Here is a 54,951-nt window from a genome sequence, read left to right as displayed (position 1 = left end):
AACCGCCCATATATATACAAACCAGTTGGCGCTGATCAATACAGAAGATAAAATCAAACTCAAAATAACGATAGGATGTCTCTTCATCTCAGAAAGGGCTGTTTTCAATACATTCCATTTTCCTGCTGCTGTAATGACGGCCAGCATAAAGATAAACGACCAGACAATCCTGTGAGCTAAAATTTCCTCCGACTGGACTTCATCGATCATCTTCCAGTACAAGGGAAGAATTCCCCATAAAAAATAAGAACCGGCGGTGAGCATCATACCGGTTTTATCGTACCTGCCATGTTCGTGATGCATTCATCCACTCTCCCTGCTTCTCCATGCACATTATACTCTTCCCGGCTAAAGCTTAACAAGCAAAAGGAATTCCCACGGCATATAATGGACTGCAGCCCGCATTTAAAGGATAATCCGGTTTTCTAGACGTATCTTATTGTGCATCAGCTTCATTAAAAATAGTTGTGAGAGGATGATTGAATGTTTCCATGGAATAAGCAGTATCCGTTCAATCAGCAAAAAATGCCTGATTTTTTCAAGAAAATGAATCCGAATCAAGTGGAAAACTATGTACAGCAGGTGATGGGCCAGGTGTTTGGTCAAGACCAGCAAGGCGGATTTCCTTATCAATTTTCCCAACAGGGACACGAAGAAAAAAATGAAGCTCCACGAGAAAGCTGGTATGAAGCTACTGACAAAGTTTATTTTAAACTTCACATTCCTGCGAGCCTTGCAAAAAATATTAAAATCCAGCATAACAGTCATCAGGTCACAATCGTAAACTTTCCTGAAAAGGGAGAAAGCAAAACGTTCAGCATCCCTCACCCGGTTCGCAGAAAAGGAACGAAAGCTTCTTACCAGAATGAGAATCTTGAGCTTTCTTTCCTGAAAAATGAGGATGTTCATGTAACTGAGATTTCCTTGCCTGAAATCAGCAATGAGAGCTGATGATGCCGGCTCTTTTTTTCGGGCTGCTTCATCATCCTTTTCCCGGAGAACCCCGAATGTTCCCGGCTCGACATGAAACGCCGCCCTTTGAATAAAGGCGGCGTTTCATATTTATCCGGCAGTTGTTAGTATGTTCCGGGGTAGCCGGGAACTCCGCCTCCGGGGTAGCCCCCCTGAAATCCTCCTGGAAATCCTCCTCCATAGGGAGGGTAATAAGGATAGGGGGCGTAGCCGTAAAAAGGCGGTCTAAACAAACTTGCTCCGATCGCACCACCAAAGAGCCCGCCAATCAGACCTCCGACAAACGGGAAGCCTAATGGGAAAAAACGCTGGTAAGGAGCGCCTGGAACACTGCGCATCATGTATGGGTACAAGGTATTTCCTCCTCTTCGTTAGCCTGCACTTATAGGTTATTCACCTGGCATGGACAACGAATGGGCCCTTGCCCGGCCGCTCCCATTAATTAATGGTCTGATCCTCAGAGCCGTCCTGTTTGAAGACGGAGATTGAAATGTTTTTCTCCTCAGCCAATTTTCTCGCTTTTGTTAAAGCTTCTTTTTTTGTATGAAACGAAAAGCTTGCTCGCTCGGCGGAATCCTTTTCGATGATCCACTTTTCATCTCTTTTATGGAGCTTATAGGCTTCCTTAGCACCTTCGTCCTGCGCCCATTTTTCAGCCTGGGCCGTCGCGATTGCAATCGCCCTGCCCTCTTCGTACTTTTCATCCAGCAAAGCATTGGCTATTTCTATCGCTTTTTTTCTTGTCTTTCCAGGGAGGTTTTTCATTGATTCCGGATAATTCCTGCTGTTCCATGGCATTAAAATTCCTCCTTTTAATGTTCGTAGATCATTTTTCTGGTCATCCCGCCATCAATTACAAGATTTGCGCCATTTACAAAACTATTCGAGGATTGAGTCAGGTAAAGGCAGGCACCGGCGACATCCGATGGTTCACCCACTCTTCCGGATAAATGCTGAGCGTGATCGATCTCCCTTAGTTCTTCCAGTTTCCCTGTGTGGATCCAACCAGGGGATATGGCGTTCACTGTAATCGAATAATCTGCAAAGGATGCAGCCAGGGCATGAGTTAAGGCTGCTATTCCCCCTTTGGATGCGGCATAAGCCTCTGAGTGGGGCTCAGACATTTGCGACCTGGTGGATGCGATATTCACGATTGAGCCTCCAGTCCGGTCTTTCATGTGCTTGGCCGCCTCTTTTGAGAACAAAAATGCACTGCGCAGATTAACTGAAAGGATATCATCCCATTCTTCAACGGAGAGCTCCAGCGGGTCCTTGAACGTGGAAACGCCGGCATTGTTGATTAATATATCAACCCCTCCGAATGTTCTTACCGCTTCTTCCATGCACGCAGTAATTTCAGCAGGATTTCTGACATCTGTTTTGATGAACAATACCCGGTCGTGCTGCTTTAAAAGCTGCTCCTCCAGCTGTTTGCCCTTTTCTGCATCCTTATCAGCAAGCACAACACTGTAGCCTTCCTTGCAGTAAGCCGCTGCAACCCCTTCCCCTATTCCGTTTGACGCTCCGGTAACAATGACTGTTTTAGAATCCATTTATCTTTTCCTCCTAGCAATATCGGTTGCCCCAAATTTGGATTTCTTTCATGACGTTCTTTAATGCCATACCCTTTTCGGTCAGCTGATAAATCACTTTTACAGGAGTTTCAGGATAGACAATGCGCTCAACCATTTCTGTATTTTCCAATTCTTTTAAACGTTCGGCAAGCATCTTTTGACTAATACTAGGGATGATTTCACTTAAATCTTTAAATCGCTTTGGACCATCCATCAAGACATGAACGATCATTCCGTTCCACCGTTTACCAAGGAGTTTAAATGCAAATTCTACGTGCGGACAATTCGGGAATTTCATACCATCTCCACCTTTTCAAGCCTCATTCTTGACAATTAATTGAACAGCGTTTTATCATAGACAAGGTTCGACAAGCTTACTATAAGTGAGCGCGTTACTTTTTGTCTATTATATCCATTATGCCATTATTTTACTAAGGGGGAGTTTTTCCATGACAACTATTGCAGAAGATTTGCTGACTTTAATGGAGGACCGCACTTCCATCCGCCATTATGATCCATCCGAAGCCATTTCCAAAGCTGAGCTCACATCCATCCTGGAATCAGCTGTTAAAGCTCCATCCGCCTGGAACCTCCAGCACTGGAACTTCATGGTATTCCACAGCGATGAAGCGAAGGAAAGATTGCATCCAATCGCTTACAGTCAAAACCAGATTATAGAATCCTCAGCGGTTATTGCCATTCTTGGCGATCTGGAAGCGAATAAAAATGTGGAACAGGTTTACAGCCCGCTGGTTGAGGCTGGACATATGTCTAAAGAAATTAAAGAAACCCTTGCCGGCCAGATTCATGGTGCTTATGAAAATCCAGTCTACGCAAGAGATGCCGCATACTCCAATGCTTCTCTCGCAGCCATGCAGCTTATGCTTGCCGCTAAAGCAAAAGGATTTGATACATGTGCAATCGGCGGATTTAACGGTGAAGCCTTTATTAAAGAATTTAAAGTAGCCGGACGGTATGTACCGGTTATGCTCATTTCCGTAGGGAAAGCAGCCAAACCTGCACATAAAAGTGAAAGAATTTCGCTCGATCAAGTAGCAGAATGGCTTTAATAAAAACAGGATGAAAAGCGGGAACCTCACCCGCTTTTTCCTTTTGCCCGTTACGTTTTAAAACAGTAATTATTGGATATACAATACTTTTGCAGGGTTTGAGGAAAGCTAGTACATAAATTGATACAAGGAGACTCAGGACATGTTCAGTATAGTACTCGGATTAATTTTACTTATGGTCCTTGCCTATTTTGGCTGGTCAATCATTTGGATCGCGCCGCTGATATCCCTTCTCGTCGCAGGGATTGAAGGAATGGACCTCCTTCCGTCCTATACGGAAACGTATATGCAGGGCTTTGTTGGCTTTACAAAAAAATGGTTTCCTGTCTTTCTTTTGGGAGCCATTTTCGGAAAGCTGATGGAAGAAACAGGAATGGCACAGGCGGTTGCTTATAAAATCACGGATTTTATCGGCAAAGAGCGGGCGGTTCTCGGTGTTCTCATCGGGGCGGCTGTGCTCACCTACGGCGGAGTCAGCCTGTTCGTCGTTGTGTTTGCGTTATACCCCCTTACCATTGCCCTTTTTAAGGCGGCTGATTTATCAAGAAAGCTGATACCGGCTACACTCGTATTAGGAGCTTTCACCTTCACGATGACTGCTCTGCCGGGTACGCCGCAGATTCAGAATATTATCCCTACGGATTACTTTAATACCACTCCATTAGCGGGACCTGTAACCGGGATAGCCGCAGGACTGATTATGGCAGTGGGAGGATACCTGTATCTGGCATGGCGCGGCAGAAAGCTAAAGGAAAAAGGGGAAGGATATACAGATCCAAAGGGTGGTAGCGAAGTGAAGCAAATTGATCCTTCTGCCCTTCCGAACCCTTATGTTTCCATCATTCCGCTTATTGTCGTCGTGGTAACACTCAATGTCATTAATCTCGACATCCTGCCTTCCCTTTTAATTGGAATCATTGTGATTATGGTCTTGAGCATTAAAAAGTTTAAACTGTTTATAAGTGCAATCAATGGCGGGGCCAGCGGATCGGTTATGGCCATCATTAACACAAGTGCAGCCGTCGGATTCGGAGCTGTCGTAACCGCCGTACCCAGTTTTTCAAACATCACGGATATGATTATGGGAATCGGCGGAAATCCGCTCATTTCAGAGGCACTTGCCGTCCAGCTGCTTGCAAGTATTACAGGTTCCGCTTCTGGTGGAATGGGCATTGCCTTACAGGCACTGGGAGATCAATATTATCAGCTTTCGCAGTCAAGCGGCATATCTCCGGATGCATTCCACAGAATAGCAGCAGTTGCTTCAGGTGCATCCATTCTGCCTCATAACGGGGCACTGCTGACACTTTTAACCGTGACCGGATTAAAGCATAAGGATTCTTATATGGATGTTGCAGTCGTTGGGCTGATTCTCCCGACAATCTCACTGATCGTCGCTCTCCTGCTGGCATCAGCAGGGATTTATTAATAAATAAAATTAGATATTACACTTTGTAAGCTCTAATTTTAAATAAAATTTTTCTTAGTGGAAGGAGATCATTATGGTACAGAATAAAGTTGTATTTATTACGGGTGCTGCACAGGGCATCGGGTATGAAATCGGGGAAAAATTTGCTCAGGAAGGGGCAAAGGTTGTTCTCACTGATTTGAATGAAGAAGGTGTGAAAAAGGCTGCGGATACACTGGCAGAAAGCGGCCATCAGACTCTCGGAATTAAATGTGATGTAACCAATGAGGAAGAGCTGATCCAGGCAATCGATGAAGCTGTTTCCCATTTTGGCAGCCTCGACATATTAATCAACAATGCAGGCATGCAGCACGTTTCCCCGATTGAGGAATTCAGCACACAAAGATATGAGCTATTAGTCAAAATCATGCTGACAGCCCCATTCATGGCGATCAAACATGTTTTCCCTAAAATGAAAGAGCAGGGATTCGGCCGCATTATCAACATGTCATCGATTAATGGAGTCATCGGATTTGCTGGAAAAGCTGGATACAACAGTGCGAAGCATGGTGTAATCGGCTTGACAAAAGTTGCAGCACTTGAAGGCGCAGAGCATGGGATTACAGTAAATGCACTTTGCCCGGGATATGTGGATACCCCACTCGTACGCAATCAAATGCAGGACCTGGCTACAACTCGAAACGTACCACTCGAAAAAGTGCTCGAGGATGTTCTTTATCCGCTCATCCCGCAAAAACGCCTGCTTACAGTTGAAGAAATTGCAGATTATGCCATCTTCCTCTCAAGCGATAAAGCTCGCGGTGTTACAGGGCAGGCTGTCGTATTGGACGGCGGATATACAGCTCAATAAAGTTTACAAAAAACCCTTTGCGGAAAGATCCGCAAAGGGTTTTCAGTTCTTGCTATACCAGTTTGCCGCAGCCCGCACTTCCGGTTCCGTCAGCTGATGCCCGTTGCGCTCCCAGTGAAGTTTTACACTTGCGCCAGCCTGCTCCAATGCAGCTGCAAGTTCCTTTGACTCGCCAGGTGTGCAAATTGGATCATTCTCCCCTGCTCCGATAAAGACAGCTACTCCGTTTAAATCCTGAAGCGAACGATTCCTGAGCGGAACCATCGGATGGTGCAGAATCGCAGATTTAAACGCATCCGAGAAGTGGTAAAGCATACTGGCCGCAATGTTTGCTCCATTTGAATAGCCTAAAGCAATCACTTCTGAACGGTCAAACCCATATTCCACTGATGCGTCTGAGAGAAACTGATAAAGTTCTTTCGTGCGTTCAACTAAATCCTCTTCATCGAAAACACCTTCTGACAGACGTTTAAAAAATCTCGGCATTCCATTTTCAGACACATTGCCGCGAACGGACAATAAGCCGGCTTCCGGTTCAATCATTGGTCCGAGAGGAAGCAAATCATGCTCACTTCCGTGTTCCGTGTAATAGCAGGATGGTTTTTTTAGAGGTTCCTTTTTTATAAATGTGCTTCATTAACTGTTCAGTCCTCCAATAGTCCGGCCGTGTAAAAGGATAACTTTCGCTTTCGGTCCGTCCCAATCCGTTTCAGCATGGAAATAGCTTCAGGAATAAACGGCCCCTTATTGAGCATCGTGCAGGCTGTCTGATGAGAAAGGTAGGCATCGATGATTTCAGGCCGCTTCGGCATTCCTGTTTTGGCAAGTGTGCTCAATACTTCTGTGGCATAAATGAGCGGTGTTTGTGAGTGATGGCATACATTCATGATTTCCTCCTGGAGTCTTCCAAGACTTTCAAACCCAGCTTCAACAGCCAAATCTCCCCGTGCAGCCATTATGCCGAAGCCTTTATGCTTTAATCCTTCTGAAATGATGGCCGGCAGATTTTTGATCGCATACTCTGTTTCGATCTTGGCTGTCACCGGCAGCACCTTTCCTGTTTTCTGAAGCATCAGATTCTTTAAGGCCCTCAGATCCCCGGCTGAATGGACAAATGAAAGACCCACAATATCCGCATGTTTAAATGTAAATGCACTTTCTTTGATATCTTGCTCAGACATTGCCGGGAGTGACAAAAACGTCAGCGAATCCGGCAAATTGATTCCGTCATTTACTTTAATTGAAAAACTTTCCTTATGACCTTTTACCAGTTCCGCTATGACCATTTCCTTCTCTATATAAATAATGGCTGCTTGAATCGTTCCATCATTAATTAGAAGCCGGTCTCCTTTTTTGGCATTTTGAAAAGCTTTTGGCATGTTTGTTATAAAAGAATCTGCCATATGCGATTGATTCAGAGCAATGCGAATCGTCTGGCCCTTGTGGATTTTCATTTGCTGAAGCCCGTTCGGCAGGCCTATAATTCTGATTTTCGGCCCGCTTAAATCCATATAGATTTTACACGTATGAATGTTTGTCATTTCAGCCGCTCTTTTTAAACGGCTGATGATCTCTTTCCACTCCTTCACCCCATCATGACCGCAATTGATCCGGGCGGCTGTCATCCCGCTTACAAGCAATTTGGCTATATAGGACTCTTGCATGCTTTTGTCCATTGTTGCCATGACGGCATGCCCATCATGCTGAAGAAGCGCTTTTGCTCTTTTGCTTTTAAGCTTAGTTTTGACTATTTCATCCGATTCCGCAATGGAATATTTCTGCTTTTTTCCTTCCGGGTTCTGAATTTCTTTACGCTCGGTTGTCCTGGTCATCAAGTATTCCCGCAAGGATGCAAGACTGAAGATCCGTTCTTTTTGAATATCAAAATCCACATAGACCACTCCATTTAAATGCCTCCTCCTATTGTATGAGGCTGGAGGGTTTACATGATTAAAGGGGCTCTAAAAGCCCCCTTTACCGTTATAGTCCGCTTTTAATGGCCGCAGCTACCATTGCGGTCCGCTTAGCCTGATGTTTGACAGCTTCCTGAATATCTTCCTGCATTACTCCATCCTGTCCGACCGTTACACTGTTTCCATATGGATTGCCGCCTGAAGTGAAAGCTGATTGGTCTGTATATCCCGGAGCAGCTACAATCGCACCCCAATGATACATCGTGGCATAAAGGCTAAGGATTGTCTGCTCCTGTCCGCCATGAGGATTGCTGGCTGAAGACATGGCGCTTACAACCTTATTCGCAAGCTTTCCCTGGAACCATAATCCTCCAGTCGTATCCAAAAACTGCTTCATTTGTGAAGGGACATTCCCAAAACGAGTAGGAGCACTGAAGATGATGGCATCCGCCCATTCTAAATCTCCAAGTGAAGCTTCAGGGACATGTGCCGCAGCCTCAATGTGCGCTTTCCAGGCAGGGTTCGATTCAATTGCTTCTTGTGGTGCGAGCTCCTTTACTTTTAGAACTTTGACATCTGCTCCGAATGATCGGGCTCCCTCTTCTGCCCATTTTGCCATTTGATAATTGGTGCCAGTAGAACTGTAATAAATGATCGCTACATTAAGATTAGCCATGTGAATCTCTCCTTTTAGCATGTTTAGGCCCACAAAATTCCTTCAGCATCAAACATCTCAAATTCAAATTAATTATAAATGGCTAATAGGAAGCGGTCAAATTATAACTATTTTTAATCCTAAAAAACCCAAAACCGCTTATACGGTCTTGGGTTATAAACTCAAATCAATTGCTCCAGGAATTTGTATGAGAGCTTATTTTAAAGACTCTGCCGCTTCTTTAAGCTGGGTATCATTTTTTCTAATAAGCTCCTGTAAAGATGTGAGCATAGACATAGCCGTGTCTTCATCAATCATACCGGTTTGCTTCAAATCATGATCTTCCTGGTAATTTTTCACCGATTTTTCCATCTCTGAATCGAATACTCCGGACTTTTCTTTGCCGTAGCCGAGAGCACTCAGAAATTCCTGAGCGGTTTTCACCTCTTTGGAAGCATCTCCGGATTTTAATGTTTTGGATGGATCCAAATAAGGCAGCTTTGAGTAGTCTGGCAGTGAGACCTTTTTTTCCGGCTTTATTCCATTTTCATGAACCCACGTTCCGCCAGGTGTCAGCCATTTAGCGATCGTGTATTTAATGGATGAGCCATCATTAAATTGGGCGGATGTCTGGATGGTTCCTTTTCCAAACGTTTTTTCCCCAAACAAAGGGATGCCGGCCGATTCATTTAATGCAGCCGCCATAATTTCTCCGGCACTTGCCGTCCCTTCATCAATGACGACAGCGGTTGGGATGTCGACCGGATCATCATTTCTGGATGCATGCACTTCTTTCGTTCCGTCTTTATTCTCCACCTGCATAACGTTTTTTCCTTTAGGTATAAACAGTTCACTCATCAAAATTGCCTCTTGCATAAGTCCGCCCGGATTTTGACGGAGGTCAATCACGATTCCCTTGACATTTTTCCTTTCAAGCTCATCTACAGCTTTACGGAAATCCGTGGCTGTGTCATTCGAAAAGGTTGTAACCTGTATTTTTCCAATCCCGTCTTCCACGTCTGTATAGACGGTTTCAATGGGTATCTCATCTCTAACGATAGAAAATTCAAGCTGCTGGGAACCTTCCCGCTCAACACCAATCTTGACAGAGGTGCCTTTTTCCCCTCTGATTAGCCCTACTGTGTCGTTGACACTCTTCCCCTTTATACTTTTGCCGTTCACTTTTAGTATTTTATCTTTTGGTTTTAACCCGGCTTTTTCAGCAGGAGAGCCTTTAATCGGGGAGACAATCATGACTTGTCCTTCCACTTCCTGCAGTTCTGCTCCAATTCCTTCAAAAGAGGAAGAGATCGTTTCATTAAAGCTTTTGGAATCTTCAGCATTCATATAGGAACTGTAAGGATCCCCCAATGCCTCAACCATTCCGTTTATTGCTCCGTCCACCATCTTTTCCTTACTTGTATTCTGATAATATTCCTGTTCCAATTTTTCGTATGTATCATACAATTTAGCAAAGTCCGGATTTTGTTCTGCTTCCTTTTCCATTACGACTTTTTCCGGTTTGATCAGTGTCATTGTCAGACCTGAACTTATGATAGCTGTTAATAAAACGATTAATAACAGCTTTACATTTTTATTCACTTTATCATCACCTCATTATGAATTTCATTATGTCCGAGTCCTGTTAAAACGTCAACTAATACTGCCTTTGCAGGATTTTGTCCAATAAATTTTTTTAAAATTTTCGACACTTTTCTCATGAAATTTATGTAAACTCTGTGTAAATTTTATTACAAAAAAAGAAAAAGGAGGATGCATGATGCTTCTTCGTGATTATGTAATGGATATAGACAGGGAAATGATCAGCTTTTCATTTTCATTGCTGGAGGAAGTGGATGAGAAAATCCAAAAAAAAATTCTTTTCTATGAAAATCAGGTAACAACTTATGTACAAAACAAAATCTCAATCTTCATTACATCACTTAACTTAAGCAGTTCGATGAAAATAGTCTGCAAATCTGAAGTCACATCCCTGATCCGGTCCAGGCTGAAAGCGATTATGGCCCGGTACTGCCTGTTCAGAAGCTGTTAAACCAATTCAGTCTTATTTGCATATTGTGTAAATGCAGAGCAACAGCTAATGTGCAAAGGAGACGATTTTTTGCCGGACTATTTAAATATGATTGCTGCGCTGGGAATAGCAGGAGCCCATCCAGGAGGATTGCAGCTAACAAAGCAGTTCCTGCCGGCTATGGACCTCCCCTTCCCTTGCCGCATACTAGATGCTGGATGCGGCACAGGCCAAACGCTTTCCTATCTTTCCGCATTGGGGTATAGCCCATCCGGGATCGACTCAGATCAGCGGATGGTCAGAAAAGCCAGGGAGAGGCTTGGGGAATCGGCTGCCGTTCAGCAGGGAAAGCTTGAACAAATGCCCTATCCCGGGTCCCACTTTGATGCGGTGTTCAGTGAATCCGTGCTCTCCTTTACGGACACTTCTGCCGCATTAAAGGAATGCCGCAGAGTACTTGTCCCGGGAGGAAAACTCGGAGCGGTTGAAGTGATTCTTGAGCAGCCACTTCATTCAGCAAGCCGGAATGAAATCATGGATTTTTACGGTTTTAAGGCGCTATTGTCTGAAAAAGAATGGCAGAACCTGTTCGGCTCGTGTGGATATTGTGAGGTGCGCAGCTTGAAAGCAGAAGAATTTTCCTTTACGTATGACGATGAACAGCCGGATCATGAACTGATGATGGATGAAAGCGTTCCTCCCGAGGTATTCGATGTTTATCAAGCGCATCAGCTTATCCTGCAAAAATACAGCGGTTACTTAAGCTACCGCGCGTTTATAGCCGCCCGCTGCTGACCGTCAAGCCATCATGAAGAAGCGCTTCAGAAGTTCTTCAGCATTTTATTCCTTATACCCCGGTTTCCAAGGGAAAGTTCAAACAGCAGAAAAAAGGTCTAAGCAATACTCTTTAGCCGTTTTATTAACGCTTTTCTGCTTCGCCGTTCTTTTGCTCAGGTGAGGCGCAGGGCCAAGACTCCTTTAGAGCGGCATTAAGGCAGTTCTTGAACTTCTTCCGTCAGCTGCGGAAATCCAGCCGGCAAAAACAGACTCATAAAATACCCTAAACCGGGATATACGTACAAACCTGCCTTTCCCTCCTTTCATATCGTACAAGGTAAGGATAAAATTGGAGGGATCAGGTTTGAGCCAAAACTATTATCAAATGTGCAGCCAGCACCGGGGCAAGCATGCCCGCATAACTGACCGTTTTGGGAATGTGCATTCCGGCAGAATCGTCAATGTAACAAGAAGCCGGGTATACATCCAGCCAAATGGCCCCCGGCCGAGAGGCGCTTTTGGGATGGGATTTTACGGACGGGGATATGGTTATTACCCATACTATCCTGCTTACGGAATCGGACTTGGGTTTATTACCGGTTTAGCAATCGGAGGATTGTTTTTCTTTTAATCCTAAAGAAGCAAAAAGGAACCGGTCCTCTGATCAGTTCCTTTTTGCTGTACAAATTGCGAGTTCTTTATAGATCGCTGATATTTCTGCGGTTGTCATTCTGACAAGTCCGCTTGAAGATGGTGCAGCGAACTCTTCTACGCCCTCGATCAGGGGTTCAGCCTGAAACCCCCACGGTGCTTTCTCTATCCCTTTGTATTGCAAGTAAACCCCTTTTCCGACAAAGCATACAATGCCCGGTTTATATTTCCTGATTTTATCGGTCAATTCAATTCGTCCTGCGGCATATTCCTGCTTAGTTATTTCAGATGCATCCTTAGTCGGTCTGTGCACGATATTTGTAAAACCGTAACCGTCAGCAAGCAGGGTCCTATCCTCTTCAGGCCTTACCAGCCTTTTCGTCAGTCCGGATTGAAAGAGGATCTTCCAGAAACGGTTCGTCGGATTGGCGTAATGATGACCCGTCTGACCTGAGATGACACTTGGATTAAACCCTGTGAATAGGATCGTCATCCCATAATCCAGCAAATCCATCGGTCTTTTCAAAATAATCACCCGCTATATCTTTTTTACCTGCTCAAAGTACTCTTCCAGTGTCAGGTTTTTCTCATGCAGCACTTTCGCCGTTTTTTCCCCGACATATCTTAAGTGCCATGGTTCATATTGATATTCAGTGACCTCAGCTTTATCTTCAGGGTAGCGGATAATGTAGCCGTATTTATAAGCATTTTCCTTCACCCACTTGCCTTCTTTTGTCTCGCCGAATTTTTTAGAAATTTCAAGATCTGCACTTCTGCTGGAAATATCCATAGCAAGACCGGTTTGATGCTCACTCTGACCGGGATGTGCAACCGCTTGCTCTGCCTTTGCTTCGCCTTTAGACGTAATTTCCTGATCCAATATGTTTTCCTGCCGGTCATATGAACGGAACCCCGAAACGGCAAACAGTTCAATGCTGTTCTTTTTCGCGCCATCAAAAAGCTTCTCCAGAGCGGCTGCTGCTTCTTTTCTTATGTATTTTTGCGGTACATCGGCTTCTCCGAATGAAAAAGGTACATTTGGAACAGTTAGATCTTTTGGTTTGTAGTCAGCAGGAAGTGTGTATTCCTTATTAACCAAAACTAATATATTTTCGGGATTTGTAATAACATCTTCCCCCTCAACCGTTTCCAGTGCGTTGAAGTATTCGTTTTCCAATACAAGCTGATTTTCCTGTACGCTGCCAATTTCTTTTTCTTCCGTTTGTTTCTGACCGTCATTGGACGAAAGATTTTCTTCCATCTCCACGGAGCAGGCAGCTGTGAAAAGCATGAACGGGACTACTGAACAGGCAAACATTTTTTTCATATCAAACCGACCACCTAAATCGTAAAGTATCTGTTTTCAGCAAATTCAATTGTACCATTATGGCCATAAAAGAAAAAAACTATATTTACCATTCCTTTAAAGAAAGGATGATAAAAAAACAGGAGGCAGCCAACCTTAAAGTCTCTGGAACTTGCTGATCGGCAGCGAATACTTCCGGATTTCCAGGGAACGGGTCCTAACAGTAAAAGATGCCCGGTTCAGGCATCTTTTACTAAATCATTTCTGTATTGCTGCATCCAGTGCAACTTCGATCATTTCATTGAACGTTGTCTGGCGTTCTTCAGAGGTTGTTTCTTCTCCGGTCAGGAGGTGGTCGCTGACTGTCAGTACTGACAAAGCCTTGCGTCCGAATTTCGCTGCTAATGTGTAGAGCGCGGAAGATTCCATTTCAATCGCCAGGATCCCGTAGCGCGCCCACTTTTCCCAGTCTGCGTTTTCGTTATAGAACATATCTGCTGTAAATACGCTGCCTGCTCTTAAATGCAAGCCTTTTTCGGTTCCGGCATCGTAAGCTCGTTTCAGCAAATCAAAATCTGCAGTCGGGGCATAATCGATTCCACCGAATGTCATGCGATTCATTTGAGAATCTGTTGAGGCACTCATGGCGAGAATCACATCTCTCACCTTAACGTCCTTTTGAATGGCTCCGCATGTTCCCACACGGATCAGCTGCTGAACATTGTAGCTTTGAATGAGTTCGTTTACATAAATTGAAATGGATGGAACCCCCATGCCTGTTCCCTGAACAGATATGCGTTCTCCTTTATATGTTCCTGTAAATCCGAGCATGCCCCGCACTTCATTGTAGCACTCAGGATTTTCAAGGAATGTATCGGCAATGTATTTTGCCCTAAGCGGATCTCCCGGAAGCAGAATCGTTTCTGCTATCTGGCCTTCTTTCGCTCCAATATGTACACTCATCAAACCGTCCTCCTATTATTCCTTCTGCTAAGCATCAGATGCTATACTTTTATTGTACTTTGATTGCGCGCACTATGGAAGCTGTTTTCTGGAAAGGTACTTCGGCTTGATTACGAGGACGTTTCCTTCTGCATAGTATTTTTTCATACTCTTCAAGTACTTTTCAAACAGCCAGGCAGCTCCTAAATAAAAAGGGAAGTACAGAAGGGAAATTTTAATCATTTCGATGAAATACATGGAGAATCCGTTAAAATCGTGAAACTTACTGAAGAATACAATTTCCGAAAAGCTAATGAGCAGACTAACGAAGTAAAGGTTAAGCAAATGAAAGAAAAAACGGCTTTTTCCTTTATAAAAAAGCTTTTCAAGTTCTCTTTTTACAAGCAGAGCCGAAATTGTAGAGATTGCACCCAGGATGCAAATAATCATTAGAAGCATAACCATATCCCCTTTATGTGGAGGTAGTCAAATGGGCAAAAAACATAGGAACCGCGTGAACGCTCCGAAGAAAAACAACCATATACCGCCTGAAGCGATCGTGGCTGAAGAAAACGCCCATGGAAAAGAACAGAGTGCCGGAAAACGAAAAAACGGACCGGGCTATCAACTATAATGTGTACAAGCAGCGGATGAACCATTCGCTGCTTGTTTTTTTATCTCACATGTATGCGATTAATTTTTTTCCAGCCGCCTGAGTGAAGCCTGTAATATGCCACTCCTCTTTTTTCTTCTTCAATGCTTACGATATCGCCGGTGCGAATAAATCTTGCTTCATAATCTTCTGGAACCGTATCCTGAACATTAAATGTTTTAAACGTTTTCTCGAGGGCATCTGTTTGGTCCTTAGCAGGGATTGTGCAGCTATATACTTTTTGATACCCTTTCGTATGGCCGAATTCGGGTGTCTGGAAGATGGTGATTTCCATTATGCGCAGTCTTCTCTTCAATATCATAAGCTGTTGCCTCATCTGAACCCCTCCGCATCATTTTCCTATACATTGGCTACGGTGTGCACGAAATCCTCCTTCGAATTGCAGCTAGTTTTGTCGAAATTTAACAGCAGTGCGCTTGTACCCTATTTTTATAAGGATAGACCAGATCAGTCCTGCACAAATTCCCGCGGTTATGTCTGTAACAAAGTGAACCCCCAGGTACACCCTGCTCAGCGCAATGCTTGCGATGATTAAACCCATTGCCCCCGCAATCGGGAAACGGCATCCTGGAAAATAGCGGATCAGCAAATAGCCCGTAAACGAAAAAAATGCGGCCGAATTCATGGCGTGGCCGCTTGGGAAGCTGTACGAATTTTCATCCGTTAACGGGTTAAAAGATGGGCGCTCTCTTTCAAATCCGTTTTTCAGAAGCCAATTAAAAAGTCTGGAACCAAAAAAACAGCAAAATAAAAATAAAGCTTCCATCGCCCTTCTTTTAAACGATAGAAGGATAGCAGCAACTAGCAAAAGCGGGAAAAGGGTTCTTCCGGACCCAAATTCGGTAAAGAAAATAAAATACTCTGTCACCATAGGTGAACGGTACTGTTCAAAATAGAGGACTATGTTCTGATCAGCTTGATTGTACCAGTCTGATTCATACATGATTGATACCCCTGTAAAAATTACAAGCAGCAACGCAATATTCCTGATGTCTTTCATCATCCAGCGACCTTTCAAGTGGTATGGTCCTAAAATACCCATAATCTATTTTCACTAAAACAGAAAAGCCTATTTCCACAGCTGTTTAACGGGAAGTAGGCTTTTGATTCTATTGGAATTATTCAGGAAAACCGCTGGATGGTCTGCGTTAACATCGTTTTAACATTTGGAAAATCCTGCGAGGTAACGGCTAGCCTGACAGACGTTTCATCCGTTTCAAGCATTTCGGAAAAGAGTCCGGAAAGCCCTCTGGCTTTTCTGTCAATTTCCATAACCATTTCTGCCCGGTTCTCGGCTACATCTGTAAAGACAATTTCCAGCTCATCTAATTTACCTCTGAAAGGTCCGGAATATGGATAAAATTCAAATTCCTGTACAAAAGGCAGTCTTCTGCGCAGTCTGGCGGGGGCCGCCTCATTTTGTGCTTTTCTCAGCTGGAAACCAAGTGCCCCCAGCTCATCAAGCAGTTTCTGCTGAATGGGATTCGGATGCACATGGATAGCATCCTGGTCTGTTGGATCTACCGCGTTCTTTATATCAAGGCCTGTATGAATCCATATTTTGGACTGGCCGTATGTAATGGGCGTGTCGTAAGGAAGCTTAAAACGAAACGGGATTTCCTTGTGCTCATTCGCCATAATCACAAAGGGTTCATTAATTTTCACCTTGGTGACCGCAGAAGATTGAGTGTATTTTCTGTCGTCTGCCTCCTTTATGTATTCCGTCATCACAGATAAATAAATTTCAGCAATTTCCTGGTCTGTTTTGCCTCCACTTACAGCAACAATTCCCTGGACCTCTTCACCTGCCCTAACGTTCACATCGTGAAGCCGTGTATCCACCTTTGCTGCGCCAATTCCAACGCTTGCAAATACTTTATTAAAAAAAGACATGCCGATTCCTCCTAATTTCCCCATTTTATAAGATCGTTTTGCAGTTCTTCCATTTTGTCATACGGTTCGTCCAGCTGAAGCAGTTTTCTGGTGATTTTTCTTGTGGCGGGTGAAATACACAATTCTTCCTCCCACGGTCTTTCTTTTTCCTCATGCTCCGGATAGCTTGAATACAGCAGAAAAAGCAATAAATGGCCAAGGGCATAAAAATCACTTTTAAATGAAAATTCTCTAAATCTTTTCCTGTTTCGGGATAGCCGGAAGATTGCTTTTTCATTTACACTTCCCGCCAGTCCAAAGTCGATGATTGAAACATCACCTTTGTACAATAAAATATTGGGTATGCGCAGGTCTCTGTGAACAATGCCATGACTATGAATGGGAGCAAGTTCTTCAATAATCCTGTTCAGCAGGACAATGGATTCAGATTCCGTATACATACAGCCATCTTCAAAAATCAAATCCTCGAATGTACTCCCCTTTTTGTATTCTATGACCAGGCAGCAAGCATCCTCTTCGTTTATAAATTCATAAAGCCCGGGTGCACCTTTATTTTCCAGAAGTGATAGAATCCTTGATTCTCTTTCAAAGGATTTCCTTGTTTTTCGCCCTATTTTTTTCGCGATCTTAACTAATACAACCTGCTGATCTTCAAGTCTTCTTGCAAGATAAGCACAGCTATATCCGCCTTCCCCTGCTTTTGACAGGATGACATATTTTCCGCAAAGCAGCTCTCCGGCAGTGAGCTCATTTTTCCTGCCAATCATCTTCAGCTGCTGTAAGATCTGCTTGAGCGATGTTTTTTCTTATAGTAGCTGTGCCCGTATTTAGATGGATGCTGTCCGAATCTCCCCCGCTTATACCCGCTGCCTGAACCATGGTTCTGTTTCTTTCTTTGGGATAAAAGAGATTTCAATACTTTTTTCAGCATGACGTTTCTCCTTTCTAAACAATTATACGCAGCTGAGTGAACCAGAGTTTCACAATTATCATACATTATTTTAGATGGTGGAGTACGGACGGGAGGTTAAATTGATTTGATTAGCATGGCTAGAATATTAAAACGGAACAGTATGGAAGAACTTTCCAGACCGGGAATACCAGCTCTTTATGAAGAGATCATGCAGGCATACCATACTGAAAAACTGCCGTTTATTGCAGCTGGGGAAGAAAAAGACCTCATCCATTCAATTCAATCCAGGGTTAATGAAAAAAACGGAAGCAATATTTTACGTACTGAAGGCTATCACCGTTTTCATTCCCGTTTTCCTGAGGTCCATTGGGCACTGCTTGCCCATCTTGTTTCCAGAAATGGCGGATACAGCATGACCGATCTGAAATCTTCTTATATTGGTCCCCTTCTAAACGAAAAGGAAAAAACCCTTTTTTTTCAGCTTCTGGAACGCATCAATGCGTCCATTTTTTTAGATGCCTACCCTCAGCTGCTTCTTTATGAGGAAAGCAGGAAAAGGGACAGGAGCTTATTTCATCTGCTGCCCGCATTCCGTGTATCGGCATTTATGGGTCCTGTCTGGAACTATTTTTTTCATTCAGGTGATTCAAAATTGCTGACCATGGCTCTTATTACAAACGAACAGTCTCTGATTGAGGAAAACATATTATCCAAACCAGCTTCAGCAGCTGTTCTTGATACCTTTAAATTTATGATGCAGGAAAAATGGGGCCTGACCAGCATTCTTTTCCCTTTCAAAAAAAGGAAATATCAAAAGCACTATTCTGTGACCGGATTAACAGTCTCCGGCTTTCAGTCTTTGCAGGAACGGATTAGAACCGGAAAAAAACTATATCATTTGCTGTACAGCAGCCGCCTCGTACATGAATCGATCCTTGCTTTTTGCAGCATGCATCACCATACCGCTTCAAGGAGTGATTATTGGCCCCATCTCTATTCCGCTTCAGACCATGCATTTAAACTTGTGAGCCCCGTGTTAGAGGACTCTTGGCCGGTAATCCCGCAGCCCAAGCCGTATTTAAGCGACTGGTTCCTAAAAAACGGCCTCCCAAAAGGCTTTGAGCTTCCTGAGCAGGCAAAGATGCAGGAGCTGACGGACAAAATCCTGTCGGACGCGTTAAAACTTGCTCCAATTTCCGCAGTTGGCAAAAAACTGTTCAGGGTTTAAAAGAGTTGTGGTCATCATCAAAGTTTTCATCAATGATGCACTTGGCAAGCAGATAATCAAACATAATATCAGCAAGGACATCCAATTCACCGGGCTCCGGTATGTACCCTCTTCTCATTAATTCTAAAAAGAAAAATTCAGAAATTTCCTCTGTATCAATGACTACTTCAATCTCTCTCACTGTCCCGCCCCCTTTATTACTTTTTATGAAAAAAGGAGCCGGCTTATGTATACAAGATTTATGGCATATACATTGAAGCGCCTGCATATCTTCTTCTCAAAGGACAAGCTTACAGGGGGATCAGGAATGAACGATATCTTAAAATGGTTCGACAGCCCAAAATTTGATGAGCTGCTGCTTACCGGCTCGAAGCGGCTATTCTGGCTTGCCGCGCTTGGCTGTCTGCCTTATATATTATGGAACATGGTTATGTGGCTGATATAGAGGCTATTCATTTGTGCCGAATCTTTTTAGACTTGCAAGCACCATCTGCATCATTTCATTGTATTCATCATCCCCAAATCGGATATAGAGCTCACGGTAGTCGTTATATATATCAAGAAGATCATTGATGAGCTGCCCAGGTTCACGCTCCTTTTCCGGTTTTTCAAGGGAATAGGAGACTCCGGTCAGTGCTGTACCGGAAGTCTCTTCCCTTGCACCTTCTTCTGCCCCTTCTTTATTGAGCATCAGCATAATCTGATGAAGAGATTTTTCTGTTTCGTTATTGCTCATGACCAGCAGCAATTCCTCTTCCGCTGCTTCAAGCCATTCCCCGTCAGCGACTCTCATCAGTTCATAAACCATGTCTTCCCATCCGTCTTCCATGTATCTCCAAATTTCCGTCCTCAACCCGACAATTTTAAACAAGTCGCTTCCATACCCTTTCACTTGCACAAGGTCACCGATTGCAAACTGGTATTCAACTTCAATCCGTTCAATTTCAAATATCTTGCCTTCATACTCTTTATAAAATGAGAGGGCGCTTTCATAAAACAGGACATCCCCGTGATTGACCTCGTAAAGAAAGGACTGGTTTAGCTTATATACATTCGTAACGGTACCCACCGTTCCGTACAGAACGATTACAACGACTTCTCCCATCTTAAACTTTGGATATTTAGAGGCCATTTCATGCTCACTCCCGCACTCTGAAAAGTTAAGATAGTATATGCGGAGGTTTCCTATTCGCATGGGCCTTCACACATGCAATGAGCGTTTACTTTCAGCATCCGGTTCCGAAATTAACCAGCATTTCCAACAGCCGGAACCATTAAGCAATCCGCCCGGTTTCAGCCAGCAAAAAAAGACCGCAAAGGCCGCGGTCTTTCGCTATCGATTGGTCACTGTTTCTGCTTGATAAAGCTCCCATGCTTCATCAAAAACGGCCATTGATGTTAAATAGTCTGCACTAAGCTCCAGGTAATCCGATATCTCATGATAGGCGTTTGATGATTTCGGAAAACTGTGGTCATTATACGCGTAATTGGCAAAGCGGCTGATCTCATCCTTCGGTTTTGGATGTCTGTATTTCATCAGATAATGATAGAATGACTTCATGGCAATTCCCCCGCTGATTAGGCTGATTGGATTTTATTATAGCCTGTTCAGAGAGAGAGTCAAACCTTCTGTTCCTGTTACGAAAAATCAAAATAGTTTTTTTTCAATATTCTTGGTTCAGCCATCAGCTGATCATAGCGGATGGTATCCCCGATATTAGAGGTTTTAATCAAATACAGCTGGTTTTCTATTTTCTTACTAATCTCTTCCTCCTGATAGACCATAAAACAGGATAAGCACTCGATTGAAGGAGCCGATGTGATTTCAATGGCCCTTGTTCCATCCGGAAGCTCCCAGTACACTGCTGTCTCTGCAGGCCTCGTTTTTTCTGAACTGCACCATTCACACGTCATCAGCTTCCCCGCTTTTTGCTCTGTCTTTTTGCTGCTGAGACTGATATTTCTTTTCTTTCAGCACATCCCGTTTTTCCCGCTTATCTTTCAAAGTCTGATGGGATGGATTGCTGCTGTATTGGTTTCGTCTTTCCAGCCTCTTTAATTCTGACGGTACGAGGGTCAGACGGACATCTTCATTGATACCCGCAATTCCTGTAAGCGATTTTTTCCCATCCATATCCCCATAGATTGATTCAAAATAGGCATCTGCCGTACCCGCTACATAATTTTCAGGCTCCGGATAGGATGTGATCACCCCTTCAAAATTGCGGAGCACCGTCTTGGAAGGGCTTTGGGAAATAAGATAATTGGGCTGAAGCGTAATTTTACCTCCTCCACCTGGTGCATCTACGACAAAAGCCGGCACGGCATACCCGCTCGTATGACCTCTAAGTCCTTCAATTATTTCAAGACCCTTTGATACAGGTGCTCTAAAATGACCGATTCCTTCAGAAAGATCGCATTGGTAAATGTAGTAAGGGCGGACGCGGATCATTACGAGATCATGCATCAGCTTTTTCATGATGGAGACGCTGTCATTGATTCCCGCGAGAATGACCGCCTGATTACCGACCGGAACCCCTGCATCTGCAAGCATTTCACAAGCTTTTTTGGATTCAGCAGTAATTTCAATAGAGGTATTAAAGTGGGTGTTCAGCCAGACCGGATGGTATTTTTTCAAAATGCTGCAGAGATTTTCGGTGATCCGCTGAGGAAAAACAACTGGTGCTCTTGTTCCAATCCGGATGATTTCAACATGGGAGATGGCCCGCAGGTTTTTTAAAATGTATTCAAGGATGCTGTCATTGATTAACAATCCGTCCCCCCCGGAAATGAGCACATCCCGCACTTCCGGTGTGGATGCAACATAAGCAATCGCATCATCCAGCTGCTTTTTCGGAACTCCCATGCCAATTTGCCCTGAAAACCTCCTCCTCGTACAGTACCGGCAATACATTGAGCATTGATTCGTTACTAAAAACAGCACCCGGTCCGGATATCTGTGGGTCAGCCCGGGAACAGGCGAATCTTCATCCTCATGAAGAGGATCCTCAAGATCGTACTTTGTTTTATATAATTCCCTTCCTATGGGCACCGACTGCATCCTGATTGGGCATTTTGGGTCATCCCGGTTCATGAGCCAGGCATAATAAGGGGTTATATTCAAAGGGATGGTCTTAGCTGAGATTCTGACACCCTCCTCTTCTTCCGGAGTAAGGCGGATGACTTTTTTCAGGTCGTCTGCTGTTCGGATCGTATGCGTCAGCTGCCAGAGCCAATCGTTCCATTTTTCATCGGGCACGTCTTTCCATAAGCTTATGTCCTTCCAGTGCCGGTCCGGCACATACAGCTGCTGGGCCATTCTTATTCCCCCTCTTGCTATTCAAGGCTTTACCCGCAAGATATGCACTCCAGCTAAATGGATAAATCCTTCCACCATAGATTCATATTTTCCAGATCCTCAGAAATATAACAATTGTTTATCAGCCTTCCGCCGTACCGATAGCCGCATTGGTAAAGGGATTGGTTCATACCGAACGAACGGGCGCGGGCAAGCGAGTAAGCAGAAAAAATCCCCCGGGCTGCAAGAAGATTTTCCAAGGCATGGATCAGTGCCAGGAGGTGTCCCTGTTTTCTGAATGGAGCCAGTGTTGCACAATCGGTAATTTCTGCATTCTTATGCTGCTCATCAATTTCAGCAGAGGCGGCACTAGCAATGATGCCGTCTAATTCAATCATCATAAAAACAGTACTTCCCTCAATCGATTTTTTTATATAGTCAGGTTCGTCGATAGGAACTGGGTAAATCGGAAATACTTCCTTATAAAATCGCGCCAGCTTTTCCGCGTCCTGACTTCCTGCACGTCTTAAACCTGTTTCAGCCAGTAGACGCGGATTCCCTTTGTTCTTCAAATAAACCCCCTCAAGCAGCCGGTCTTCCTTCAGCCAGCCTTCCGAATGTTTTCGCGGTTCCGTGAAGTACTTCGCAAAAAACCAGCAAGGCTCTCCTCTGAAAAAGACTCCTGCCATTCCCTCAGGCACCATCCCTTTAGAAAATGCTGCCTGACAGTCAGCACTTTTTACTTTCCAAATTAATTTTTCGGCACAGGTAAGCCTTTCGTCTTTTACTAGCTCTTCATACAATACATCGAAGTTCCCAGTATAATCATCAACCCTGCACCGTTTATTGAATCCATCAATAAACACATCCGCATTCCCTTTTGTTCCAGCAGAAACAGTTGCTTTCAAGTGGATTTCCCCCAGTTTAAAATGGTTCTATACATTTTACAGTTCAGCATTGTCTTTTATGACGGGAGAATTATTTTGCCTTCCATCCGGAAGATCCCTTTTAAAGCTGTCATTTTTTATACCGGACCTTCTGAGCTTATAAGAGGATACCACTTCAACTTTGCTATTAGAAAAGATGTCCTGCCATTCTTTCTTAATCTTGCTGAAAGTTTCGGGATTTGTCTGATAAAGCTGGTCTCCAAACCCAAAAATATCCGTTTTGTATTTCTTTTGTACGAAAGCCACTGCTTCTTTTACTTCTGCTTCAACCGCCTTATTTACCATTTTCTCAATTTTATTGTAGTGGTCCGAATTATCCAGCTCATATAAACATTGAAGACTTTGAATTCTTGCCTCTCCTTCCACGCTTACCTTTAGCAGCCCTTCCCCTTTTTTGTATTCTGTTTCTTTCTTCGTTTTAGAATTCAAGATCCGGATATCTGCATATTCCTGTTTTCCATCCTGGCCGCAAGGCACCGACAGGTCAATTCCCAGCCCCCTTCTTACCTATCCATTATTTTACTTGCGAACCTAAATTATGTATCCTACCGTGCCACCGAACAAGAAAACCACCCCTTTTGAGGATGGCTTAAAACGATTGCTTTTCATAAAACACTTCACTTATTGCATCCAAACCCTCTCTCAGTTCTTCATCTGAAATTATGAGCGGGCTTAAAAACCGGATGACGTTTCCATATATACCGGCGCTCATCAAAATCACACCGCGCTCCTGGATCCTGTTCAGCAAGTGTGCCGTCAGGGATCTGTCAGGAGCGTCCATGCTGCCGGGCCCGGTAATTTCGATGGCCGCCATTGCTCCAAGCCTTCGTCCTTCCCCGACAAAAGGAAGATCTGCCACCCATTTTTTATAATAGGTTTCAATCATCCGGCCGATTTCCTCTGAACGCTGGAGCAGGCTGTTGGATTCAATCATCTCGATCACCTCTATTGCGGCCCTGCATCCAAGAGGACTTCCCCCATATGTTCCTCCGATTTCTCCAACTTCAGGAGCATCCATAATTTCTGCTTTTCCGGTTACCGCACTTATAGGAAGGCCGGCTGCAATCGACTTTGACATCGTGATCAGATCAGGAATCACTCCAAAATGCTCAATCCCGAACCACTTACCTGTCCTGCCAAAGCCGGTCTGCACTTCATCTGCGATAAACAGGATTCCATAGGTCTCACACGTCTTTTTAATGGATTGCACGAACGATGGAGACGGGATGACAAAGCCGCCTTCTCCTTGAATGGGCTCAAGGATAAAAGCTGCGATTTCTTCCGGCGGCACCTCTGTCAGAAAGAAGGTTTCAAGCTGTTTGAGCGCCTGATTGTCGGTCTCTTCTCTGCTCCTGCCCCTGTTATGAAAATAATAGGGAAACGGGAGTTTATAAACGTCCGGCAAAAAAGGGCCGAATCCATTTTTATAAGGCTTTACCTTGCTTGTCAAACTCATCGCCATATAAGTCCTGCCATGGAATCCTCTTTCGAACGATACGACCGCCCGTCTACCTGTTGCTTTCCTGGCAATTTTCACTGCATTTTCAACCGCTTCTGCGCCGCTGTTTAAAAAAAAGGTTTTTTTCGGATGGTTTCCCGGGGTCAGCCTATTTAATTTTTCTGCGAGTTCAATGTACGATTCATATTGCATCACATGAAAGCTGGGATGGATAAAAAGGTCCAGCTGCTCTTTTAATGCCCGGACTACAGGATCAGGGCAATGGCCCGCGTTCAGCGTTCCAATGCCCCCCGCAAAATCCAGGTACGTATTCCCTTCGATATCGGTGACCCGGGCCCCCTTTGCATGGCTGATAAATTTATTCATAACATGGAATGGACCTCTTGGAATGTGTTTGTTCCTGCGCTCCAGCAGCTTTTGTGTTTTCAATCCAGCAAGCGGCTGGTTAATGGAAATGTATTTAGTCAAGCAGATTCCTCCTTTGCGGTCCGGCACCACATTAATGCAAAAAGAGCCATTACTTTGGCAGCCTGTATGACATTATGGACAGGGATGTATTCGTTCGGATGATGGGCCGTCTCTGTAATTCCTGGGCCGAACACAATGGACGGAACGTTCCCTGCAGCAGCAAGCATTCCAGCGTCTGTCCCCCATGGGGAGGCTTCTATTATGGGGTCTTCCCCCGTGACCGTTCTGTAAACGGAGACGAGGTTTTCTACAAGAGGATGTTCTACATCAAGCTCGTTAGGCAGCCATCTCGCTCCGAACCACTCGAGTTCGGCAGGATAATCAGCGAACCAGGAGTCCAGCTCTGCCAGCCTCTCTAGGTATTCTTCCATTTCTTTTTGAACCTCCTCCGGCTGTTCGTGGGGTGCAATACCGCATCGGCCTTCTAATAAAACCTGATCCGGCACCGAGGATGGCCAATTACCGCCTGAGATTTTCCCTATATTGATTGGTACCGGGATTGGTGCAGAGGAGTAAAGGGGGTCAGAAATTCTATCATTTCTGATTTTTTCCAGCTGCCTCAGGTGCTGAATGACAATCATCGACTTTTCTATCGCTGAAACCCCTTCATACCTCGTCCCTCCGTGTGCCGATTTGCCGCGCACTTTAAGTTTAAACCACATGGATCCCTGCTGCTTTGTAAAGATTTTCATTCTAGTCGGCTCTGGTATAATAGCTGCGTCAGCATGGTAGCCCCTCAAAACTGCATCGAGCGTTCCCGCTCCGCCGCTTTCTTCTTCAATGACACTTTGGAAGATAATGTCTCCCCTCAGTTCAGCTCCGCTCCGGACAATGGCTTCAATCGCCATCAGCATGGAAACATTTCCGCCTTTCATATCGGAAGTGCCTCTCCCGTAAACGTTCCCATTTTCAAGCTTTGGCAAATAGGGTTCTCTAACCCACTGACCTCTCTCCCCCTCAGGCACCACATCAATATGCCCGTTAAATATAAGGGACTTCCCTCCGCCGCTCCCTTTGAGCACCGCAGCAATATTCGGGCTGTCTTTGAAATTTGAGCGGGTCGAGTAAAAATGCCTGTGAGACCTCAGTCTCTTCCCCCCCGGCTCCCAAATATCGATGCTTAAACCGATTTGCCTGCATTTCTCGAGAACAATCGCCTGTGAAGAAGCTTCGTTTCCCTGAATGCTGCGCTGTTCCACTAATTTCTGGAGCAGCTTAACTGCCCGGTGTTCATTATGGTCCAGCCACTGGCATACCGCCGCCTGTTCTTGATCCATGCAATCATCCTCTCTTCAATTCTTTTGAGATACATAACGGTGCTTCCGTATCTTTTGTCACCTCTTCTAATGTATAAGGTTCCAATATTTCCTTTAGCAGGAGTCCGGATTCGGTGACGTCAATAACCGCCATATCCGTAATAATCCGGCTGACACACTTTTTAGCGGTCAGAGGCAGGGTACAATTTCTTACGAGTTTCGGCCGGCCGTCCTTATCTGTGTGACTCATAACGACAATGACTTTTCTGACTTTTTGAGCCAGTTCCATAGCCCCTCCCATACCCGGTATCGTTCGGCCCGGCACAATCCAATTTGCCAGATCTCCTCTTTCACTCACCTGCAGTGATCCAAGGATTGTCAAATCGACGGAACCGTTTCTGATCATCCCGAAAGCGGTGGCAGAGTCAAAATACGACGCTCCTTTTACAGCTGTCACAGGAAAGCCGGCCGCATTGCACAGTTCCCATTCTTCCTTTCCCCGGGGAGGCTCAGGTCCAATTCCAAGAATTCCATTTTCCGCCTGAATCATGACAGGAAAACCTGCTGGCAGGAAATTTGGGACGAGAGATGGTATCCCAATGCCGAGATTCAAAACCATTCCTTTTTTTACTTCCAGGGCTGCGCGCTTTGCAATTTTCAGCTTGGCTTCCGTTCCCATGACCATTTCCAGCCCACTCCCTTGCTTTTTACAACAGCTTGTATAAAAATACCCGGTGTTGCAATGACCTCTTCATTCATTCCCCCGGCTTCCAGCACATCTTCCGCTTCCGCAACGGTTACATCTGCAGCCATTGCCATAAGAGGATTCATATTGCGTGCACTTTTGCAGTACGTGAGATTTCCCCAATCATCCGCTCTGCTGCAGTAGAGGATGGCCGTTTCAGCTCGAATAGCTGTCTCAAGCAGATATTGTTTGCCGTTGCTTTCTATCAGCTGTTTCCCATTTCTGACATAATCAATATCCAAGCCGATATCCGTTAAAACCCCTCCCATTCCCATCCCCCCCGCTCTGATCCTCTCCGCGAGTGTTCCCTGCGGGGAAAATTCCACTTCCAGCTTCCCCTCTGTCATAAGCTTTCCAGCGATTGGATTTGAACCGATATGCGAGGCGGTCAGCTTCCTTGCTCTGCCGGCTGTGATTAGCCTCCCCGCCCCAATATCAGGGAACCCTGCGTCATTGCAGATGATATGAAGATCTTTGACCCCTTTCTCCAATACAGCGTCTATTAGCGAAGGCGGGGATCCGACTCCGCCAAACCCTCCAATCATTAATGTTGTCCCGTTCCGAACCGTCCTGATTGCTTCGTCAATGGTTCTGATTTTGCTGTAATTCTCCAACTCAGCACCCCTCGCTTTGCCATTCTATAAAGTGTGCACATGCTTTATTAAACCGCCGTATGAGATCGGCTAATTCCTGCTCTGTAATTGTAAGCGGCGGTGCGATGATAACGGCATCCCCGTCGCCCCCTTCAATGCCTGCACTTGCAGGATAAAGGATTAAACCGTTTTTAAAGGACAATTCGATGAACTTGGCTCCGGCTTTTTTTATTTTGGAAAAAGGGGTCCGCTTCTCCTGATCCCTGACCAGCTCGACACCGATCAGCAATCCCTTTCCCCTTATGTCGCCAATGAATGGCAGCTCTTTTTGAATGGCCTTCAGCTTTTGCAGAAGAATGGTTCCCTGTTTAGCAGAGTTTACTATGATTTGATGCTTTTCCATGTATTCTATGACTGCCAGAGCAGCAGCTGCAGACTGAGGATTTCCACTATACGTGTGCCCGCTCATAATTACTCTGCTGCCTTGTTCAAACGCTTCTATCACATGATCTGCCGCTACAGCTGCTGCAATCGGGCTATATCCCGCTCCCAGACCCTTCCCAAGAACAACAATATCAGGCAGGCAGTTCCAGTGCTCAGAAGCCAGCACCTTTCCAGTTCTACCCATACCTGTCATCACTTCATCTGCAATCCATAACACCTCATGGCGGTCACATATTTCACGGATCTTTTCATAGTATCCATCTGGAGGGGTTATACAAGCCCCCGCAGCCCCCACTACCGGCTCGGCTATAAATGCCGCAATATTGTTTTCTCCCATTCTATTAATGGATTGTTCCAGATCCTCGGCACATTTTAGATTGCAGGCAGGGTAAGTCATTCCATAAGGGCACCTCATGCAATAGGGGGCAGAAATATCCGGGTTAGATACAAGGTGATAGCCGAATCTTTCCCGCCGCTCTGGGTAACCGGACCATGCGAGCGCCCCCATCGTAATTCCGTGGTAGCTCCTTCTCCGTGACAAAACCATAGTCTTTGATGGTCTCCCTTTTTCCTGCCAATACTGAATAGCCATTTTTACAGCAGTTTCAGCAGCCTCTGAACCGCTGTTGACAAAAAAACTCCAATTCAGATCACCTGGGAGCAGTCTGGCTAGCTTTAAAGCTAGGCCTTCCGCCGCCTTGCTTGTAAATTGGGACCTGTACACAAATGAGACCTTCTTTGCCTGTTCACTCATTGCCTCTGCTATTTCCCGGATCCCATGTCCAATGCTGCATGTAATGGCTCCCGAAGAAGCATCCAAATATTCTTTGCCATCTGAGCCATATAAATAGACGCCCCTGCCGAACGAAATTTCAGGAAGCGCTTCACCTAAAAGAGGTTTAATCAGAAAGCTCTTCTCCATCCCTCATCCCCCCTGCCAGCCAATCCATCACTCTTTATAACGTATGTGGGAGAGGACCGTTTTATATCAGGCGAATAGAAGGATAAACGGAATAAGTACAGGGATATGAAGAACAATTAGACGGTCCTCTTCTCTGTTTACTACATCCTTATTTAAACGATTCGCCTGGCCTGTTCAATCCAAATCATTCAGTTTTCACGCTGAATATGCGTGCCAAGTTAAAATTCCCGCTCCGATGCTGCGTCCTTTATTTTAGCCTGTGCATACAAAAATCCAGCTTAATCGCCCAAAGCGGGGAGGATTAGGCAGCATTAAGTCTGATAAGGTTTGATAGTTAACCAAAAAAAAGAAGCGGAATCCGCTTCTTAAGCAAAAACCTCTTCTTTATCCGGCAATTTAACCTTACTGGCTATGTCTCGGGCAATCCAGACACCGCAGGCGCCAGCCTGAGCAAGTCCTCTCGTTATTCCTGCACCGTCTCCTCCTACATACAAACCGCCGATTTCCGTTTCAAAACGGTCATTCAGTTTTGGACGGGCAGAGTAAAATTTAGCTTCAACTCCATAAAAAAGCGTATGCTCGGACGCCAGTCCCGGCGTAACTTTATCAAGTGCCTCAGTCATTTCAATTAAGCTTTTCATTGTATTATAAGGCAGCGCTAATCCAAGGTCCCCCGGGACAGCTTCTTTTAAGGTCGGTTCAAGAAACCCTTCTTTTATCCGGTTAGCTGTAGATCGCCTGCCTTTTAAAATATCTCCGTACTTTTGAACGATCAGCCCCCCGCTGGATAAGCTATTCGCAAGCTTGGATACTTCATGGGCATATTCATTCGGCTGGTCAAACGGGTCAGAAAATTTGTGCGATACAAGCAGGGCGAAATTCGTATTGGCGCTGCCAAGCACTGGATCTTTATACGCATGGCCGTTTGCAAGCATCGTCCCTGAATGGTTTTCCACCACTACGTGGCCGGATGGGTTGCTGCAGAAAGTTCTGACTCTTGTCCCAACGGAAGTATTAAAGATGAATTTCCCTTCATAGAGGTGTTCATTGATTTCCTGCATGACAACATTTGACGTTTCTACACGGACTCCAATATCCACTTGATTGCTGATCATTTGTAAACGCCGTTTTTTCAGAATTCCTCCAAGCCAGGTAGAGCCGTCCCTTCCCGGAGTAACGATCACTTTATCCGCAAATATCTCTTCACCGCTTTTTAGCAGGATTCCCTTCGCTGCATGATTCCCTTCTTCTTTAACGGTGATCAAATCCTGGACCTCTGTCTTGAATTGCATATCAATCTTCCCGCTTAAATACTCATAAATGCTTTTCAAAATTTCAAGGTTTTGCTCTGTACCCAAATGGCGGACCTGTGCCCGTAACAGCTTCAATCCTGCCGCATAGGCTCTCTTTTCAATGTTTTTGACCTGATCTGTCAGCGGATCGGTAATTGTATCAGTGGCTCCGTGATGTAAATTAATATGATCAACGTAATTGATGAGGTCGAGAACCGTGCTTTCCGGAAGATAGTCGGTCATCCAGCCTCCAAATTCACTCGTAATATTAAATTTACCGTCCGAGTAAGCACCGGCACCCCCAAAGCCATTGGTTATGGAGCACGCAGGCAGACAGCCGGAAAAATCTTTTTTCCCGGCAGGAGGCGGACACTTCTCAATTTTTCTCTGAAGAATCGGACAATTTCTCCGGTAAATGTCGTGACCTTTATCGATCAGCAGTATTTTAGCATCAGGAAGCAGATGGTTCAGTTCATAGGAAGCAAATATGCCAGCCGGTCCGGCTCCCACAATAATCACATCATATATACGGTTCAAGGAAAATCCCTCCGATTAATGGTTTTCTAACATCCTTGGTAAATATATCAAAGTAAACCGCTTCCGTCAACCATTTAAACGAACTATATATTATTTTGATTGCGTTAATGTTCGTGTTTTAATGCAGCTTATTATTCTTGCTGTCCTCGTTCACAAAGTACAGTGAGGGCTTAACCCACTCTTCATTTCCATCCGGCAAAAAAAAAGAGCCATAAAGGCTCTTTTCCAGATTAGTAACCGATGTAGGCTGCACCAACGATAATAAGCAGGATGAATAACACAACAATCAATACAAAGCTGCTTCCGTAACCATGTCCTTGCCCGTGGCCATATCCAGGGTAGCAATACATAAGGTAATCCCTCCATTTGTTTTGAGTCAATGATAGCCTATGCCGCCCCCAGGTTGTTTCGTTTGTGCGAATGCCTATTTTATTTTCAGTTTTTTCCGGCTCGCAATATGGCGATCAGCCGAAACATAGCAGGGACGGCTTTATCTGCCGGTCTTCCCATTTCCGCTGCCTAACATTCAGCTCCGTAAAACTCGGATGCTGATTTCAGCAAGCTTGCGAGTGCTTATTTTTCGGCGGGCTGAGAGTGTCCTCGCGGCTGCGGGGTCCACCTGCCGCGCTGCTCTTAGCTTGGAGTCAAGCATCTGTCGCTGCCTCCTAAGCCATAGTTTAAAAAACCCCCGATCTGCATTCCGAGCAGCCGGGGGATTATATTCCAATATTTCCTTTCAGCAGGACATAGTACAGAGCCCCTTATTCAAAATGCCTCCAGCGGGGAATGCAAATGGCCTATTGCTTCAAAAAAACAATTTTTAATCACATAATTTTGCGAGTAAGATCGGCATTAATCACTAACATTACTCAAAGAGGACTTTGTATCGTTCATACCCGTTTTTTTCCAGTTCTCGCTTTGGAACAAATTTTAAAGCAGCTGAATTAATGCAATATCTAAGGCCGCTGGGTCCGGGCCCATCATTAAATACGTGCCCCAAATGGGAATCAGCTGTTTTGCTTCTTACCTCTGTACGGATCATGCCGTGGGTATAATCCATTTTCTCGTCTACTTCCTGCTCATCAATCGGTTTCGTAAAGCTGGGCCAGCCGCAGCCTGCATCATATTGGTCAGCAGAGCTGAATAGCGGTTTCCCGGAGACAATATCAACATAGATGCCCTCTTCCTTGTTATCCCAGTATTCATTCCGGAATGGAGGCTCGGTTCCGTTATTCTGAGTCACTTCGAACTGGATTGGAGTGAGCGATTCAATGTTTTTTGACATGTTGCTGTCCTCGTTTTTCCAATGGTCTTCAATGAATTTCGCTCTTCCGGAACCTGTTTTATACCGGTTATAATGGGCGGAATTCTTTTTGTAGTAATCCTGATGGTATTCTTCAGCACGGTAAAACGGAGCTGCGGGTTTGATCTCTGTTACGATTGGTTTGCTAAAACGCCCGCTTGCAGCCAATGCTTCCTTAGATTGGTCCGCAAGCTGCCGCTGTTCCTCACTATGATAGAAAATGGCCGTTTTGTAGGACTCTCCGCGGTCAAAAAACTGGCCGCCGGTGTCCGTTGGATCAATTTGCTGCCAAAACAGCTCAAGAAGCTTTTTATACGGAAAAACATCAGGCTGAAATGTAATCTGAACTGCCTCATAGTGGCCCGTTTGATTGGAACAAACCTGCTCATAGGTCGGATTCTCAATGGTGCCTCCTGTATATCCTGAAACCACGCTCTCTATCCCGGGCATTTCATCAAAAGGCTGCACCATGCACCAAAAGCAGCCTCCTGCAAATGTCGCTAATTCTGTCTGTTTCATAATCGGACACCTCGCTTTAAATTCATATTTCTATTATACCACCTGCAGGGGGAACTTAAAGAAAGTTGCTTTTTGAGTCATTTCCATTGACAACAGCTCCTAAAATACTTAATCTAATTAATAGTTCAGTTACTTAAGTATTTTTTTTATTGATCCTTTTGATCAATTCCCATCATTAAATGCAAGAAAGCAGGGATCTTATTTGAAGCATAATGAAGAACTTCTATATGAAATGGAAGGGCTCCTCCGCAAGGTTTTCAGGCAGCTGCGCAATGGCATCAACACGATACTCGAGAAAGAAATATCCCGCAACGAATTTTTTATCCTGCGGGATCTCCATTGCTGTGGCCCTTTAAAAGCATCCGATTTATCAAAGAAATTGGATGTATCCGCAAGTCATATAAGCTCAATGTCTGATTCACTAGTTGAGAAAGAACTGGTTGTCCGCTCCCGGGATGAGACAGACCGCCGCATCATAAAGCTCACTTTAACAAGCAAAGGGGAAAAGACGTGGCTGGAGCTCGAAAAAAAGAAGACGGACTACTTGTTTGACCGCTTTGAAAGTCTCGAGGAAAAAGAATTAGAAACGCTTGTTTTTTTATTTAAAAAATTGGATTTGCCGGATGGAAATAAAACCGGAAATGGCAGCTAACGTTATCCTAGAGGAGGTAAAGAATGGAACATCTAGATCAGCGCAAGAAAGTTACGATTATGATTGCCATTATGGCAGCGATGCTTTTTGCTGCACTTAACCAAACGATTGTCGGCACGGCTTTGCCAAAAATCGTGGCTGAACTTGGAGGTTTTGAGTATTACAGCTGGGTTTTCACAATCTTTATGCTGACTTCAAGCATCACGGCCGTTCTTGTCGGAAAGCTATCTGATATTTATGGAAGAAAACCATTTATTTTGATTGGGATCGGTGTGTTTATGGCGGGTTCGCTTATGGCCGGTTTTTCTGAGACTATGATTCAGCTCGTTATTTTCCGAGGGATACAAGGCTTTGGAGGCGGGATGATCATGTCTACATCCTTTACTGCAGTCGGCGATCTTTTTTCACCGAGGGAACGCGGCCGCTGGCAGGGACTGTTAAGTTCGGTGTTCGGGCTTGCCAGTGTATTCGGTCCTACTTTGGGAGGCTGGATTGTAGATAACGCAAACTGGCAGTGGGTTTTCTGGGTTTTCCTCCCATTCGGAATTCTTGCTTTTATATGCATTCTTGCCTTGTTTCCCAGTGCGGATAAGAAACAGACAGAATCTGTGGACTATCTAGGTTCTATTTTACTTACAGCGGTAATCGTTCCCCTTCTTCTTGCTTTCACGTGGGCTGGAACAACATATGATTGGGGTTCTATACAGATTCTCGGCTTATTTGCTTTGACATTATTATCCTTGGTGCTTTTTATTTTTGCAGAAAAAAAATCAAAAAGTCCCGTGCTCCCATTGGAGCTTTTCCGCAACAACATTTTTACTCTTTCAAACCTGGTCGGATTCATTTTAGGAGTGGGAATGTTTGGCGCTGTTATGTATGTGCCGTTTTTCATTCAGGGAGTAATGGGGGTATCCGCAGCAGCTTCCGGCCTGATTATGATGCCCATGACCCTCTCTATGGTTGCTGCAAGCAGCATCACAGGAGCACTCATTACAAAAACAGGAAGATACAAGGTGTTTGCGCTGGCGGGCCTTGCGGTTATGGCAGGCGGCATGCTCTCCCTGTCGCTTATGAATGAAAACACGCCGGTCCTACTTGCTGTCGTGAATAATGTCATAGTAGGAGCGGGGCTTGGAATGAGCTTCCCAATTTTCACGCTGACGGTTCAAAATGCAGTCGGTCATCAATACCTCGGGGTGGCAACCGCATCATCCCAGCTGTTCAGACAAACCGGCGGAACCGTGGGTGTAGCCATTATGGGACTTGTTCTGAACAACAGCATGCATCATGCGGACAAGCCTGATGTTCCGGCCGGATTTCCAGCCGAAAAGCTACAAGGTCTTATGAATCCCCAGGCTTTAATGGATCAGGCTAAGGTAGATCAAATAATGAATTCTGTTCCTGCAGATTTTCGGGACGTGATTACAAAAACGGTTGAAATGGTCCGGGACTCCCTTGAGTCAGGATTGTCTATTGTTTTCCTTATCTGCTCGGCAGTCATTGCCCTGGGATTTGTCCTCACTTTATTCCTCAAGCAGATCCCATTGCGAACAAGCAATAAAGACGAAGCGATTCAGGAAGAAGATGAACAGCAAAAACAAGAGAGTGCCGCTTCCAATAATTAATATAGCTATGCCCCCGCAAAATAGAGTCGGGGGCATTTTTCCATTCAGGTTATGATACTGTTTCAGTTTGACCGGCCTGTCCATGGTCCGGATGGCTGACTTCGGATAAAGGGGTATAAAAGTTTCAGCAGGAGAGAAGCTAAAAATATCCCAAGCTGGAGGTGTTACTTTGTCTTCACCTTATTTATGCCCGAATTGCAAGACAAACCGTTCCCGGTATCACATTTTAGAGCAGCATCCCCAAGCGGTAAAATTAAATCCTCAGACTGGTGAAATCATGGAAGAATACAATTCATCCTCCCTTGATCCTTTCCATCTTCCCTACAAAGGGACTGAGAGACGCGTGCAATGCGGATCATGCGGACTGATTGAGGATGAGGTATCCTTTGTCAAGTTCGCTCAAAGCCATCCGGGAAAATACCAGTAGGGGACGTACACCGTTTTAACGTTATCTCCCCTTTTATACAGATAACCCCCGGTTTGACGTGCTGCCGGGGGTTTTCCGCTGGACATTTTATACAGCCCTTTATTCTTTCGGTTTAGGGTGAACGAAATTTTCAAGAAAATCTTTTAATACATACACCATTTGGTCCGCTGACTCAAGCATTCCCATATGACCTGCCCCTTTCAGCAGAGACTGGTATATGTGAGGGCCTTTTGCCGTAAACGTTTTTTCCGGAGGGACGACCCCGTCCTTATCTCCAGCTACAAGCAATACGGGTACACTTGAAGTTTCCAGGACCATCCGGCGGTCAGGGCGTTTTTTCATGGCTTCAAGAGAGCCAATGGCACCTGTAACCGGAGTTTGATATCCTATCCGTCTGGCAAAGTCCGCTTCTTCTCCTGTCCGGTGTTCCTCTGCAAATAGTTTAGGAACAAGCTGGTCTATAAAAGGCCTGACCCCTTCCGCTTCAATTTTTTTCATTCCGGCTTCCCTGGCTTTCTTCCCTTCATCATCATCTGCAAATCCCGTAGAGTGGATCAGACCGAAGGATGATAGACGTTCAGGATATTTTTCTGCAAAAGCCAGTGCAGTATAGCCTCCAAGAGAGTGGCCGAAGACGGAAGCTTCCTGTATGGATAAGTCGTCCATTACAAGTTTGATGTCATCCGCCATTTCTTCCACTCCATAGCTCTCCTTGAGAGTGCTGGAGCCCCCATGTCCCCTGAGGTTGATGGCTAACACACGATGTTTTTCAGACAGTTCAGGAATGATATATTTCCAATAATCGGCACTTCCGCAAAAGCCGTGGATGAAAATAACCGGATCCCCTACTCCTTCATCAATATATGTGATGGTATGGTTCTGTTTTGTCAATTCATATCGTTTCATAATCATCCTCCTCTTCCTATCTATTTTTTTCCTTAATGAAATCTGATCAAACATCATATAAGTGAATAGAGAAGTATTTCTCGTCTTTGTTAACATAATAATGTTATGTTTGTCCAGATTATAAGAATGGGGTGTTTACTATTGGCGAATGATCAAAACAGCTTGTGGCAGGCAATGGTCTATGACATGTACGCATGCTATTACAAATACCGCAATCCCAGGCTGTACATCATGTATTATCAAAAGCATCTCCAAGCCTTGCAGAATGCACTGCAGTCAAGAGCCGGCGGACAAAGTCAGAATCCTTCAGGCATCAGTCCGGGAATGACCATGATCCGTGTTCTTCACGCTTCACCTGACGCACCGGCAGTAGATGTATATGTTAATCGCAGGCTGGTGCTTTCGAATGTCTCTTACAGGCAAATCAGCGATTATATGCAGGTACCGGGAGGACAGTACCGGATCGATATTTTTCCTGCAGGCAATCAAACTTCTGCTGTTCTTTCTGAAAACATCCTTCTTATGCCCGGCATTACTTACACACTTGCTGCTACCGGTCCATTGGCAAAATTAAAACTATTCCCAATCGTAGACCGGCCGTTTGTTTCAGCTGGCGAAACAAAGGTTAAATTCGTTCATTTATCACCTGATGCGCCAGCTGTCGATGTTGCTGTTAAAAATGGAGATGTTTTATTTCCAAATGTCTCCTTTATGACTTCAACTAAGTATCAGAGTGTCCCTGCAGGCAAAGTCGATCTTGAGGTGAGAATTGCCGGAACAGATACAGTGGCACTCGACGTGCCGAAAGTACAGTTTAAAGCTGATACAGCCTATACGATCTTTGCACTTGGATTCGCAAACGGCAATCCTCCGCTGGAAGCCCTGCTTGTAAAGGGGTAAGAGAAAGAGCGAATGTAAATCCCGGGTTAATTTTGTAAAGTTTATCTAATAATTAGGTTAAGTCATCCATTCATGCTCTGATTTTTACTAAGATAGAAGAAGAAATCTTCCATTCTATTCTTACTTAAAAGGAGGAGCTGCCATGCGTTTCACGAAAAAATTGAGCATTTCTCTATTCATCATCTTCCTGCTGGCCGCATAACGCTTCTATTCCTGCTTTTTCCTGAACATAAAAAATGAGAAGGCTGCAGTCGCCTTCTCATTTTCCGTTGGTTCGATTTGTTTTTTCATCTTTCAAATGCAGAAGATAGACCGTTATACAAAAAAACAAAGCACTGTATGCAATATTAGTAAAGACAATGTCCATATTTTCTTCCACTTTTTCATCCATGAACTGAATCCCCGCTATACCTGCGAAATACAATCCAGCCAATAGAAAGATTACGCTGCCCAGTATGTATTTTCTCTGATCCATGCATATCCTCCATCCTGATTTACTTTATCTGCAAAGGGAGCCTTCTTTGCATGTATGATCCCGTTCTGTTTATGTTAGCCGCTGACTATGGCTGCGGCATTCGTTAATCAAATAACGGTTTAGCCTAACGGCGCCGCACATATCCCGCCGCTTCCGCAGGAGTTCCCAGGCATCTGCTGCAATGTTGCGTGCTTAAAATCAAAAATGTGCTTCATCATGATCATAGTAAATATTAATATTTTGTAAATTTCTTCATAGAAAATTTACATCTTAGATAAATATTATCAGGCAATGGACTTATTTCGTCAACCCGTATACCTGATTTTTCATGGATAATCAGGCATGATAAAATTTCAGAATTCAGCTGCAGCCAATCCCACTCTAGTTTAAAGGAACAAACAGGTCGAAGCGTATGACATCGTTTTTCAAATCAAACTGATCTGCTCTGGCCCGATAATTGCTGCTTAATTCAATTTCGGTCAAATCGACATCAATCGAGTGATTTCCTTCATCAATTTGTACGAATTCCGGAAGCTTATAAGAAGTATTGATGTAATTTAAAACGGCTGATACAGGTATATTAAGCTGGCCGATTGACAGATCCTCCACCACCAGTCTTACATTCCCATCTTTTTTTATCAGAGGCTGAAACGTCATTTTCGCATCGATCGTTTTGCCGAATGCTTTTATCGAGCCTGTAAAATATACTTTGTCATCCAAATATACTTTGTAATTATACTGATCAGCATTTAATTCTTCCTTTAAATAATGGTCGATCAGGACATTCAGCTGCTCTTTTTTAATTCCTACATTCAGCTGAACCGCTTTTCCTTCCTTTATATCTTTCTGTGTGGGGGCTGTCTGCCTGTCGCCAGGGGAGAGAATCAAACTGGCAGCTATAGCGATAGCTGCAGCATTCAGGACCAGCAGAATAAGAAATGCCCATTTCCACTTCCTCATACGTAACCTCCTAAGCGGGATTATCTCTTTCAACAATGGCATCAAATACTCTTTCTCCGATTAATGAATACCCCTCTTTATTCGGATGAAACGCATCATCATATAGGAGGTTTTCGTTTTCTCTTTGATAAATATCCGATACTGGAACATATACTGCATTTTCGTCTTCTTCGAGCAGCGATCTGGCAGCTTTGTTCCAGTCAGCCACGACGAGATCGATCTCAGAAAGTTCGGGAAGCGCGAATTTAAATGGATTATACAATCCTGAATAGATAATTTTCGCGTCAGGATTAAGGGTTCGGATTGTCTCCAGAATCTCGGACATACGCTCTTCATATGCGCTTTGTTCTTCCTTAAATGGCTCGAGCGTTAAATCAAATATATTTTCCTTAAGAACCTTCATGATGTCGTTTCCGCCGATAGTAAGAAGAATAATATCCGATTTTTTGATCGACTCCTGCACTTCTGGACTATCTAATTTTATAAGCAAATCTGTGGTCAGGTTTCCATGGACCGCATAATTGTTGACCGCCACATTCTTTGTTGATCTCAAATTCATTAATTTGTTTTTTACGACTCCAACATAACCGCCGTTTCTAGTGTCGTCGCCTATTCCCGCTGTAAGGGAATCCCCGACTCCTGTAATGGTAATGTCACCTTGCTGCACTTCTTTCAACGGTTTTTCAGCCCTTTTGACCGTCGCTTTCTTAGCGGCGGGCTCTTCGGTCTGAAAAGAAAATTGATTGCACCCTGCTAGAGGGACCAGACATGCAGCAAACAAAATCAAATATTTTTTCATTTTCATTTGAGTCCCTCCTCTTTTTACACGTAGTTTATGTTATAAGCATAACGATAGAACCCTTTGTTTTTCAATAGTTTTGCTCGAAATAAATGAGGCACTAAAGCTAACACTGTGTCTAACAAAAAGAGGCATGCAGTGATTATTGCTGCTGCAGCCTCTTTGCATCATCCAATATTTCTTTGTAGGGGGTTTTTTCGATACCGCTGTAGGTTTTTACAACCTCTCCTTCTTTATCGATGAGATAAAAGGAGGTGCCGTGAATCACCTGATCTTCGTTTTCGGGCTTTTTTACAAGAGCCTTAAAGCTCTTTAAAGAGAAATCTTCAATTTCCTCTTGCGAATAACCGGTAAGGAAATGCCAATTTTGAAAGGATGTTCCAGATTTCTGTCCAAATTCTTTCAACCGGGATGGCGAATCAACTTCCGGATCAACGCTGAACGATACAATTTCAACAGGTATTTTCTCCTCATCCGCCATATCTTGGAATTTTTTCATATGGGCGGTCATTGGAGGACATACGGTCTCACAGCTAGTAAAGATAAAATCAGCGATCCAGACGCTTCCCTTTAACTCTTCCAGTCCAAAAGGACGGCCTTCCTGGTCGGTATACTCAAAATCCTCAACGGAGGAAATCGATGAATACCCGGAGGATGCCCGGGCGCAGCCTGATATAAGGACGACGAGGACGGCAATCCATATGACACCAGCTTTGTTCAGAGGAACCCACATCCTTCTCACTAAGTTTATTCTGTGTAATACATAAAACCAATGGCACCAGGTCCCGTGTGAGTGGAAACGACAGGTGTCGTAAAGGAAATATCAATCGGCAGGTCCGGGCGCACTTGAAGCAAGGCATCTTTTAGATTATGGGCCAATTCGGATGCATCCGCATGCGCAATTCCAATTGCTTTGGCCGTTTTGCCTTTAACATCGTCTGCAAACTGCTTAGCCAGATATTTCACGATTTGTGAATGGCTGCGGACTTTTGCAACTGGTGTATAAACGCCGTCCTGAAGGCTTGCGATTGGCTTAATGTTAAGCAAGGACCCGATCATCGCTTTTCCTCTGCCGATCCTGCCGCCTTTAACAAGGTTGTCAAGCGTGTCTACCGTGACAAAAAGCTTTGTTACTTCCTTTATTTGTTGAATACGGTTCAGTATTTCTTCTTTTGAAAATCCATTTTCAGCCATTTTTGCAGCCTCCAGCACCTGAAAACCAAGGGCTTTGGAGATAAATTGAGAATCAATAACGGTTATATCTCCCCCTGCCATTTCTGCCGCACTCTCTGCTGTCTGAAATGTCCCGCTCATTCCTGAAGTTAAATGGATGGAGATAATCTGATCTGCTTTTTGCAAAAGTCCCTGATAGGTCTCAACAAACTTTCCTACTGCAGGCTGGGAGCTTTTAGGCAGCTCTGAAGACTTTGCCATCTTTTTCATAAAGATTTCGGGCGTAATATCTACTCCGTCCGTGTAGGTCTCTCCATCAATATGAATAGTCAATGGAATCACTTCTATATGATGTTTATCAATTAAGCTTTGATCAAGGTCTGTCGTTGAATCTGTTACAATTACAATTTTCTTCACAATGTCACTTCCCTATCTCTCTCATTAAGAAGTATTATACAGATTGTGCAAATGGTTTCAATAAAAATAAGCAAATTAACAGAGAAAAGAGAGACCCGCGAGGATCTCTCTAAGCATTGTTCTGAAGAATTTCAGATTGAAAGATTGCTTCATAATCCGGCCATTTTAACACTTTTTTGAGATATTCCCGGAATGAATAGACGCTTTTCGGTTCAGGCTCTGCATATAGCCGTGTTAAGTATGCCTGCAGTCTGGCCTGAATGAGAAATGCATATCTTTGATCCTTTCCCATTACCGGAATCTCAATAACCTTTACCTTCTGTCCATCCATCCGTTTGAACTCTAGGCTTTTGAATAGCAAAAATATCAATCCTCTTTTTCACCCGTTTCCTTTATTATACTTCATTTCCCTATCGAAGTCTGTCATAATGTGCTTGGCTGCCAAAAATTTTTCAGACCGGTTGCGTGCATTCCGCTTCGTTATAAGCAGGAGAATTCACTTTAGCCGTGACCTCGTATTTCATCATTTTTTCAGAATCATAAGGAAGCAATCTGCCAAGGGCTTCATCCGGCGCATCATCGAGCCAGTGGTATGCTGCAGAAGCATCCAGCATCACCGGCATCCTGTCATGCACCTCCCTTACCAGCTGATTTGCCTCAGTCGTTATGATGGTGCATGTAATTAGTTCCTTCCCATTAGCCTGCCACCTGTCCCAAAGGCCAGCGAAGGCAAAAGGCTGCTCCGATTGCAGCATAAACCGGAAAGGCACCTTCCCTTTATCTGTTCTTTCCCATTCATAAAAACTGTCTGCTAAAATCAGACATCTTTTACTCCCGATCAGGTGCCTGAAGCTCGGCTTTTCCGCCACAGTTTCAGCACGGGCATTTATGATGCCCGTTCCTTTTTTAGACTTAGACCAAAACGGGACGAGCCCCCAGTGTAATTGCCCCGCTTTATATTGACCCTCTTTTCCTGCCACGGCCAGAACAGCCTGGGAAGGTGCAGCATTAAAAGTGGCTTGAATAGCAAGTTCCGAGTGGTTGGAAACTGGGAAATAATCAAAAATGGTTTCGTCAAATGTTTGTGTAAATCTGCCGCACATCCGCAAGGCCCCCAGTCAGATCAATAAATTAAACAGCTGTTCATCTTTAATCACTTCTGTGTACTGAAATCCTTTCACATCCATTTTTGAAATAAGAGCAGGGTAATCCTTTTTATCCTTAAGTTCGATTCCCACAAGGGCCGGACCGTTCTCTTTGTTATTCTTTTTTGTGTACTCAAACCGGTTGATGTCATCATTCGGGCCCAGAACATCGTGAAGAAATTCTCTTAAAGCCCCTGCACGCTGTGGAAAGTTCACAATGAAATAATGCTGCAGCCCTTCATAGATCATCGATTTTTCTTTAATTTCCTGCATTCTTCCAATATCATTATTCCCTCCGCTTACGACACAAACCACATTTTTTCCTTTAATCTGATCCCGGCAAAAATCGAGCGCTGCTATTGGCAGGGCTCCGGCAGGTTCCGCAACGATGGCGTTGTCATTATACAGCCCGAGTATAGAACTGCATACTTTTCCATCGGGAACTAAAACGGTGTCGTGGCAGCATGTGCTCGCAATGTCAAACGTTTTCTCTCCGACTCTCTTTACGGCGGCTCCATCGATGAATTTGCTGATCTCCTTTAGTGTCACGACTTCACCCGCTGCTTTAGCCTGAGTAAATGAAGCTGCTCCTTCAGGCTCCACCGCCATAATTTTCGTTTTCGGAGAAACTGCCTGAAAATATGTACCAATACCGGAAATGAGTCCGCCACCGCCGAAGCTTGCGAAAACAAAATCCACAGGAACATCACTATCATTTAAAATTTCAACCGCAACTGTTCCCTGGCCTGCAATCACCTCTTCATCATCAAAGGGATGTATAAACGACCGGCCTTCTTCCTTACAGCATTTTACTGCTTCGTGATAGGAATCATCAAACGTATCTCCGCACAAAATAATTTCAGCGCTTCCTTTTGCGAATTTTTCAACCTGATTCACCTTTTGTCTTGGCGTCGTGCTCGGCATAAAAATTTTCCCTTTAATGCCAAGTGCTTCACATGAGTACGCCACCCCCTGAGCATGATTGCCCGCACTTGCGCAGACGATTCCATTTACTAATTCTTCCGTGCTGAGAGATTTGATTTTATTATAAGCTCCTCTGATTTTAAAGGATCGTACGAGCTGAAGGTCTTCTCTTTTCAAGTATACATTGCACTGATAATGCTCCGAGAGCTGCCTGTTATACTGAAGGGGAGTATGAATGACTACATCCTTTAAAAGATGATGGGCCTTAAGAATCGATTCCACATGAACCGCTGATCGTTTGCTGGGGGCAGTTAAAGGCTTCATGGCAAAATTCCTTTCCTTATTTACTCTATTTAATTTGCCATTATATCACGAATATTCTAAATTAAAAGTCGTTTTAGACAATTCGCGGTTGATTCCCATCAAAATCGGGAAAATTGTTTACTGTTACGTTTTATTTTATCCGTCCGCTTCCAACCACTGTCCATCAAGCCGCGCTAACCTTTCTAAGGTTTCGGGGCACTTTCGTGAATTCTCTCCTGGCGGAGCAAGGCACAGATACATGCAGAACAATACAGAATAATAAAATAAGGAGGAGCGTAAATGGAATACTTGCTAAAAAGCAAATCAAGCGCTATCCCATGTCTGATTGAAGCTGACAGCGACCTGAACCGTTACATGGTCCGGAATGCCGATACGAGCGGCAAAGGTTTTAATACAAAGGAAGAAATGATTGCCTGGATTGAAGAGCATTGGAAAGCAGATGATTTTGAACAGCCCGATCAGCTAAAAAGTGTGATGCACCAACTTGAGGATCCATCCATATAGAGCGTTACGGGATGCAGTTGAAAAAAGATGCCTGAGTTTCCGGCATCTTTTTAACAGTCTTCTTTGTGGATTACTTGCGTGCAGTCTTAATGGCAGAACCTACTCAGCCATGACAAGTTTTACGTAAGCTGCAGCGGATGATGGCCAGGTTCCTGCCGATTTCAACCCACCTTCTCTTTTCATTCCATCAAGCAATTATTCAAACGTTCCCTTCACAGCTATGGCTCCCACCCTCATCATCACCCGTCCCTTAGAGAGCACTCCGGTAATCTTCAGGGTAGCCTTGTCGGCTATTACGAGATCAGCATCAAGACCTTCTTTAACCCTTCCTTTATGAGGAAGCTTAAGGATCGCTGCAGGATTGGAGGTTATGACCCGCAGAGCCTGCTCAGCCGGTATTCCCTCCTCCAGGATTGCGGCTCTGACTTCCTGGTAGAGCGTGGAGATATCTCCGATTTGAAGTCCAATCAATTCCCCCTCTTTATTAAAATCCGGGAGACTCGCCTGGGCATCTGATGTAAAAGTAATCTGTTCAATGGGCACGTTTTCGTCCAGCATAATTTTCAGCCCTCTGCTGCATTTCATTTCACCCTGATCCAGAAACCGCTGTACCGTACTGGTTGTGAAGTCCACATACCCGCCTCTTTTGGCGTAATCAATGCCGGACCGGAACAATTCCTGGTTCCGGTTTATGTGAGTAGGATGAAATGTCTTAATCGGGATATCCGTTTCCCTGCAAATTTTCAGCAGCAGATCCAGTTTCCCTTTCCCATCTCCAACATGGATGTTGACGATACCGGCCTTACCGGCGAGCATCCCCCCGATCCTTGCAGCAGATGCTATTTTAGCAAGTTCCTCCCACGTTGGCTGAGACGATCGGTGATCACTTATCGCAATCTCCCCGCACCCGATAATTTTATCAATTAGTATGAGGTCGTCTTCAATTTTCCCCGTAAGTGTTTTAACCGGAATCTGATAGCTCCCCGTATGGACATAGCAGGTGATGCCTTCCTCCTCAAGAGCCCTGGCTTTTGCAAGAAGCGAACTCATCGTCCGCGTTACTCCATCTGTTCCAATCACACCGACGATGGTCGTTACCCCTGCCGCAATGCTTGAGCTTAAGGCGAGCTCAGGAGTCCGGGTTTTAAACCCTCCCTCGCCTCCTCCGCCCATAATATGAACATGCGAATCGATAAATCCCGGAAAGACAAGCTGTCCTTCAGCATCGATGCTTTCAGTTATGTAAGATGAAGGAAAAGACTCAGCATCATCTGCCATACAGAGGATCTTGCCACCTCCGGCTAAAATATCTTTTTTCCCAAGATACTCCGGTGCATAGACCTCTCCGTTTTTAATTAGGGTAATCATGATGATCCCTCCTTACTGTTTGTTAATTAAGGAGCAAAAATCATGCCACAAGCTAAAGATAACTTCCTTCTTTTGTCATCCTTTAAAAACTTGGTCATCCCCCCATTTTTTTCTTCTAATTAACCAGCCATTTCAGCGAATTATCTTTATTGGGTGTATTTAGTTCCAATTGGGTGTTATAATGCAAGTGTACATATGGATAGGAGTGCGAAAGCCATTGAAAAAAAACACACTGCAGCTGATAACCGGAACTAATCATACGAAGAACGCCCTGCATGAACAGCTCACCCGGCTATTCGATCCCTATATCCGTATTGACTCATTTTCAATTGAGAACGGATTGCCCGATAAGCTGTCAGCAGGCGTGATTCTGCTTTCTTCGCTGGATGTAAAAGAAGAGATCCATCACCTGCTGGATAGCAGGGAGCACGAGATCCTTGCTGCCGTCAGATCCGTTAACGCAGAGAACCTTGAGCCACTTCTTCAATTGCCGGATGGCGCAAACGTTTTAACTGTAAATGATACGAGTGAAACGGCTGCACAGCTGATTGAACAATTACACGAACTGGGAATGAATCATGTAAACTACGTTCCGTATCAGAAAGAAAAATCTTTTTATGAAACGATTGATCTTGTCATTTCACCAGGAGAAATGGAATACGTTCCTAAACACTTATTCCCTAAGCTGGATATAGGGGTCCGTCTGATCGGCTTTCCAACCATTTTTGAACTGGCACGTATATTCAATCTGACTTTCCTTTTTCAGATCTTAACAGAGCGGCATATGAAGCAAGCAGTTCAGCTGCAAAGGAAGCTTTCTGCTGCCGCGCGGCTGGCAAAGAAGAACGAGGAAAACCTCCAGAATGTAGTCAATCAGATCAGTGACGGATTGGTAGGAGTTCACCCGGATGGAACCATTGCCTTATTTAATACAGCAAGTGAAGCAATTTTTCAAATAGCGAAAGAGAATGTTTGCGGCAGGCATATTATGCAGGCCGGGCTGCCGCCGGAAGCAGCTGCTTTCATCTATGAAGGGACCAGTCCTCTCGGGCTGTTTCGAATCGGCGGAATGGAAACAGCCATCGACCGGAATGAAAAAAACGGCTTGATTACTGCAGCCATCAGTCACGTGAGCAAAGCGGAGGAAATCAACAAAGAGGCGAAAACGGCCTGGGAGAAGAAAGGGTTCTCAGCAAAATACACATTCGATCAAATGATCGGGGATCACCCCGCTTTTAAGGAAATAATCGCCGTAGCCAAGAAACTCGCTCTATCAGACCTTCCTGTGCTTATCGAGGGAGAAACCGGCACTGGCAAAGAAATGTTCGCTCAGGCGATTCACAATGGCTCTAAAAGAAGAAGCGGTCCCTTTGTAGCCGTTAACTGCAGCGCTCTGCCTCCTGCTCTTTTAGAGAGCGAATTGTTCGGGTATGAAGCAGGTGCCTTTACAGGCGCGAATAAAGGCGGAAAGAAAGGGCTTTTCGAGCAGGCAGAGGGAGGCACTCTGTTTCTTGATGAAATAGGGGATGTTTCCTCTGAAGGCCAGGCAAGTCTTTTAAGAGTCCTTCAGGAAAAGGAAATACGCAGGATCAGCGGCACAAAGAATATCCCGATTGATGTGCGTATTGTCGCGGCAACTAACATGAACCTGATGGATAAGATGGACAGCGGTCATTTCCGGACAGATCTATATTACCGCCTTAATGTGCTGTCCATTCAAATCCCTCCCCTTAGAGACCGCCGTTCCGATATACCGATTCTTGCTGAGAGCTTCTTAAATAAATCTGGGAAGGTCAGCCGGATGCATCCTGCTGTTATGGAGAAGTTATTGAAAGAGCCGTGGGAAGGAAACATTAGAGAATTGAAAAATACGATTGATTATATGCTGGCGGTTTCAGACGGAAAGACCATACAGGTACATGACATCCCTGGCACACCCGGCAAAAAAACCAAGAAAAAAGAAAAGGATTCTCCGCCGCTTCCGCTTACACTGATGGATAAACAGGAATTTGCCTTTATTTTGGAGACGATCCGGATATCAAATGAGAACGGGGAGCCGGCAAGCAGAAGAATCATTTCTGAAATCAGCAAAACGAGCCCGCATCCCTTAACTGCCCAGCAGGTGCGGCACAGACTGGACTATCTGGAAAAACACGGCTATGTGACAAAAGGGCGCGGCCGGGCCGGAACGAAGATTACACTGGAAGGCTTGGATTTTCTTCACTCCCTCCAAACCCATCTTGTGATTTAAAGGAGCTGAACATATGGAATTTTCAATTAAAGAAGAAATCGCCAACGCGATTACACACGGTATAGGGGTTTTGCTGAGCATCCCTGCTTTGATTTATTTAATTTTGTTTGCCGCCTGGTACGGAGATACGATCAGCATTGTCAGCTTTACCATATTCGGGGCTTCAATGATTTTGCTTTATTTATTTTCGACACTCCTGCACAGCATCCAGCATAAGAAGGCAAAGCACATCTTCGCCATATTGGATCACTCAGCCATTTACATTCTGATTGCCGGTACCTATACACCGCTTCTTCTCGGTCCTCTGAGAGGCACGTTTGGATGGTCCCTTCTCGTTATTATCTGGAGCCTTGCAATCGCAGGGGTAATTTTCAAAATCTTTTTCGTTGACCGGTTTGTCATACTTTCCACCCTGTTTTACATTCTGATGGGCTGGCTCGTGATCATCGCAGCCAAACCTCTTTATGAGTATCTTTCCATGGAAGGATTTATGCTGCTTCTGACAGGCGGCATTCTATATACGGTCGGTGCCGTCTTCTACGTATGGCGGAAAATCCCTTACCATCACGCAATATGGCACCTCTTCGTTTTGGGCGGAAGTGCTTCCATGTTTTTCTGCATTTTGTTTTACGCAGTAGACGTGCCTTTTATTTAAATTCACTATTTATGGAGTCAGCTAAAAGCCTGGATTTCTCATCCAGGCTTTTTTTATACCTGCAGACTGATGTATTTAATTTGGCTGTGCAAAGATTTCCTATTAGGGGCAAGCAACTGCTCACCGTTGCACGAGGGCCTTGTAATTAGAAGTGCAGGGTGGGGATTCTGTCCCGTCATATATAAAAAAAGTGCCCAGAGCTGTAAGCTCTGGGCACTTTACATCCTACACTTTCTTCCTTTTTTATGAACATGAGCCGGAATTCACGGTTTACGCTACACTCTCTGAAGCTCCAAAAACTCGTAATCATACGGGTTTTTAGCATCTTTCGTTCCTTTTTCCCTGGAAACCGTTCTCCACTCCCGCTCGTCAAATTCCGGGAAAAACGTATCTCCCCCAAAATTATGGTGAATGAGAGTCACATACATTTTACTGCAGTGGACAAGCATCTCTTCAAAAATTTTCGCTCCGCCGATGACAAATAATTCCTCTCCCTCTTTTTCAAGCAAGGGGATTTCCTTGACTGTATGCAGGATTTCACAGCCTTCTGCTTTGAAATCAGGATTTCCGGTTACAACAAAATTCCTTCTTCCAGGAAGAGGTTTGCTGCCCATCGATTCAAAGGTTTTTCGGCCCATGACAACTGCAGATCCATATGTAGTACGTTTAAAATGAGCTAAATCGGCAGGCAGCTTCCAGGGCAAGTCGTTGTTTTTGCCTATCGCCTGTTCTTGATCCATCGCAAAAATAAAGGAAATCAAACGCTGACAGCTCCTTTAATATGAGGATGGGCTTCATAATTTTCAAGCGTAAAATCCTCATATTTGAAATCAAAAATCGATGAGACCTCCGGATTGAGCTTCATCGCCGGGAGAGGCTTCGGATCGCGGCTTAGCTGCAGCTTCACCTGTTCTATATGATTCTGGTAAATATGTACGTCTCCAAAGCTATGAATAAATTCTCCATATTCAAGCCCTGATGTGTGAGCCATCATCATCGTTAACAAAGCATAGGATGCTATATTAAACGGCACTCCCAAAAAAACATCGGCTGATCGCTGATAAAGCTGACAGGAGAGCTTCCCGTCTGATACATAAAATTGGAAAAGACAGTGGCATGGCGGCAGAGCCATGTTTGGAATATCAGATGGGTTCCATGCACTCACAATAAGTCTTCTGGATTGCGGGTTGTTTTTAATGTCATGGACCACATTTGAGATTTGGTCAATCGTCTCTCCAGCTGCTCCCGCCCATGAGCGCCATTGCGCTCCATAAACCGGACCCAGTTCACCTTTTTCATCCGCCCATTCATTCCAGATCCGAACGCCGTTTTCCTGCAGATACGATACATTCGTATCCCCCTTCAGGAACCAGAGAAGCTCGTGTACGATCGACTTAACATGCAGCTTTTTTGTCGTTACCAGCGGAAATCCTTCATTTAAGTCAAATCTCATTTGGTATCCAAAGGTACTGATCGTTCCAGTGCCCGTGCGGTCCCCCTTAACAGAACCCTTCTCGAGCACGTGCCGGCATAAATCCAAATATTGTTTCATCGTGTCACGCCCTTTTCTTAACATTCGAATCTTCATTTTAACATATTATAGCGTATGGAAGTGTTCAAATTCGTAAAGGATGAATAGTATTCATCAAACCACCAAGGATGTGACACCATGCGAAAGAGACCTTCAAAGGAAGAAGCGGAAAAAACAATTGAGTACATGGGGAGCTCTCGCTTTCTAGTCGCGGACGGAATATTCAGCACCGGATTGATCGTCCTGTTTCTATACTTGTTAAGATAAAAAAAGACGGGACCTTGAAGCTCCCGTCTTTTTTTGCTAAATATTAGTTTTTTCCTGACGGCCGTTATTAATTTTATGAATAACAAACGTCCCGACGAACATAACGATGATTAAGACGAAGAATACCCAGTGCGGCATGTGAACACCAGCGACACTCAGGGCCATCTTAATGGAAATGAGCAGGATTAAAACATAAGCGGTCGTTTCAAGCTCAGGAACTTTCTCAATCAGTTTAACAAATACTCCGGCAATTCCCCTCATCATGAGGACACCAAGCATTCCCCCAAGAAGAAGAACCCAGATTTGCTCACTTACTCCGAACGCTGCGAGCACACTGTCGACTGAAAAAGCGATATCCATGAGCTCTATAGCGACAACGGTTCCCCAGAATTGACCGAACAGGCGCGTGAAAATACTGCCTTTAGTAAGTTTGGCAGCCTCTTCAGCTTCGTCCCCATTCGATTCATTCCGTTTATCCATAAAATACTTGATGGCAAGCCAGGCAAGATATGCCGCTCCAATAAGCTTAACCCACCAAAACTTAATGAGAAAGACTCCGACTCCGATTGCGATAAACCGGAAAAGGTATGCTCCAATCAAACCGTAAAACAGGGCTTTTTTCCTTTGATGCTCAGGAAGAGGCCGTACCATAACTGCAAGCACAAGGGCATTATCTGCTGATAACAGACCTTCAAGAATAACCAGAGTGAGGATCAGCCCCCAGCTGGTAGGGTCTGTAAGCACTTTGGCCCACATTTCCCAGTTGAAAAACTGGGCATACGTGTCTACAAATACATTAAATACTTCATTCATCGTGACGACAATACCTCCTAAGGTTCGAGCAATATCTATCCTATTATACAAGAATATAACTCTATTGTTAAGCAGAAACCCTTGTTAACTTCCAATCATTTGCTCTGACTGATCTTCCTCTTCTTTATCGCGGCTTCTGTGCGCCATCCTGCTTGCTGCAGCTGCAGCAAGTCCGGCCACAATATCGTCAAGAAACGTGTTTACCCGGTCTTCTTTATGTTCATCCAATTCTTTTATGATCCCGAATTTTTCCTTGTCCAGAAAACCAAAGTTTGTCAGACCGATCGACCCGTACACATTCACGATGGAAAGCGGAATGATTTCATCGATTCCGTACAAGGGCTCGTCCGTTTCAACAAGATGCTGCAAAGGCTGAGGAAGAAGCTTCTTCTCAGCAAGCTGGTCCAGAGCAAGTCCCGTCAGAACAGCATGCACAATTTCCCGTTTGCTGAGTACGCGTTCAACGTTGTAAACGCAATCCTCATGGGTAAGAGCAGGTATGTATTTTTGCTGGAGACGGAATACGATATCTGCTATATCAGAGAGCGTGACTCCTCTCTCATCAAGCATTCGGATAGTAATAGAGGTCATTTCTCTCATTGTAAATTTTGTCATCGGCTGACCCTTCCCCCTTTTAATGAGTCATCCAAGCGGGCGGAGTATTTCGGTCCCAATAAATGCTGCCCAGCTCATGATGCTTCTCAAAGGAATCCTTATCTAAATGGTAATGAAAATTAAACCAAAAACCTTCGCCAGGAGGATGGTCGATTCTCACATGAAACCGTATAACATCTTTGCCGGTCCGGGCATCATATATATGGAAGATTTTTTCACTTCTTCCCCCTCCCGGCTTTTCACTGATGACAAGGCTGTCCGATTCTACGGCAGTCAGCTCCCAGTCAATAGCTTCCGTGATTTTCGGAAGAATGAGCTCGTCAAACTCCCTTTCAATAACAGGTCTGATCCTGTCCCCGAATTTTAAATAGGTCTGCTCTCTTGCCAAATCTTTAAATTCCTGATGGGCACGCTCTTCTTGACCTTTTAATTCCGAGTCATATTGGTTCTCTGAAAGGGTTTCGGATAAGCTGCCTGTTTTTTCTTCTGCAATAAGAGAAGCTGGAGGTGCAACCATGCCTAGAGTGGCGATGGAAAAAAGCGCTACGAGTGTTTTTTTAAGCCATTTGTTCATGCTGACCCTCTCCCAGGTTTATTCTCTATTAGTTTATCATAGCTTATAGAACTTCACCTTAACAAAGTTAGGAAAACGCTTTAATTAAACAATCATTTCCTTTACAATAAATGTATTACCTACACGGGGAGGCGCAACATGTTTGAGGTCCTGCTTATTTCAGCAAGTTTTCTCACGCTGCTTTACATGATTATGATGGAAATAACAGACTAAAGCCCGGAAGCTTACGTTCCGGGCTTACTTAACCTCTGCTCAATTTATTTGCTTCCGAGGTTTGACGCGAATCCTTTTTTACTTGCGGGCTGAATGTGCAAAGCCTTGACAGCAGATGAACAGCGCCCTGCGCGGAACGGGCGCTGTTCCATCTGCGGGATCTCCCCTGTCCATTACATATTTTTAGGCTTGGAGACGGCGGAGCTTCTGGATTTCCCCGTCTCTTTATTCGTCGTTCCCTGTCCTTCCGGTTCAGGAGATCCAAGCTGGGCTTTGGATGGGTCGGCTTTTTTTCTGGACATGGCTGTCACCTCCGCCCATAGTTTCCGCCTATTTCTTCAATTCTATAACTCCGTAATGAAAAGAAGCTGAGCGCCGCTTCAGCTGAATAAAACCAAATTTTTCAAAACGGGCGCTTTTCCAGTGATCTTTAAGAACAACTCTTTCTTTAGCGACTCTAAGCGCCTCGAAAACCGCTTCTTCTGCAAGATCTTCATGCAAGGCAATTTGTTTTAGCGGTGTCATTCCCTCAGAATCAATGGGTTCTTCAAACATCGGGTCAAAATAGACGACATCAAATGAAGAATCAGAACAGTTTTTTAGAAAGCCGGTATGATGCGCATGAACTACTTTTACGCTTCTCATCGCCCTGTTGATTTCATCGATGCCCGTATCCCAGTTTTGCAGGCCCTCTTTAACAATGACGGCCATTTCCTGATTGTTTTCAAGTCCGCAGACCCTTCCTTCAGCACCTACTGCGAAGGAGGCGATTATGCTGTCGGAGGCTAGGCCAAGCGTGCAGTCAAGCATGGTTTTGCCACTTGATAACCCCGCAGCTTGTGCAAACGGGTCGGACTGCCCCTTCATAAGCCGCTTAACCCTGAACATGGCAGAGTTTGGGTGAAAAAAGAAAGGTTTACTATCCGGGCTGGTGAAGAGCTCCATTCTCTCGGTTCCGACAACCAGAACAGGTTTTTGGTACTTATGGAGCATGAAAGCTATGGATTGTTTATTTCTCGGCTCAAACCGTCCGTTGATAGAAGGTGCCAGACGTAAGGCTGTTTTTTCCGCTTCTTTAAAGTTTCTCATCACTGTAGTTACAATCAATTTTAGCGTCCCTTTTCCTGAAGCCAGGCTGTAGCTGGCTGATGATATCCGCTAAAGATATTTATTCAATCAGCAGCTTGCTCAGCCAAAGCTTTTCATAAAAATCGGGATGGCTTCAATTGAGAAGCCATCCCATCTGCCTGCTCAGCAGTTTTTTTCAAAAGCCTGTTCAAGATTAGCCATAATCTCTTCTATTGCAAATCCTTCAATGCTGTCTCTCGGAATAAAATGAACGACATCTTTCCCTTTTAGAAGTGCCATAGAAGGAGAAGAAGGTTCATACCCTTCAAAGTAAGTCCTCATTCTGGCAGTAGCCTCTTTATCCTGTCCCGCAAAGACGGTCACAAGCCGGTCAGGCTTTTTATCGGCATTCAGCGCAGCCTGAGTGGCAGCCGGGCGCGCAAGGCCTGCTGCGCATCCGCAAACTGAGTTCACAACGACAAGGGTCGTTCCTTCAGCATTTTCCATAAAGGCTTCTACTTCTTCTTCTGTCAAAAGCTCCTGAAAGCCGGCGTTTGTAAGTTCCGCTCTCATTGGCTTTACCATTTGACGCATGTATTCTTCATATGCCATCGACATTTTAAAACCCCTCCTGAATCGATCATATGGAGCTGGCCGCCGTGGCTCTTTTGCTCCTATGTTTTCAAGAATACTATAGAAAAATTCCGGAGGCAAACGATTAAAGCTTTACATGCTCCATAGGTGTCTCAGGGAGATCGGTCACCGCTCCTTGAGAGGAGCAGGAAACGGTGCGCGCATATTTCCCAAGTACTCCCCGCATAGTTTGTACAGGAGGCGACCAGCTCGCTTTTCTTCTTGCGAGCTCTTCATCCTGAACATGCATCGTCAGCTCTCTTCGATCGCTGTCAACGGTGACAAGGTCTCCGGTATTCAAAAAGGCAATCGGTCCGCCGATTTGTGCTTCAGGGGCAATGTGGCCAACTACGAGTCCATGAGTTCCACCTGAAAATCTCCCATCTGTAAGAAGAGCTACGGTTTCACCGAGGCCTTTTCCTACAAGGATGGCGGACAGTGAGAGCATCTCAGGCATTCCCGGTCCCCCTTTCGGACCTTCATACCTGATGACAATCACATCGCCCGCAGAAACTTCCCCTGCTAAAACCGCTTCGGTTGCTTCTTCTTCACTGTCAAAAACTTTCGCCGGGCCTGTTAAACTTGTAACCTTTAATCCGGAAACCTTTGCGACTGCTCCAGACGGGGCCAGATTCCCTTTCATGATGACCAGGGGACCATCTTCACGCAATGGTTTGTCCAGCGGAACAATAACATCCTGATTGTCTTTAAGCCCCTCCAGAACCTCCAGGTTTTCAGCTATGGTTTTTCCTGTCACAGTCAGACAATCACCATGCAAATACCCTTGTTCCAAGAGCAGCTTCATTACCCCGGGCACTCCCCCCGCTTCATGCAGATCCTGCATGACATACTTCCCGCTGGGCTTTAAATTTGCAATGTGGGGAACCTTTTTTTGGATCCGCTCAAAATCATCCAGCGTCAAATCTACCTCAGCTGCATTGGCGATCGCAAGCAGATGGAGGACGGCATTCGTTGAACCGCCGAGGGCCATGACTAACGTGATGGCATTTTCAAAAGCCGCTTTTGTCATAATGTCTTTAGGATAGATCCCGGCTTCCAAAAGCTTAAGGA

General features: G+C 44.7%; 69 protein-coding genes and 1 pseudogene (2 of these 70 cut by a window edge). 18 read left to right on the top strand and 52 right to left on the bottom strand.

What is annotated here, in order from left to right; all coding sequences use genetic code 11:
- A protein-coding gene (rarD, locus tag ACQCVE_RS02425) for an EamA family transporter RarD (RefSeq protein ID WP_426861447.1) crosses the window boundary here: on the bottom strand, positions 1–303 show its 5' portion. Its footprint begins 639 nt before the window's first position; only the first 303 of its 942 coding nucleotides appear in the window; its start codon is at positions 301–303; the stop codon falls past the left edge of the window.
- Positions 304–483: 180 nt separating this feature from the next.
- Here rarD and ACQCVE_RS02420 point away from each other — a divergent pair, with 180 nt between their 5' ends.
- Positions 484–951 (top strand): Hsp20/alpha crystallin family protein, encoded by a 468-nt coding sequence (locus tag ACQCVE_RS02420; protein WP_426844156.1) that lies wholly within the window; start codon positions 484–486, stop codon positions 949–951.
- Positions 952–1,076: 125 nt separating this feature from the next.
- Here ACQCVE_RS02420 and ACQCVE_RS02415 read toward each other — a convergent pair whose 3' ends face one another.
- The 4 genes from ACQCVE_RS02415 to ACQCVE_RS02400 form a co-directional block, all read right to left on the bottom strand.
- Entirely contained in the window at positions 1,077–1,325 is a 249-nt protein-coding gene (locus ACQCVE_RS02415; RefSeq protein WP_426844155.1) for a hypothetical protein, read from the bottom strand.
- Positions 1,326–1,410: 85 nt separating this feature from the next.
- Positions 1,411–1,770 (bottom strand): DUF2188 domain-containing protein, encoded by a 360-nt coding sequence (locus ACQCVE_RS02410; protein ID WP_426844154.1) that lies wholly within the window; start codon positions 1,768–1,770, stop codon positions 1,411–1,413.
- Between the two features lie 14 nt (positions 1,771–1,784).
- On the bottom strand, positions 1,785–2,525 hold the full coding sequence (locus tag ACQCVE_RS02405) for an SDR family NAD(P)-dependent oxidoreductase (protein WP_426844153.1): 741 nt from the start codon (positions 2,523–2,525) through the stop codon (positions 1,785–1,787).
- A gap of 13 nt (positions 2,526–2,538) precedes the next feature.
- Positions 2,539–2,844, bottom strand: coding sequence for a winged helix-turn-helix transcriptional regulator (locus ACQCVE_RS02400; protein ID WP_426844152.1), 306 nt, complete (start codon positions 2,842–2,844; stop codon positions 2,539–2,541).
- A gap of 151 nt (positions 2,845–2,995) precedes the next feature.
- Here ACQCVE_RS02400 and ACQCVE_RS02395 point away from each other — a divergent pair, with 151 nt between their 5' ends.
- The 3 genes from ACQCVE_RS02395 (at position 2,996) to ACQCVE_RS02385 (ending at position 5,895) form a co-directional block, all read left to right on the top strand.
- Positions 2,996–3,616 carry a nitroreductase family protein gene (locus ACQCVE_RS02395; protein ID WP_426861445.1) on the top strand — a complete coding sequence of 207 codons (621 nt, stop codon included), beginning with the start codon at positions 2,996–2,998 and terminating at the stop codon, positions 3,614–3,616.
- Between the two features lie 142 nt (positions 3,617–3,758).
- Positions 3,759–5,045, top strand: a complete 1,287-nt coding sequence (locus ACQCVE_RS02390; RefSeq protein WP_426861443.1) for a GntP family permease — start codon at positions 3,759–3,761, stop codon at positions 5,043–5,045.
- A 73-nt stretch (positions 5,046–5,118) separates the two neighbouring features.
- A complete protein-coding gene (locus ACQCVE_RS02385) occupies positions 5,119–5,895 on the top strand; it encodes a 3-hydroxybutyrate dehydrogenase (protein WP_426844149.1) in 777 nt (258 codons plus the stop codon).
- A gap of 42 nt (positions 5,896–5,937) precedes the next feature.
- Here ACQCVE_RS02385 and ACQCVE_RS02380 read toward each other — a convergent pair.
- The 4 genes and pseudogenes from ACQCVE_RS02380 to ACQCVE_RS02365 form a co-directional block, all read right to left on the bottom strand.
- A pseudogene (locus ACQCVE_RS02380) lies at positions 5,938–6,532 on the bottom strand (alpha/beta hydrolase).
- 7 nt (positions 6,533–6,539) lie between these two features.
- On the bottom strand, positions 6,540–7,787 hold the full coding sequence (locus ACQCVE_RS02375) for a pyruvate kinase (RefSeq protein ID WP_426844147.1): 1,248 nt from the start codon (positions 7,785–7,787) through the stop codon (positions 6,540–6,542).
- A gap of 88 nt (positions 7,788–7,875) precedes the next feature.
- Positions 7,876–8,484 carry an NAD(P)H:quinone oxidoreductase type IV gene (gene wrbA / locus ACQCVE_RS02370; RefSeq protein WP_426844146.1) on the bottom strand — a complete coding sequence of 203 codons (609 nt, stop codon included), beginning with the start codon at positions 8,482–8,484 and terminating at the stop codon, positions 7,876–7,878.
- A gap of 195 nt (positions 8,485–8,679) precedes the next feature.
- Positions 8,680–10,065, bottom strand: coding sequence for a S41 family peptidase (locus tag ACQCVE_RS02365; RefSeq protein WP_426861441.1), 1,386 nt, complete (start codon positions 10,063–10,065; stop codon positions 8,680–8,682).
- Between the two features lie 178 nt (positions 10,066–10,243).
- On the opposite strand from ACQCVE_RS02365, the gene ACQCVE_RS02360 reads away from it, so the two are divergent.
- From ACQCVE_RS02360 to ACQCVE_RS02350, 3 genes are all read left to right on the top strand, one after another.
- The gene (locus ACQCVE_RS02360) at positions 10,244–10,516 is read left to right on the top strand and encodes a hypothetical protein (protein ID WP_426861439.1); all 273 of its coding nucleotides are present in this window, start codon (positions 10,244–10,246) and stop codon (positions 10,514–10,516) included.
- Between the two features lie 69 nt (positions 10,517–10,585).
- The gene (locus ACQCVE_RS02355; RefSeq protein ID WP_426861437.1) at positions 10,586–11,290 is read left to right on the top strand and encodes a class I SAM-dependent methyltransferase; all 705 of its coding nucleotides are present in this window, start codon (positions 10,586–10,588) and stop codon (positions 11,288–11,290) included.
- A gap of 367 nt (positions 11,291–11,657) precedes the next feature.
- Positions 11,658–11,903 carry a hypothetical protein gene (locus tag ACQCVE_RS02350; protein WP_426844259.1) on the top strand — a complete coding sequence of 82 codons (246 nt, stop codon included), beginning with the start codon at positions 11,658–11,660 and terminating at the stop codon, positions 11,901–11,903.
- A gap of 33 nt (positions 11,904–11,936) precedes the next feature.
- On the opposite strand, the gene ACQCVE_RS02345 is transcribed toward ACQCVE_RS02350, so the two are convergent.
- The 4 genes from ACQCVE_RS02345 to ACQCVE_RS02330 form a co-directional block, all read right to left on the bottom strand.
- Positions 11,937–12,437, bottom strand: a complete 501-nt coding sequence (locus tag ACQCVE_RS02345) for a mismatch-specific DNA-glycosylase (RefSeq protein WP_426861766.1) — start codon at positions 12,435–12,437, stop codon at positions 11,937–11,939.
- Between the two features lie 24 nt (positions 12,438–12,461).
- Complete coding sequence (locus ACQCVE_RS02340) at positions 12,462–13,250, bottom strand: M15 family metallopeptidase (RefSeq protein WP_426861435.1); 789 nt, start codon at positions 13,248–13,250, stop codon at positions 12,462–12,464.
- Between the two features lie 237 nt (positions 13,251–13,487).
- Positions 13,488–14,192, bottom strand: coding sequence for a purine-nucleoside phosphorylase (deoD, locus tag ACQCVE_RS02335; protein WP_426844141.1), 705 nt, complete (start codon positions 14,190–14,192; stop codon positions 13,488–13,490).
- Positions 14,193–14,264: 72 nt separating this feature from the next.
- Positions 14,265–14,630, bottom strand: coding sequence for a hypothetical protein (locus ACQCVE_RS02330; protein WP_426844140.1), 366 nt, complete (start codon positions 14,628–14,630; stop codon positions 14,265–14,267).
- A 31-nt stretch (positions 14,631–14,661) separates the two neighbouring features.
- Here ACQCVE_RS02330 and ACQCVE_RS02325 point away from each other — a divergent pair, with 31 nt between their 5' ends.
- The gene (locus ACQCVE_RS02325; protein ID WP_426844139.1) at positions 14,662–14,805 is read left to right on the top strand and encodes a hypothetical protein; all 144 of its coding nucleotides are present in this window, start codon (positions 14,662–14,664) and stop codon (positions 14,803–14,805) included.
- Between the two features lie 40 nt (positions 14,806–14,845).
- Here the strand turns inward: ACQCVE_RS02325 and ACQCVE_RS02320 are convergent, their stop codons facing one another.
- The 5 genes from ACQCVE_RS02320 to ACQCVE_RS02300 form a co-directional block, all read right to left on the bottom strand.
- Positions 14,846–15,160, bottom strand: coding sequence for a YodL domain-containing protein (locus tag ACQCVE_RS02320; RefSeq protein ID WP_426844138.1), 315 nt, complete (start codon positions 15,158–15,160; stop codon positions 14,846–14,848).
- Between the two features lie 69 nt (positions 15,161–15,229).
- A complete protein-coding gene (locus ACQCVE_RS02315) occupies positions 15,230–15,862 on the bottom strand; it encodes a phosphatase PAP2 family protein (RefSeq protein WP_426861433.1) in 633 nt (210 codons plus the stop codon).
- 104 nt (positions 15,863–15,966) lie between these two features.
- Entirely contained in the window at positions 15,967–16,737 is a 771-nt protein-coding gene (locus ACQCVE_RS02310) for a sporulation protein (protein ID WP_426844136.1), read from the bottom strand.
- Positions 16,738–16,748: 11 nt separating this feature from the next.
- Positions 16,749–17,504: a serine/threonine protein kinase gene (locus ACQCVE_RS02305; protein WP_426861431.1), complete on the bottom strand. Its 756-nt coding sequence runs from the start codon at positions 17,502–17,504 to the stop codon at positions 16,749–16,751.
- 2 nt (positions 17,505–17,506) lie between these two features.
- Entirely contained in the window at positions 17,507–17,668 is a 162-nt protein-coding gene (locus tag ACQCVE_RS02300; protein WP_426844133.1) for a hypothetical protein, read from the bottom strand.
- 115 nt (positions 17,669–17,783) lie between these two features.
- On the opposite strand from ACQCVE_RS02300, the gene ACQCVE_RS02295 reads away from it, so the two are divergent.
- Positions 17,784–18,878, top strand: a complete 1,095-nt coding sequence (locus ACQCVE_RS02295; RefSeq protein ID WP_426861764.1) for a DUF2515 family protein — start codon at positions 17,784–17,786, stop codon at positions 18,876–18,878.
- On the opposite strand, the gene ACQCVE_RS02290 is transcribed toward ACQCVE_RS02295, so the two are convergent.
- The gene (locus ACQCVE_RS02290) at positions 18,868–19,059 is read right to left on the bottom strand and encodes a YozD family protein (protein ID WP_426844132.1); all 192 of its coding nucleotides are present in this window, start codon (positions 19,057–19,059) and stop codon (positions 18,868–18,870) included. The genes ACQCVE_RS02295 and ACQCVE_RS02290 overlap by 11 nt on opposite strands.
- Before the next feature lie 126 nt (positions 19,060–19,185).
- Between ACQCVE_RS02290 and ACQCVE_RS02285 the strand changes: the two genes are divergently transcribed.
- On the top strand, positions 19,186–19,323 hold the full coding sequence (locus ACQCVE_RS02285) for a hypothetical protein (protein WP_426844131.1): 138 nt from the start codon (positions 19,186–19,188) through the stop codon (positions 19,321–19,323).
- 3 nt (positions 19,324–19,326) lie between these two features.
- Here ACQCVE_RS02285 and ACQCVE_RS02280 read toward each other — a convergent pair whose 3' ends face one another.
- The 14 genes from ACQCVE_RS02280 to msrA all read right to left on the bottom strand — a co-directional run bounded on the left by ACQCVE_RS02280 (position 19,327) and on the right by msrA (position 32,661).
- Positions 19,327–20,010 carry a hypothetical protein gene (locus ACQCVE_RS02280; RefSeq protein WP_426844130.1) on the bottom strand — a complete coding sequence of 228 codons (684 nt, stop codon included), beginning with the start codon at positions 20,008–20,010 and terminating at the stop codon, positions 19,327–19,329.
- 201 nt (positions 20,011–20,211) lie between these two features.
- Positions 20,212–20,439 (bottom strand): YozE family protein, encoded by a 228-nt coding sequence (locus ACQCVE_RS02275; RefSeq protein WP_426844129.1) that lies wholly within the window; start codon positions 20,437–20,439, stop codon positions 20,212–20,214.
- Between the two features lie 77 nt (positions 20,440–20,516).
- On the bottom strand, positions 20,517–20,795 hold the full coding sequence (locus ACQCVE_RS02270) for a YokU family protein (RefSeq protein WP_426844256.1): 279 nt from the start codon (positions 20,793–20,795) through the stop codon (positions 20,517–20,519).
- The gene (gene ablA, locus ACQCVE_RS02265) at positions 20,782–22,197 is read right to left on the bottom strand and encodes a lysine 2,3-aminomutase (RefSeq protein WP_426844128.1); all 1,416 of its coding nucleotides are present in this window, start codon (positions 22,195–22,197) and stop codon (positions 20,782–20,784) included. Before ablA ends, ACQCVE_RS02270 begins: the two co-directional genes overlap by 14 nt.
- A gap of 53 nt (positions 22,198–22,250) precedes the next feature.
- Complete coding sequence (gene ablB / locus ACQCVE_RS02260; protein WP_426844127.1) at positions 22,251–23,084, bottom strand: putative beta-lysine N-acetyltransferase; 834 nt, start codon at positions 23,082–23,084, stop codon at positions 22,251–22,253.
- A gap of 36 nt (positions 23,085–23,120) precedes the next feature.
- Positions 23,121–23,600, bottom strand: a complete 480-nt coding sequence (locus tag ACQCVE_RS02255) for a Ger(x)C family spore germination C-terminal domain-containing protein (RefSeq protein ID WP_426844126.1) — start codon at positions 23,598–23,600, stop codon at positions 23,121–23,123.
- Between the two features lie 112 nt (positions 23,601–23,712).
- Positions 23,713–25,050 carry a 4-aminobutyrate--2-oxoglutarate transaminase gene (gabT, locus tag ACQCVE_RS02250; protein WP_426844125.1) on the bottom strand — a complete coding sequence of 446 codons (1,338 nt, stop codon included), beginning with the start codon at positions 25,048–25,050 and terminating at the stop codon, positions 23,713–23,715.
- Entirely contained in the window at positions 25,047–26,327 is a 1,281-nt protein-coding gene (locus tag ACQCVE_RS02245) for a peptidase (RefSeq protein ID WP_426844124.1), read from the bottom strand. The genes gabT and ACQCVE_RS02245 overlap by 4 nt, the downstream gene beginning before the upstream one ends.
- Before the next feature lie 4 nt (positions 26,328–26,331).
- Positions 26,332–26,991 carry a 3-oxoacid CoA-transferase subunit B gene (locus ACQCVE_RS02240; RefSeq protein ID WP_426844123.1) on the bottom strand — a complete coding sequence of 220 codons (660 nt, stop codon included), beginning with the start codon at positions 26,989–26,991 and terminating at the stop codon, positions 26,332–26,334.
- Positions 26,964–27,665, bottom strand: coding sequence for a CoA transferase subunit A (locus tag ACQCVE_RS02235; protein ID WP_426844122.1), 702 nt, complete (start codon positions 27,663–27,665; stop codon positions 26,964–26,966). The genes ACQCVE_RS02240 and ACQCVE_RS02235 overlap by 28 nt, the downstream gene beginning before the upstream one ends.
- Before the next feature lies 1 nt (position 27,666).
- Positions 27,667–29,010, bottom strand: a complete 1,344-nt coding sequence (locus tag ACQCVE_RS02230; RefSeq protein ID WP_426861429.1) for an aspartate aminotransferase family protein — start codon at positions 29,008–29,010, stop codon at positions 27,667–27,669.
- Positions 29,011–29,375: 365 nt separating this feature from the next.
- The gene (locus ACQCVE_RS02225) at positions 29,376–30,839 is read right to left on the bottom strand and encodes an NAD(P)/FAD-dependent oxidoreductase (protein ID WP_426861427.1); all 1,464 of its coding nucleotides are present in this window, start codon (positions 30,837–30,839) and stop codon (positions 29,376–29,378) included.
- 230 nt (positions 30,840–31,069) lie between these two features.
- Positions 31,070–31,189, bottom strand: coding sequence for a YjcZ family sporulation protein (locus ACQCVE_RS02220; RefSeq protein ID WP_426844119.1), 120 nt, complete (start codon positions 31,187–31,189; stop codon positions 31,070–31,072).
- A gap of 515 nt (positions 31,190–31,704) precedes the next feature.
- On the bottom strand, positions 31,705–32,661 hold the full coding sequence (gene msrA / locus ACQCVE_RS02215; protein WP_426861425.1) for a peptide-methionine (S)-S-oxide reductase MsrA: 957 nt from the start codon (positions 32,659–32,661) through the stop codon (positions 31,705–31,707).
- A gap of 202 nt (positions 32,662–32,863) precedes the next feature.
- Between msrA and ACQCVE_RS02210 the strand changes: the two genes are divergently transcribed.
- The 3 genes from ACQCVE_RS02210 (at position 32,864) to ACQCVE_RS02200 (ending at position 35,365) form a co-directional block, all read left to right on the top strand.
- The gene (locus tag ACQCVE_RS02210; protein WP_426844117.1) at positions 32,864–33,313 is read left to right on the top strand and encodes a MarR family winged helix-turn-helix transcriptional regulator; all 450 of its coding nucleotides are present in this window, start codon (positions 32,864–32,866) and stop codon (positions 33,311–33,313) included.
- A 23-nt stretch (positions 33,314–33,336) separates the two neighbouring features.
- The gene (locus ACQCVE_RS02205; RefSeq protein WP_426844116.1) at positions 33,337–34,938 is read left to right on the top strand and encodes an MDR family MFS transporter; all 1,602 of its coding nucleotides are present in this window, start codon (positions 33,337–33,339) and stop codon (positions 34,936–34,938) included.
- Between the two features lie 169 nt (positions 34,939–35,107).
- The gene (locus ACQCVE_RS02200; RefSeq protein WP_426844115.1) at positions 35,108–35,365 is read left to right on the top strand and encodes a DNA alkylation repair protein; all 258 of its coding nucleotides are present in this window, start codon (positions 35,108–35,110) and stop codon (positions 35,363–35,365) included.
- A gap of 99 nt (positions 35,366–35,464) precedes the next feature.
- Here ACQCVE_RS02200 and ACQCVE_RS02195 read toward each other — a convergent pair whose 3' ends face one another.
- On the bottom strand, positions 35,465–36,271 hold the full coding sequence (locus tag ACQCVE_RS02195) for an alpha/beta fold hydrolase (RefSeq protein ID WP_426844114.1): 807 nt from the start codon (positions 36,269–36,271) through the stop codon (positions 35,465–35,467).
- Positions 36,272–36,412: 141 nt separating this feature from the next.
- Here ACQCVE_RS02195 and ACQCVE_RS02190 point away from each other — a divergent pair, with 141 nt between their 5' ends.
- The gene (locus ACQCVE_RS02190; RefSeq protein WP_426844113.1) at positions 36,413–37,171 is read left to right on the top strand and encodes a DUF4397 domain-containing protein; all 759 of its coding nucleotides are present in this window, start codon (positions 36,413–36,415) and stop codon (positions 37,169–37,171) included.
- Positions 37,172–37,430: 259 nt separating this feature from the next.
- Here ACQCVE_RS02190 and ypmT read toward each other — a convergent pair whose 3' ends face one another.
- From ypmT to ilvA, 8 genes are all read right to left on the bottom strand, one after another.
- On the bottom strand, positions 37,431–37,646 hold the full coding sequence (ypmT, locus tag ACQCVE_RS02185) for a protein YpmT (RefSeq protein ID WP_426844112.1): 216 nt from the start codon (positions 37,644–37,646) through the stop codon (positions 37,431–37,433).
- 381 nt (positions 37,647–38,027) lie between these two features.
- Positions 38,028–38,606: a YpmS family protein gene (locus ACQCVE_RS02180; RefSeq protein WP_426844111.1), complete on the bottom strand. Its 579-nt coding sequence runs from the start codon at positions 38,604–38,606 to the stop codon at positions 38,028–38,030.
- Positions 38,607–38,616: 10 nt separating this feature from the next.
- Positions 38,617–39,411 carry an SGNH/GDSL hydrolase family protein gene (locus ACQCVE_RS02175; RefSeq protein ID WP_426844110.1) on the bottom strand — a complete coding sequence of 265 codons (795 nt, stop codon included), beginning with the start codon at positions 39,409–39,411 and terminating at the stop codon, positions 38,617–38,619.
- 136 nt (positions 39,412–39,547) lie between these two features.
- Positions 39,548–40,138, bottom strand: coding sequence for an SCO family protein (locus tag ACQCVE_RS02170; RefSeq protein WP_426861762.1), 591 nt, complete (start codon positions 40,136–40,138; stop codon positions 39,548–39,550).
- Positions 40,139–40,152: 14 nt separating this feature from the next.
- On the bottom strand, positions 40,153–40,995 hold the full coding sequence (locus ACQCVE_RS02165; RefSeq protein ID WP_426861423.1) for a DegV family protein: 843 nt from the start codon (positions 40,993–40,995) through the stop codon (positions 40,153–40,155).
- 109 nt (positions 40,996–41,104) lie between these two features.
- Entirely contained in the window at positions 41,105–41,356 is a 252-nt protein-coding gene (locus tag ACQCVE_RS02160) for a DUF2535 family protein (protein WP_426844107.1), read from the bottom strand.
- Between the two features lie 91 nt (positions 41,357–41,447).
- The gene (locus ACQCVE_RS02155; protein WP_426844106.1) at positions 41,448–42,098 is read right to left on the bottom strand and encodes an SOS response-associated peptidase; all 651 of its coding nucleotides are present in this window, start codon (positions 42,096–42,098) and stop codon (positions 41,448–41,450) included.
- A gap of 15 nt (positions 42,099–42,113) precedes the next feature.
- The gene (gene ilvA / locus ACQCVE_RS02150; protein WP_426844105.1) at positions 42,114–43,388 is read right to left on the bottom strand and encodes a threonine ammonia-lyase IlvA; all 1,275 of its coding nucleotides are present in this window, start codon (positions 43,386–43,388) and stop codon (positions 42,114–42,116) included.
- A 279-nt stretch (positions 43,389–43,667) separates the two neighbouring features.
- Between ilvA and ACQCVE_RS02145 the strand changes: the two genes are divergently transcribed.
- Entirely contained in the window at positions 43,668–43,892 is a 225-nt protein-coding gene (locus ACQCVE_RS02145) for a hypothetical protein (RefSeq protein ID WP_426861421.1), read from the top strand.
- A 195-nt stretch (positions 43,893–44,087) separates the two neighbouring features.
- Here ACQCVE_RS02145 and iadA read toward each other — a convergent pair whose 3' ends face one another.
- Positions 44,088–45,260 (bottom strand): beta-aspartyl-peptidase, encoded by a 1,173-nt coding sequence (iadA, locus tag ACQCVE_RS02140; protein WP_426844103.1) that lies wholly within the window; start codon positions 45,258–45,260, stop codon positions 44,088–44,090.
- A gap of 217 nt (positions 45,261–45,477) precedes the next feature.
- Here iadA and ACQCVE_RS02135 point away from each other — a divergent pair, with 217 nt between their 5' ends.
- Positions 45,478–47,511, top strand: coding sequence for a sigma 54-interacting transcriptional regulator (locus tag ACQCVE_RS02135; RefSeq protein ID WP_426844101.1), 2,034 nt, complete (start codon positions 45,478–45,480; stop codon positions 47,509–47,511).
- Between the two features lie 13 nt (positions 47,512–47,524).
- Entirely contained in the window at positions 47,525–48,166 is a 642-nt protein-coding gene (gene trhA, locus ACQCVE_RS02130; RefSeq protein WP_426844100.1) for a PAQR family membrane homeostasis protein TrhA, read from the top strand.
- A gap of 275 nt (positions 48,167–48,441) precedes the next feature.
- On the opposite strand, the gene ACQCVE_RS02125 is transcribed toward trhA, so the two are convergent.
- The gene (locus tag ACQCVE_RS02125) at positions 48,442–48,927 is read right to left on the bottom strand and encodes a dihydrofolate reductase (protein WP_426844099.1); all 486 of its coding nucleotides are present in this window, start codon (positions 48,925–48,927) and stop codon (positions 48,442–48,444) included.
- The gene (locus ACQCVE_RS02120) at positions 48,924–49,718 is read right to left on the bottom strand and encodes a thymidylate synthase (protein WP_426844098.1); all 795 of its coding nucleotides are present in this window, start codon (positions 49,716–49,718) and stop codon (positions 48,924–48,926) included. The genes ACQCVE_RS02125 and ACQCVE_RS02120 overlap by 4 nt, the downstream gene beginning before the upstream one ends.
- A gap of 117 nt (positions 49,719–49,835) precedes the next feature.
- On the opposite strand from ACQCVE_RS02120, the gene ACQCVE_RS02115 reads away from it, so the two are divergent.
- Positions 49,836–49,964, top strand: coding sequence for a hypothetical protein (locus ACQCVE_RS02115; RefSeq protein WP_426844096.1), 129 nt, complete (start codon positions 49,836–49,838; stop codon positions 49,962–49,964).
- A gap of 36 nt (positions 49,965–50,000) precedes the next feature.
- On the opposite strand, the gene ACQCVE_RS02110 is transcribed toward ACQCVE_RS02115, so the two are convergent.
- The 7 genes from ACQCVE_RS02110 to ilvD form a co-directional block, all read right to left on the bottom strand.
- Positions 50,001–50,777 carry a TerC family protein gene (locus ACQCVE_RS02110; RefSeq protein ID WP_426844095.1) on the bottom strand — a complete coding sequence of 259 codons (777 nt, stop codon included), beginning with the start codon at positions 50,775–50,777 and terminating at the stop codon, positions 50,001–50,003.
- A gap of 84 nt (positions 50,778–50,861) precedes the next feature.
- Positions 50,862–51,392 carry a phosphatidylglycerophosphatase A family protein gene (locus ACQCVE_RS02105; RefSeq protein WP_426861419.1) on the bottom strand — a complete coding sequence of 177 codons (531 nt, stop codon included), beginning with the start codon at positions 51,390–51,392 and terminating at the stop codon, positions 50,862–50,864.
- A 19-nt stretch (positions 51,393–51,411) separates the two neighbouring features.
- Positions 51,412–51,966: a YpjP family protein gene (locus ACQCVE_RS02100; RefSeq protein ID WP_426844093.1), complete on the bottom strand. Its 555-nt coding sequence runs from the start codon at positions 51,964–51,966 to the stop codon at positions 51,412–51,414.
- A 386-nt stretch (positions 51,967–52,352) separates the two neighbouring features.
- Positions 52,353–52,481, bottom strand: coding sequence for a YuzL family protein (locus ACQCVE_RS02095; RefSeq protein ID WP_426844092.1), 129 nt, complete (start codon positions 52,479–52,481; stop codon positions 52,353–52,355).
- 28 nt (positions 52,482–52,509) lie between these two features.
- A complete protein-coding gene (locus ACQCVE_RS02090) occupies positions 52,510–53,286 on the bottom strand; it encodes a class I SAM-dependent methyltransferase (protein WP_426844091.1) in 777 nt (258 codons plus the stop codon).
- 144 nt (positions 53,287–53,430) lie between these two features.
- Positions 53,431–53,865, bottom strand: a complete 435-nt coding sequence (locus ACQCVE_RS02085; protein ID WP_426844090.1) for a BrxA/BrxB family bacilliredoxin — start codon at positions 53,863–53,865, stop codon at positions 53,431–53,433.
- 100 nt (positions 53,866–53,965) lie between these two features.
- On the bottom strand, positions 53,966–54,951 hold the 3' portion of the coding sequence (ilvD, locus tag ACQCVE_RS02080) for a dihydroxy-acid dehydratase (RefSeq protein WP_426861418.1). 721 nt of this gene lie beyond the right edge of the window; only the last 986 of its 1,707 coding nucleotides appear in the window; the start codon falls outside the window, past its right edge; its stop codon occupies positions 53,966–53,968.

It is taken from the genome of Metabacillus sp. 113a, assembly GCF_050107635.1.
In the GTDB taxonomy this organism is placed as follows: domain Bacteria; phylum Bacillota; class Bacilli; order Bacillales; family Bacillaceae; genus Metabacillus_B.
The sequence above is the reverse complement of the archived record's forward strand: the minus strand, read 5'-3'. Positions and strand labels throughout refer to the sequence as shown.

Bases quoted from the DNA above. Each gene is read 5' to 3' on its own strand.
- ACQCVE_RS02420 (WP_426844156.1), top strand. From the start codon at position 484: ATGTTTCCATGGAATAAGCAGTATCCGTTCAATCAGCAAAAAATGCCT.
- ACQCVE_RS02410 (WP_426844154.1), bottom strand. From the start codon at position 1,770: ATGCCATGGAACAGCAGGAATTATCCGGAATCAATGAAAAACCTCCCT.
- ACQCVE_RS02405 (WP_426844153.1), bottom strand. From the start codon at position 2,525: ATGGATTCTAAAACAGTCATTGTTACCGGAGCGTCAAACGGAATAGGG.
- ACQCVE_RS02400 (WP_426844152.1), bottom strand. From the start codon at position 2,844: ATGAAATTCCCGAATTGTCCGCACGTAGAATTTGCATTTAAACTCCTT.
- ACQCVE_RS02395 (WP_426861445.1), top strand. From the start codon at position 2,996: ATGACAACTATTGCAGAAGATTTGCTGACTTTAATGGAGGACCGCACT.
- ACQCVE_RS02390 (WP_426861443.1), top strand. From the start codon at position 3,759: ATGTTCAGTATAGTACTCGGATTAATTTTACTTATGGTCCTTGCCTAT.
- ACQCVE_RS02385 (WP_426844149.1), top strand. From the start codon at position 5,119: ATGGTACAGAATAAAGTTGTATTTATTACGGGTGCTGCACAGGGCATC.
- wrbA (WP_426844146.1), bottom strand. From the start codon at position 8,484: ATGGCTAATCTTAATGTAGCGATCATTTATTACAGTTCTACTGGCACC.
- ACQCVE_RS02360 (WP_426861439.1), top strand. From the start codon at position 10,244: ATGCTTCTTCGTGATTATGTAATGGATATAGACAGGGAAATGATCAGC.
- ACQCVE_RS02350 (WP_426844259.1), top strand. From the start codon at position 11,658: ATGTGCAGCCAGCACCGGGGCAAGCATGCCCGCATAACTGACCGTTTT.
- ACQCVE_RS02345 (WP_426861766.1), bottom strand. From the start codon at position 12,437: ATGGATTTGCTGGATTATGGGATGACGATCCTATTCACAGGGTTTAAT.
- ACQCVE_RS02340 (WP_426861435.1), bottom strand. From the start codon at position 13,250: ATGAAAAAAATGTTTGCCTGTTCAGTAGTCCCGTTCATGCTTTTCACA.
- deoD (WP_426844141.1), bottom strand. From the start codon at position 14,192: ATGAGTGTACATATTGGAGCGAAAGAAGGCCAGATAGCAGAAACGATT.
- ACQCVE_RS02330 (WP_426844140.1), bottom strand. From the start codon at position 14,630: ATGCTTCTAATGATTATTTGCATCCTGGGTGCAATCTCTACAATTTCG.
- ACQCVE_RS02325 (WP_426844139.1), top strand. From the start codon at position 14,662: ATGGGCAAAAAACATAGGAACCGCGTGAACGCTCCGAAGAAAAACAAC.
- ACQCVE_RS02320 (WP_426844138.1), bottom strand. From the start codon at position 15,160: ATGAGGCAACAGCTTATGATATTGAAGAGAAGACTGCGCATAATGGAA.
- ACQCVE_RS02310 (WP_426844136.1), bottom strand. From the start codon at position 16,737: ATGTCTTTTTTTAATAAAGTATTTGCAAGCGTTGGAATTGGCGCAGCA.
- ACQCVE_RS02305 (WP_426861431.1), bottom strand. From the start codon at position 17,504: ATGATTGGCAGGAAAAATGAGCTCACTGCCGGAGAGCTGCTTTGCGGA.
- ACQCVE_RS02300 (WP_426844133.1), bottom strand. From the start codon at position 17,668: ATGCTGAAAAAAGTATTGAAATCTCTTTTATCCCAAAGAAAGAAACAG.
- ACQCVE_RS02295 (WP_426861764.1), top strand. From the start codon at position 17,784: ATGGCTAGAATATTAAAACGGAACAGTATGGAAGAACTTTCCAGACCG.
- ACQCVE_RS02285 (WP_426844131.1), top strand. From the start codon at position 19,186: ATGAACGATATCTTAAAATGGTTCGACAGCCCAAAATTTGATGAGCTG.
- ACQCVE_RS02280 (WP_426844130.1), bottom strand. From the start codon at position 20,010: ATGGCCTCTAAATATCCAAAGTTTAAGATGGGAGAAGTCGTTGTAATC.
- ACQCVE_RS02275 (WP_426844129.1), bottom strand. From the start codon at position 20,439: ATGAAGTCATTCTATCATTATCTGATGAAATACAGACATCCAAAACCG.
- ablA (WP_426844128.1), bottom strand. From the start codon at position 22,197: ATGGCCCAGCAGCTGTATGTGCCGGACCGGCACTGGAAGGACATAAGC.
- ACQCVE_RS02245 (WP_426844124.1), bottom strand. From the start codon at position 26,327: ATGGATCAAGAACAGGCGGCGGTATGCCAGTGGCTGGACCATAATGAA.
- ACQCVE_RS02240 (WP_426844123.1), bottom strand. From the start codon at position 26,991: ATGGTCATGGGAACGGAAGCCAAGCTGAAAATTGCAAAGCGCGCAGCC.
- ACQCVE_RS02230 (WP_426861429.1), bottom strand. From the start codon at position 29,010: ATGGAGAAGAGCTTTCTGATTAAACCTCTTTTAGGTGAAGCGCTTCCT.
- ACQCVE_RS02220 (WP_426844119.1), bottom strand. From the start codon at position 31,189: ATGTATTGCTACCCTGGATATGGCCACGGGCAAGGACATGGTTACGGA.
- msrA (WP_426861425.1), bottom strand. From the start codon at position 32,661: ATGAAACAGACAGAATTAGCGACATTTGCAGGAGGCTGCTTTTGGTGC.
- ACQCVE_RS02205 (WP_426844116.1), top strand. From the start codon at position 33,337: ATGGAACATCTAGATCAGCGCAAGAAAGTTACGATTATGATTGCCATT.
- ACQCVE_RS02195 (WP_426844114.1), bottom strand. From the start codon at position 36,271: ATGAAACGATATGAATTGACAAAACAGAACCATACCATCACATATATT.
- ypmT (WP_426844112.1), bottom strand. From the start codon at position 37,646: ATGGATCAGAGAAAATACATACTGGGCAGCGTAATCTTTCTATTGGCT.
- ACQCVE_RS02180 (WP_426844111.1), bottom strand. From the start codon at position 38,606: ATGAGGAAGTGGAAATGGGCATTTCTTATTCTGCTGGTCCTGAATGCT.
- ACQCVE_RS02175 (WP_426844110.1), bottom strand. From the start codon at position 39,411: ATGAAAATGAAAAAATATTTGATTTTGTTTGCTGCATGTCTGGTCCCT.
- ACQCVE_RS02170 (WP_426861762.1), bottom strand. From the start codon at position 40,138: ATGTGGGTTCCTCTGAACAAAGCTGGTGTCATATGGATTGCCGTCCTC.
- ACQCVE_RS02155 (WP_426844106.1), bottom strand. From the start codon at position 42,098: ATGTGCGGCAGATTTACACAAACATTTGACGAAACCATTTTTGATTAT.
- ilvA (WP_426844105.1), bottom strand. From the start codon at position 43,388: ATGAAGCCTTTAACTGCCCCCAGCAAACGATCAGCGGTTCATGTGGAA.
- ACQCVE_RS02145 (WP_426861421.1), top strand. From the start codon at position 43,668: ATGGAATACTTGCTAAAAAGCAAATCAAGCGCTATCCCATGTCTGATT.
- iadA (WP_426844103.1), bottom strand. From the start codon at position 45,260: ATGATTACCCTAATTAAAAACGGAGAGGTCTATGCACCGGAGTATCTT.
- trhA (WP_426844100.1), top strand. From the start codon at position 47,525: ATGGAATTTTCAATTAAAGAAGAAATCGCCAACGCGATTACACACGGT.
- ACQCVE_RS02120 (WP_426844098.1), bottom strand. From the start codon at position 49,718: ATGAAACAATATTTGGATTTATGCCGGCACGTGCTCGAGAAGGGTTCT.
- ACQCVE_RS02115 (WP_426844096.1), top strand. From the start codon at position 49,836: ATGCGAAAGAGACCTTCAAAGGAAGAAGCGGAAAAAACAATTGAGTAC.
- ACQCVE_RS02110 (WP_426844095.1), bottom strand. From the start codon at position 50,777: ATGAATGAAGTATTTAATGTATTTGTAGACACGTATGCCCAGTTTTTC.
- ACQCVE_RS02105 (WP_426861419.1), bottom strand. From the start codon at position 51,392: ATGACAAAATTTACAATGAGAGAAATGACCTCTATTACTATCCGAATG.
- ACQCVE_RS02100 (WP_426844093.1), bottom strand. From the start codon at position 51,966: ATGAACAAATGGCTTAAAAAAACACTCGTAGCGCTTTTTTCCATCGCC.
- ACQCVE_RS02095 (WP_426844092.1), bottom strand. From the start codon at position 52,481: ATGTCCAGAAAAAAAGCCGACCCATCCAAAGCCCAGCTTGGATCTCCT.
- ACQCVE_RS02085 (WP_426844090.1), bottom strand. From the start codon at position 53,865: ATGTCGATGGCATATGAAGAATACATGCGTCAAATGGTAAAGCCAATG.